A 56,801-nucleotide genomic window follows, 5' to 3' on the forward strand; every position below is an offset into this window, starting at 1 on the left:
CGCTTGGCAGGGTGCCCGGCGTCTGACCGGCGCCAAAGCCCCAGAGGTCGATCAACGCCCCCACGGTGACGTCAAAGGCACCGTCGCTGGCCATATGCACATCCTGCGCGGCCTGCATCACATGGTGCAGCTCGGAGGAAACAGCGACATCCGCGCCCTGGGCCGCCGCATTGAAGCGCGAAATCTCGGAGCCCGCATCCCAGTTCGACATCTGGCGATTGACCTGCGCCAATGCCTGATCGACAGCGCCTTGCAGCTCTGCCTTGTCGATGGATTTGCTGTGATCGACAGCGACGATCGAGTAGCTGGTGCCCATCGTCAGCCCGCTGAGTTCCAGCAGGGACCATCCTTTCTTGCAAGCCATCAGTGCAAGTGGCATGACGATGAAGCTACGGCGAGAAAGGAGAAGAGGGTTCGACAAGGGCCTACTCCGCTAATGCTGCTAGTTGTTGGACGCGTTGTTCCCGAGAGCTTCTGGGGCAGAAAGAACCCGGGTTCAACAGTAAATTGGAAAATTTCCGTCTAAAGAACTTTCAAACCGCGTCGCAGTAACGCATAAGAGCGCCGGAAAATGGACAGGACATGAAGACGTGCAGCAACATTCGTTGAAAAAAGGTCTCGATGTTCCGGTGCTGGGGGCACCTGACAACAAGATCGAAGAGGCAGCAGAAGTCCGGACCGTCGCCGTCCTCGGACAGGATTATATCGGGCTGAAACCCCGGCTTTCGGTTCAGGAAGGCGACGTCATTGCCGCAGGCGCCCCGGTGTTTGCGCATAAGGATACGCCCGAGGTTTTGGTGACCGCCCCCGCGTCGGGCCGGGTGAAGGCGATCAACCGCGGCGCTCGTCGGGTGCTTGTCAGCGTCGAGATCGAGGTCGACGACGCCGCAGCCGAACCGGTGGATTTCTCTGCCGTCGGTGATGACAGCACGGCGCAGGGGCTGCGGGAAAAACTATGCACGGCCGGTCTCTGGACCGCGTTTCGCACCCGTCCCTATTCCAAGGTGCCCGCCCCGGACAGCAGCCCGGCGGCGATCTATGTCACCGCCATGGACAGCGAACCGCTGTCGGGGGATGCCGCCACCATCATCAACGACCAGCCCGAAGCCTTTGCCAAGGGTCTGGCTGCGGTGACCGTGCTCACCGAGGGCAAGACCTACCTCTGCCAGGACAGCGGTGCGACGATCCCCGGCGCCGAACTGGCCAGCGTGACCCCGGTGGGCTTTTCCGGCCCCCACCCGGCGGGTCTGGCCGGCACTCACATGCATTTCCTGGAGCCCCCGTCGGCAGAGAAAACCGTCTGGACCATCGGCTATCACGATGTGATCGCCATTGGCCGTCTGTTGCAGACCGGCCGGCTGGACAGCAGCCGCGTGATCGCGCTCACCGGTCCCGAATGCAGCCGTCCCCGGCTCATACGCAGCCGCGATGGCGCGTCGATGACCGATCTCTGCGCCAAGGATCTCTCTGGCGGCACGCCGATTCGGGTGATTTCCGGCTCCATCCTTTCGGGCCGCGCCGGCGACGGTGCCACCGCCTATCTGGGGCGCTACGCCCGTCAGATCACCCTGATCAAGGAAGACCACGACCAGATCCCGATGGGCTGGATTCGTCCGATGGCCTCGAAATACGCGGTGCAGCCGGTACTCGGCTCGGCCTTTTCCAAGAAACTCTATGCGCTGACCTCGAACCTCAACGGCGGCCGCCGCGCCATGGTGCCAATCGGCACCTTTGAACAGCTGATGCCGCAGGATTTCCTGCCCACACAGCTGTTGCGGGCGCTGCTGGTGATGGACACCGATCAGGCCCAGGCGCTGGGTGCGCTTGAACTGGACGAAGAAGACCTCGGGCTCTGCGGTTTTGCCTGCCCGGCCAAATATGAATATGGCCTCGCCCTGCGCGACAGCCTCAGCAAGATCGAAAGAGAGGGATAGGACTTTGGGTCTTCGCAATTTCTTTGATCGCATCGAGCCGCAATTCCTGAAGGGTGGCCGGTACGAAAAATTCTTCCCCATCTACGAGATGGTGGAGAGCTTCATCTACACGCCCAAGACGGTGACCACCGTCGCGCCGCATGCCCGTTCCTATATCGATATGAAGCGGATCATGACCTATGTGGTGCTGGCGACCATCCCCTGCATCCTGTTCGGTATGTACAACACCGGTCTGCAGACCAATATGGCGATTGCCGAATACGGTGCGTCGGGCTGGCGCGCCGCCATCATCGAGACGCTGGGCATCGGCTTTGATCCCAACAACCCCTTTGCCAATATCATGCACGGGTTGCTGTATTTCCTGCCGATCTACATCGTGACGCTGGTTGCCGGTGGTATTTTCGAGGTGATCTTTGCCGTGGTGCGTGGTCACGAGGTCAACGAGGGCTTCCTCGTCACCTCCATGCTCTACACGCTGATCCTGCCTGCAACGACGCCCCTGTGGCAGGTGGCGCTTGGCATCATCTTTGGTGTGGTGATCGGCAAGGAGGTCTTTGGCGGCACCGGCAAGAACTTCCTCAACCCGGCCCTGGTCGGTCGGGCGTTCCTCTACTTTGCCTATCCCGCCTATATGTCCGGTGAATCGGTCTGGACGCCCGTGGACGGGTTTTCCGGCGCCACCGCATTGGCGATCGGCGCCTCCGAGGGCCACGCGGCCCTGCCAGAGCGCGGGATCGAATGGATGGACGCCTTTGTCGGCACCATTCAGGGCTCCTTTGGCGAAACCTCGACCCTTGCGATCCTGATCGGTCTCGCCTTCCTGCTGATCGTCAAGATTGCCAACTGGCGGCTGATCGTCGGGTGTCTCGGAGGCATGATCGCCTTTTCGACACTGCTGAACTGGATCGGTTCCGACACCAACCCGATGTTTGCGATGCCCTGGTACTGGCACCTCGTGATCGGCGGCTATGCCTTTGGCCTTGCCTTCATGGTGACCGAACCGGTCTCCGCCTCGCACACCAACCTCGGCCGCTACATCTACGGCGCGCTCATCGGGTTCATGGTGGTGATGATCCGCGTCATCAACCCCGCCTTCCCCGAAGGCATGATGCTGGCGATCCTGTTTGGCAACGTCTTTGCCCCGCTGATCGACTACTTCGTCGTGCAGGCCAACATCAAACGGAGGGCCAAGCGCAATGTCTGATGCAAACCAGCAAAAAGGCCTGATCCGCCGCTTCCTCGACGCGCCGCCGGATTCGGTTGGCAAGACCGTCTTTGTGGCTGTGACCCTCTGCCTTGTGGCCTCCATGATCGTGTCCGCCGCCGCCGTGGCCCTGCGTCCGGTGCAAGAGGAAAACAAGCTGCGCGACAAGCGCATCAACGTCCTCCAGGTCGCAGGTGTCTATGACGAAAACGTGCCGGTGGCCGAAGCCTTTGCCGCGTTTGAACCGCATGTGCTGGATCTGTCGACCGGCGAATACACCGACCAGTTCGACATCGAGACCTTCGATGCGCTGGCGGCCTCGGATGACCCGGCCATCGTGCGGGCGCTGGACGAAGACCCCGCCGGTCTGGGCGGCACCATGCAGGCCTATCGCATGGTCTACGTGCTGCGCGACGATGCGGGCGCGGTCGACAAGGTGGTGCTGCCGATCGAGGGCTATGGCCTGTGGTCGACGCTCTATGGCTTCATCGCGCTCGAGGAAAACGGCAACGACATCTTCGGCTTGCAGTTCTACCAGCACGGCGAAACGCCGGGCCTCGGCGCCGAAGTGGACAACCCGCGCTGGAAAGCGCTGTGGAACGGCAAGAAGCTCTTCACCGAGGACGGCCAGCTGGCGATCACCGTGGCCAAGGCCGCACCGCCCGCTGGTCAGGACTACCACGTCGATGCGCTGGCCGGTGCGACACTGACATCTGTTGGCGTCGACAATCTGGTGAAATTCTGGATGGGCGAAGCCGGCTATGGCGCCTTCCTTGAGCGGCTCAAAGCAGGAGAGATCGACTGATGGCACAAACCTATCGTTCGCAACTTGTCGATCCGCTGGTCGACAACAACCCGATCACGCTACAGGTGCTTGGTATCTGTTCGGCGCTGGCCGTGACATCCTCGATGCAGGTGGCCTTTGTGATGGCGCTGGCGGTGACCCTGGTGACGGGTTTTTCATCCTTGTTCATCTCGATGCTGCGCAACCAGATCCCCTCCTCGATCCGGATCATCGTGCAGATGGTGATCATTGCGTCCCTGGTGATCCTGGTGGATCAGCTCCTGAAGGCCTATGCCTATGAAATCTCCAAGACGCTTTCGGTCTTTGTGGGTCTCATCATCACCAACTGTATCGTCATGGGCCGCGCCGAAGCCTTTGCGATGAAGAACCCGCCAGTGGCGAGCTTCATCGACGGGGTCGGCAACGGTCTGGGCTACGGGCTCCTGCTGATGATCGTCGCCTTCTTCCGCGAGCTGTTTGGCGCGGGCTCCCTGTTTGGCGTCACCATCCTGGAGACCGTGAACAATGGCGGCTGGTATGTGCCAAACGGTATGTTGCTGCTGCCGCCCTCGGCCTTCTTCGTCATTGGTCTGCTGATCTGGGGCATCCGCACCTGGAAACCGGCACAGGTCGAAGAGCGCGAATATAAAATTCAGACGGTGGAGGCACACTGATGGAAGGATTGCTTTCCCTCGCGGTCAAGGCCGTATTTGTTGAGAACCTCGCCCTGTCGTTCTTCCTCGGCATGTGTACCTTTCTCGCCGTGTCGAAAAAGATCTCGACCGCGATCGGGCTGGGTATCTCGGTCATGTTGGTGCAGGGCATCACCGTGCCTGCCAACAACCTGATCCTGACCTATCTGCTGGCGCCGGGTGCGCTGGCCTGGGCCGGGTTCCCGGATGTGGATCTGACCTTCCTTGGCCTGATCTCCTATATCGGTGTGATCGCGGCCATGGTGCAGATCCTCGAGATGCTGCTCGATAAGTATTTCCCGCCGCTCTACAACGCGCTTGGGGTCTTTCTGCCGCTCATCACAGTGAACTGCGCCATCCTGGGTGGCTCGCTCTTCATGGTGGAGCGCAGCTATGACTTTGCCGAAGCCACCACCTACGGTCTGTCCTCCGGGTTCGGTTGGGCGCTTGCGATCACCGCCATGGCGGGTGTGCGCGAAAAGCTGAAATACTCCGACATTCCCGACGGGCTTCAGGGTCTCGGAATCACCTTCATCACCGCAGGTCTGATGGCGATGGCCTTCATGTCCTTCAGCGGCGTGAAACTCTGAGAGGAGCGCAGACGTGACTACATTCGGACTAGGCGTTCTCCTGTTCACATTGATCGTTGTCGCACTGGTGACGATCATTCTGGCGGCCCGTTCCAAGCTCGTCAGCTCGGGCGATGTGAACATCACCATCAACGGTGAGAAAACCATCTCCGTTCCGGCGGGCGGCAAACTGCTGCAAACGCTGGCGGCCGAGAAAATGTTCGTCCCCTCCGCCTGTGGCGGGGGCGGCACCTGTGCGCAATGCCGCGTGCGTGTGCATTCCGGGGGTGGGTCGATCCTGCCCACCGAAGAAAGCCACATCACCAAGCGCGAAGCCTCCTGTGGCGACCGTCTGTCCTGTCAGGTCGCGGTCAAGCAGGACATGGACATCGAAGTGCCCGAAGAGGTGTTCGGCGTGAAAAAATGGGAGTGCACCGTGCGCTCCAATGAAAACGTCGCCACCTTCATCAAGAACCTGGTGCTGGAACTGCCAGAGGGCGAGGATGTGAACTTCCGCGCCGGTGGCTATATCCAGATCGAGGCCCCGGCGCACAAGCTGTCCTACAAGGACTTCGACGTCGAGGAAGAATACCGCCCCGATTGGGACAAGTTCAATCTGTGGCAGTATGAATCAACCGTCGATGAACCGATCGAGCGGGCCTATTCGATGGCCAACTACCCGGACGAAAAGGGCCTCATTATGCTCAACGTCCGCGTTGCCTCGCCGCCACCGGGTTCCACCGGTATTCCGCCCGGCCAGATGTCCTCGTATATCTTCAACCTGAAACCCGGTGACAAGGTCACTATCTCCGGCCCGTTTGGCGAATTCTTCGCCCGCGATACGCAAAAAGAGATGGTCTTTATCGGCGGTGGTGCCGGTATGGCGCCGATGCGGTCGCACATCTTTGACCAGCTCAAGCGTCTGGAAAACCGCGACCGCAAGATCACCTTCTGGTACGGGGCGCGCTCCAAGCGCGAGATGTTCTTTGTCGAGGATTTCGACCAGCTGGCAGAAGAATTCGACAATTTCGAGTGGCACGTGGCCCTCTCGGACGCGCTGCCGGAGGACGACTGGAAAGGCTACACCGGCTTCATCCACAACGTGCTCTACGAGGAATACCTCAAGAACCACCCGGCGCCCGAGGACTGCGAGTTCTACATGTGTGGCCCGCCGATCATGAACCAGTCGGTGATCAACATGCTGCTGGAACTGGGCGTGGACCGCGAGGACATCATGCTCGACGATTTCGGCGGCTGACACCACGCGCCGCAATCTGCGGACATGACATACGGATTACAGGGGGGCCATCGGCCCCCTTTTTCGTGGGACGGCCCCATCTGCCATGGCGAACCGTGTCGCAAACAGGCTTGACGGGGGACGTATTTGACGCTGCATTATGTACACTCATAATATTATTTGTAATGTACTTAATGTGCAGCCGGCGGGACACCCGCCCTCAACCATTGGAACAGCCAGATGTCCGCCCACGCCGCTTTGTCCGCGCAGGACCATGTCCTGCTCGACCGTCCGCTCAGCCCCTTTGACATCGAACAGATTGCCAAAGGGGCCGATCTGGTGCTTTCGGACGCGGCCATCGCCCGGATCAAGGCGGCCCGCGACATCGTGGATGCGATCGTCGACCGGGGCATCCGCGGCTACGGCATCAACACCGGCGTCGGCGCGCTCTGCGATGTCATCATCGGACCGGCGGATCAGTCAGCACTGTCCCATAACATCCTGTTCAGCCACGCCTGCGGTGTTGGCGCGCCCCTGCCCCCGGATGCGGCCCGGGCGATCATGGCGGCTCAGATCAACAACTTCTGTCATGGCCGCTCCGGTGTCCGCTGGGAAACGGTGGAGACGCTGCTGGCACTGCTGAATGCCGGGATCACGCCGGTGATGCCGTCGCAGGGGTCGGTGGGCTATCTGGTGCATTCGGCCTGCATCGGATTGCTGGTGATCGGCGAAGGCGAGGCCATGCTGAACGGGGACCGGATCAGCGGCGCCCAGGCCCTGCGCCACATCGGGCGGGCACCGCTGAAGCTTGGCGCCAAAGAGGGGCTGAGTCTGGTCAACGGCACCCCCTGCGCAACCGGCCTCGCCGCGCTGGCCTTTGCCCGCCTGTCGCGCCTGGTCGATTGGGCCGATGCCGCTGCCGCCTTCAGCTATGAGCTGCTGGGGCGGCAAAGCGACCCGTTCGAGGAACAGGGCCTCGGCCTGCGCATGTCGGAGGGGATGCGCACCTCGGCCAATACGGTGCGGACCTGGCTCAGCGGGCGCGGCCATGTCGCGGCAGATCGCGCCCGCACCCAGGATCCGCTCAGCCTGCGCGCGGTGCCGCAGGTACACGGCAGCGTCCGCGACGAGCTGGGCAATATCGCCGAGATCCTGCGCAACGAATTGCACAGCGTCACCGACAATCCCGTGGTCTGCGGCAGCCCGGAGGCGCCGGTGGTCTCCAGCCAGGCCAATGCGGTGGGCGCGGCCATCGGTTTTGCGGCGGACCGGCTGGCGATGATCGCGGCCCAGCTCGGCGCGATTTCCGAACGCCGCATCGACCGGATGGTCAATCCACTGGTCAGCGACCTGCCGCCGTTCCTCAGCGCCGACGGTGGCCGCTGCTCCGGCCTGATGATCGCGCAATATTCCGCCTCGGCCCTCTGTGGCGAAAACCGCCGCCTGTCGGTCCCCGCGAGCCTCGACGGCGGCGTCACATCCGCCTTGCAGGAGGACATCCTGACCCACGCCACACCTGCTGCGGAAAAGGCCCTGCATGTGATGCAGAACCTGTTTTACATTCTGGCGATCGAATTGCTGTGCGGGGCGCAGGCGCGTGACCTGCATCCCCTCCGCGGCGGGGCGGAGGCCAATGCCCGACTGTACGCGCGTTTGCGCGGACGGGTGGCTGTCTATCAGGATGATCGCCCGCTCAACCGCGACATCGAAGATGTGGCGGCGCTGCTGCGCGACGAATGTGCCTGCGCCCCGGATCTTGCAGACCGCAGGCCCCTCAGATCCGGTTCAGACGGTCTTCATCATCCACCACTGTAAGGTCCCCCGCATGCCAGCGCCACAGCACCAGGTTCAGACTGCTGTCACCGGTGCCGGGGGCAAAGCTGCGCACCAAAAGGCCCGCATACCCCGCGCCAATCAGGCTCCGGGCCAGATCCTGTGTCGGGACCTTTCGCCCATCGAGCATGGCCGCACGCCAGCCCGGGTCCGCCAGCCCGGCCGGTGTCATGCCCTGCCCCGCCAGCGCCTCCGTGTCGCGACTGTCGAATACCGGTCCCAGGTCGGCACGATACGAGACCAGCGTGGTCGGTTGCAGATCCCCCACCTGATTGGCCTCGCGCAGGGCCGTCGCCGGATCGAGCGCGGTATAGAGCGCGGCGCAGCCCTTCGGGTTGAAGCGGCCGCCGTAGCGCGCCGCCCCCACACCCGAGAGCGGCTCGCGCGCATAGACCGGGTTCAGCGCGCGATAGAGCGGCCCGTTGTAGTGCCCGTCTGTCAGGGGCATCAGGCGTAGACGCCCGCATCGACCGCGTCGATATACTCCAATACCGCCTGCGCCTTGCCGTCCTGGACCAGCTGCATCGCGGTGCGCCCGTCAAAACCCGCCAGCGGTTCGGAACGATACCAGGCATAGGCCATCAATTCGGAGCCGAACCGGGGCTGCACCTTGTTCAGCACCTCCACCAGCTCCCGCAGGCGCCGCTGGGTCTTGGCCGATTGCACCCGCGCCCGGCGCTGCAACGCATCCTTGCCAAGCCCCACGGTCATCGCCACTTCCTCGGAGGAGGTGCGCAGCACGGCTGCGATCTTGCGCGGGTCGAACAGCCCGCCATCCGCAAATTGCATGATCTGCATCTCGACCTCCATACAGTAATACTGACGTTATATAGCGTAATTTTTGGCGGCAATCAAGGTATCACACCGTGTCAGGCCTCGCACGGCAAGGACCCAGACGGCGCAGCACAGCGACAGGTCGGGCCGCAAGACGCAAACGTAGCCTTGCAATCCGCCTTTATTTCGATAAAACGAGAATTATGGAAGCACTGATTCCCCTCCGCCTGTCCGTTCTGGGCCATCCGCAACGCCTCTCGGTGTTCCGGCTCCTGATGCGCCGGTATCCAGACCGCGTGCCCGCCAGCGAGATCGCAGCGGCCCTGGAGGTCAAACCCAGTACACTGTCGTCATATTTGTCTGCTTTGATGCAGGCCGGATTGGTGACGCAAACCCGCGAGGGCACATGGCTCCACTATCAGGTCGACATGACAGGCATGCGCGAGACACTCGATGCGCTGTTTTTCGACTGCTGCCGTGGCCGTCCCGAACTCTGCTTGCCTGCACTCCCCGATGAGACCCCGGAGACCCCTGCCATGACCGACTCGAAATATAACGTCCTGTTCATCTGCACCGGCAACTCGGCCCGGTCGATCTTTGCCGAATCGATCCTGCTGGCCGAAGGGGGCGACCGGTTCAATGTCTACTCGGCAGGCACCAAACCCTATTCCGCGCTGAACCCCTTCGCGCTTGAGGTGCTGCGCAACAAGGGACATGACACAGCTACGCTGCGCGCCAAGAACGTCAGTGAGTTCACCACCGACACCGCGCCGAAGTTCGATTTTGTCTTCACCGTCTGCGACGGTGCCGCCAATGAGGAATGCCCCGCCTGGGAGGGCCAGCCCATTTCCGGCCATTGGGGCATGCCCGACCCGGTCAAGGCCGAGGGCACCGACGCCGAACGCAGCCTCGCGTTCCAGCAGGCCTATGGCACGCTCAAGAACCGCATCCGCGCCTTTGCCGCCCTGCCCTTTGCGGAGCTGGACCGGATTTCACTGCAAAAGGCGGTGGATGACATCGCGCGCGACCACTGAGGCCGCACCGCCCTGACCCTCACGGAAATATAAGGACAGCACATGACCGTCTATGCATTGAACGGCCTTGGCCGGATGGGCAAACTGGCCCTGAAACCGCTGCTGGAACGCGGCGCCCAGATCGCCTGGATCAACGACGCGGTGGGCGATGCGGCGATGCACGCCCATCTTCTCGAATTCGACACGGTGCATGGCCGCTGGGACGCGGAAATCACAAGCGATGACGACAGCATCACCATCGACGGCACCCGCCTGCCCGTCCTGAACCAGACCCGCATCGCGGATCTGCCGCTCGACGGCGTCGATGTGGTGATCGACTGCACCGGGGTATTCAAAACCGAGGCCAAGCTCGCCCCCTATTTCGAGGCGGGCGTCAAAAAGGTCGTGGTCTCCGCCCCGGTCAAGGATGGCGATGCCGCAAATATCGTCATGGGCGTCAATGACGACATCTATGACCCGGCCCGCCACCGCATCGTGACCGCCGCAAGCTGCACCACCAATTGCCTCGCGCCGGTAGTGAAGGTGCTGCACGAGGGGATCGGCATCAAACATGGCTCGATCACCACGATCCATGATGTGACCAACACCCAGACCATTGTTGATCGCCCGGCCAAGGATCTGCGGCGGGCGCGCTCTGCGCTCAACTCCCTGATCCCGACCACCACCGGCAGCGCCACCGCGATCACGCTGATCTACCCGGAACTCAAGGGCAAACTGAACGGCCATGCGGTGCGGGTGCCGCTGCTGAATGCCTCGATCACCGATTGCGTGTTTGAGGTGGCCCACGAGACCACCGCCGAGGAGGTGAACGCCATGTTCCAGGAGGCGGCGACCGGCGCGCTCTCCGGTATCCTCGGTTATGAGGAACGCCCGCTGGTGTCGGCGGACTACACCAATGACACGCGCTCCTCCATTGTGGATGCGCCCTCGACCATGGTTGTGAATGGCACGCAGGTGAAGATCTACGCCTGGTACGACAACGAGATGGGCTATGCGCATCGTCTGGTGGATGTGGCCCTGATGGTGGGTGAGAGCCTGTGACCTCCACGCCCGCGCAGAACGGCCTGGCCGCCTATGTGGCGGTGACGGCGGCCTATTGGGCCTTCATGCTGACCGATGGCGCGCTTCGGATGCTGGTGCTGTTGCACTTTCATACGCTGGGGTTCAGCCCGGTGCAGCTGGCCTATCTCTTTGTCCTTTACGAGATCGCGGGCATGGTCACCAACCTCTCGGCAGGCTGGATCGCGGCGCGGTTTGGCCTGACGACGACGCTTTATGCCGGGCTCGGCCTGCAAGTGGTGGCGCTGGTGGCGCTGACGCAGCTTGATCCCACCTGGCAGATCGCCACCTCGGTGGCATTCGTGATGGCGGTGCAGGGATTGTCGGGCGTGGCCAAGGATCTGGCCAAGATGGCGTCGAAATCTGCCGTCAAACTGCTCGCCCCGCGCGAGGGCGACGGGCTGTTTCGCTGGGTGGCGGTGCTGACCGGCTCCAAGAACGCGGTCAAGGGGCTGGGCTTCCTGCTGGGCGCAGCCTTGCTCGCGCTGGCGGGGTTCACATGGGCAACGCTGGGCATGGCGATCATCCTCGGCCTGATCCTGATCGCGGTGCTGATTGCCATGCCCGCAGGCCTGCCCACCGGGCGCAAGGGCGCCAAGTTTTCCGAGGTGTTCTCCAAATCCGCCAATATCAACTGGCTGTCGGCAGCGCGGGTGTTCCTGTTTGGCGCGCGCGACGTCTGGTTCGTGGTCGGCATTCCGGTCTATTTCTACGCGGTGTTGTCGGACGGCACCGAAGAGGGCAACCGTGCGGCGTTTTTCATGATCGGCACGTTCATGGCGATCTGGATCATCTGCTATGGCGCCGTGCAGGCCGCCGCGCCCCGCATCCTGCGCGCGCCATCGCGCAGTGAGGCTGACCTGATCGCCGCCGCCCGCCGCTGGGCTGCAATGCTCGCGGTGGTGCCCGCCGTCCTCACAGCAGCTGTATTGATGTCGGGCGGACCTGCGCTCTGGCTCACCGTGACGCTGGTGGCAGGCCTCTTGCTGTTTGGGGCGCTTTTTGCGGTGAATTCCTCGCTCCACTCCTATCTGATCCTCGCCTTTTCCAAGGATGAACGGGTCACGATGGATGTGGGGTTTTATTACATGGCCAATGCAGGCGGGCGGCTTTTGGGCACTGTTCTGTCGGGCCTCACCTATCAACTGGGCGGTGTTGCAGCCTGCCTCGGCACGGCCACCGTGATGATCGCCCTCAGCGCGCTGATCGCCGGTCGCCTGACCGCCCCAACACCAGAAAGCACCCCGGCATGAGCATCTTTGAAAAATACCTGAGCATCTGGGTGGCGCTGGCCATGGTTGCGGGCATTGCGCTTGGCAATCTCTCCCCTGCCCTCGTGGACACCATTGCCGCCGCCGAGGTCGCCAGTGTCAATCTGGTGGTGGCGGTGCTGATCTGGGCCATGGTCTACCCGATGATGATCGGCGTGAACCCCAAGAGCCTGCGGGATGTGGCACGCCAGCCCAAGGGGCTTGCGATCACGCTGGTGGTCAACTGGCTCATCAAGCCCTTCAGCATGGCCGCCCTTGGTGTTCTGTTTTTCGAGGTGGTCTTTGCACCCTTCCTGAACCCCGCTGACGCCCAGCAATATATCGCCGGGCTGATCCTGCTCGGGGCCGCGCCCTGCACCGCCATGGTGTTTGTCTGGTCGCAACTGACCAAGGGCGACGAGAGCTATACGCTGCTGCAAGTCTCGGTGAACGATCTGATCATGGTGGTGGCCTTTGCCCCTATCGTGGCCTTCCTGCTTGGGGTCACCGATATCGAGGTGCCGTGGAGCACGCTGATCCTCTCGGCGGTGTTGTTTGTGCTGCTGCCCCTTGTGGCCGGTCTCTGGACCCGGGGGCGTCTGGGGGATGAGGCGCGTATCGCCGCCTTCCTGGCACGGATCAAGCCGCTGTCGATCATTGGCCTGATCGCAACCGTGGTGATCCTGTTTGGCCTGCAAGGTCAGGTCATTCTCGACCGCCCCGCCGTGATCGCCATGATCGCCGTGCCGATCCTGATCCAGAGCTATGGCATTTTCTTCATCGCCTATGGCGCCGCCTACGCGATGCGGGTGCCGCACCGGATCGCCGCGCCCTGCGCGCTGATCGGAACGTCGAACTTCTTTGAACTGGCGGTCGCGGTTGCAATCAGCCTCTTTGGCCTCAATTCCGGCGCAGCATTGGCCACCGTCGTCGGCGTGCTGGTCGAGGTGCCGGTGATGCTCACCCTGGTGGGTTTTGCCAACCGAACGCGGGCCCGGTTTGCCCCGGCGCCCGCACTGTCCACGCGCTAAGCCCGGCCGCGCTCAGGCCTCCGCCGCATCCGCTGGGTCGTCAAAGGCGTCGGGTTCCAACTCCTGCCAGAAGGCAATGATGGCACCGGCGTTCAGCGCCGAGCGCCACCCGTGCTGGCGGAAATGCTCGCGGTCGAGATCACTGTCGAGCCGCGACAGGAACAGGCGCTTGTCGGCATCACGTTGCGTCGGGTTTCGCCGCGAAACCAGGGTTTCGACAATATCGAGGTGGCGCGCCCTGTCCCGCCGCTCCGCCGCCCGCGCGGCAAAGGCTGCATCCTCCGCCGCCTTTGCCGCCGCGCGCGCCTCGCGTTCCGCCGCCAGGCGCGCTTCGGCCTCCGGGTCCGGATTGGCCGGGGTCGCGCGCCCCTCTTGCGCCACGGAGTAATCACCGTTGATCGCCGCCCGCAAATAGCCGACGCGGGATTTCACCTCGCCCTGCCCCGACACATAGTCGAGCTTTTCCTGAACATAGTCCTGCCCATGTTCGGTGATCCATTGCCGCGCCAGCCGGTCCGAGACCCCCTGCCCGCGCAATGCCTTGTAGACCGGCAGATTGCGCAGCCCGTCGCTATCATCGATCTGGAACATCGCCATCTGCGGATTTTCCTTGATCAGAAAACGGATCTCGCTGACGGCACGCCCTTTCTTGCGGGTCTGCGGCTCGATGATGATGTCGGAGCTTTTGTTGACCTCGGCCACCGCCGGCTTGATGATCTTGGCGTTGAGGTGCTTGAAACTCTCGTAATAGGCGGACCCGTCCACCCCCATCAGTTTGCGAAAGATGTCGAGACTCCACCACCCCGTCGATCCCGTCCGCACGAAGCGATAGCAGTTTTCATACAGGGCCAACCCGTGGCCGGAGGTGAAGTTGCGCTGTATCTTTACATTGATCAGCGCGTAGATCTTCGGGTCATGCAGCTTCTGCGCCAAGGCCGGGGAATAGGCATATTCACAGACGCCGTTCTTCAGCTTGGCATAGCTCAGCAGCGCCGAGACCCCCCATTCCTGGTGGCCCTGCTCATCCAGCATGTCCCATTCCGCAACCGTTTCCGCCAGCGCCCGGAGACTGGCGCGCAGACTGTCCACATCGTTGGAGTTGTATCCCACCATCATCGCCAGCGTGCGCGCGTCGATGGTGTGGCTGCGGGCCGAGGTCAGCGTGTCGTAGGCATTCAGCAACAGCACATTCGACAGCTTGCGCTGCAACAGAGTCAGCTTGCCACTGATGTGGATTGCGGCGACATTCTTTTTCACCGTCTCTCGCGTCAACGCGCCGGTCAGCCGTTCCCCGTCGAAAGCCTGCTCTGCCATGGAATCATCTGCCTTGATGTTTTTTGCAACTCTGCCACAAAAGGAACCCGACAGACAATTACCCACGGGTTCCTATCACGCGGCACGACAGAGGTCCTCCCTTGGTCCCAAAGGTACCCATCCACGGGATGTCCGAAGCGTTTCTACGAGGAATGCGAATCATGCGCCCTCGCAACTCCACACCTCAGACCGCCAGAGCGCGGCGGAGGAAACAGGGTCTAACCCGGGCCTTTAGTGTCGAAATTCGAGTCCGAAACCGCTCCACGCGCGGCTCTGGCGCTCTGTGTCACAGGTTTCGCGCCGGGGGACCCATCCCGAGAATCGGGACCTTTCCTCCCGCTCAAGGGGCCTGTTCATCCTGCATACAGGTCCCTTTCGTCCTGCATATAGGTCCCCATCTTCCTGTAAAGTGGCACCTTTGGCCGTTTAAGGCGTTGAGTACAAATGATTTCCCCGACCTAAAGCTTCTAAAGACTCTAAAAAAACTAAACGCTTTGTTGTGTTTCTATTTCTGGGTTTTTCGATGCAATGCCGCCAAGGATGATGCCAACCCCTACGTTTCGCCACGAAACCGCTGACAGGCACCTGAAAAATCTCCGCACCGGGTCCGTATGACCTATGCAGGCGCGGGGATGTTCTCTATTCTTGGGCATATAACAAAAAACCGCAGACATTCATCGAGATCGAGCAACCTGATGAGTACCCCTCCATTGCCCCCCTATTTCAATCTGGACCCGGAAAAAGCCGCAGGCAAGCTGCCCGATCCGATCCAGACCACCCGCTTTGCCAAAGCCGCGGCCTTGTGTACCAAGGGACGCGAGGATCTGGCCCGACGCGGCTATGCCCCCGACGGCGAAAAGCGGCTGCGCAAGTTCTCTGTCTGGGAAATCACCCGCTATCTGATCCCGGTTGCGCCGCAACATCTGCGCCGGGTTTTGAAGGCGCATCCGGATCTGCCCCAGGGCGAAGGCGAAGGTGGCTCCAAATGGTTCACCCTCGAAGAAGTGCTCGCTCTGCGTCAGCATTTCGCGAGCGAGGGGATCTCGACCAAGGAATACCTGCCCTACCGGCCGGAAGGTCTGCCGGCCAAGGTCACCGCGGTTGCCAACTTCAAGGGCGGCGTGGGCAAGACCTCGACGGCTGCGCATCTGGCGATGTCGGCGGCGCTGGACGGTTACAAGGTGCTGGTGATCGACCTCGACAGCCAGGGCTCCATGACCTCGATCCTCGGCGGCACCGTGGAGGACGAATGGTCGACGGTGTTCCCGCTGGTGGCCAAGGATTACGCCAAGGCCGTGCTGGAAGAGAACGCTGTCCGCGCCGCCGCCGGCGAGCCGGAGCTGGCGCTGGATGAAACCCTGAACGAGGCGCTGACGGTTTCGCCGCGAAACGTCATCCAGAAAACCCATTGGCCCAATATCGACCTGATCGGCGCGCAGCTGAACCTCTATTGGGCGGAGTTCCAGATTCCGGTCTGGCGCATGGGGTTGCGGAGCTGGCCGCTGTGGGATGCGTTGAGCAACTTTCTTCAGGACGAAGGTATCCTTGACGAGTACGACATCGTCTTTCTCGATACGCCGCCGGCGCTTGGCTATCTGACCATCAACGCGCTGGCCGCTGCCGATATCCTGCTGGTGCCGCTGGGGGCATCGTTTCTGGAATTCGACAGCACGGGACGGTTCTTTGACATGCTCTATTCGACCTTTGCGTCGATCGAGGAGGGCGAGAACGTTGCGCAGCGTGCGGCCGGTTTGCCTGAAATTAAGTTCGAATGGGATGTAGTAAGGGCGCTGATCACGCGCTTCGACGCCAGTCAGCAGACGGATATGGCGAATGTGATCCAGGCTTACTTCGGCGATTTCATGAATGCCTACCGTCAGGATGTCACGGCCCTCGTGGGCCAGGCGGGAGAGCAGGTAAATGGGATCTATGAAGCGGATTATCGCGACTTCAACCGCGATACCTATGTACGCGGGCGGGAAACCTTTGATCGCACCTATGCCGAGTTCAAGGAACTCCTCATCGGCAGCTGGTGGCGCGATGCCCGGATGGCAGGGGACCAGCAGGATGGCTAAACGCAGACGACTGACCGCACCGGATGCCTCGGAGATCGAGGCGCTGGAAGAGGGTTTCGCGACGAAACCAAGCGTCAACCCGTTCGAAACAGGCACCCAGAGCGCGCCGCCGATCGCCAAGGTCTCGGCCGAAACCGCCAAGCTACGCGGCATGGCGGCGGTGACCGACCGGGTGGAGATGGCCCGCGACAAGGCCGATGCCGGTCGCTGGCGCAGCGCGGAGGAAGCGGGGCAGGTGGTGCAACCGGTTCCGCTGGAACAGATCGACCGCGACTACTTGCGGCGGGATCGCATGGCGGTGGACGAGGAGGAGCTTCAGGAGCTGATTGCCTCGGTGCGCCAGAACGGCTTGCGCAGCCCGGTCGAAGTGGTGGCGCTGGAGGACGGCGGCTATGGTCTGGTGTCCGGGTTCCGCCGGCTTGAAGCCTATGCGCGTCTGAACCGTGGTCACGAGGGGTTTGCCGAGATCCCCGCCTTTGTGCGTCAGGGCAGCGACAGCGCCGCGGCCTATGTCTCCATGGTCGAGGAAAACGAGCTGCGGGCCAATCTGACGCCCTATGAACGGGGCCGCATTGCGGTTCTGGTGACGGGGCAGGGGGTCTTTGCCTCGGTCGAGGAAGCGGTGGATGTCCTGTTCGCGGCGGCGTCCAAGGCAAAACGCTCCAAGGTGCGCAGCTTTGCCGCCGTGCATGAGGGGCTGGGCGATCTGTTGCGCTATCCCAGTGCGCTGTCCGAGAAGGCCGGATTGCGGCTGGCGGCGGCGCTGCGGGCCGGGGGGCAGGCGGGTTTGCGGCAGGTCTTGGCCGGCGCTGCACCGGACAGTGAGCGCGCGGAATGGAAGCTGCTGGAAACAGCGCTGAATGCCCAGGATCAGGGCGGGGCCGCTGCCGTATCCGCCCGCGGTGGGCGCCCGCGTCAGGTCACCCGGCTGAGCCCGCGCAGCCTGCAAGGGGGCGGAGATCTGAGCGCTGAGGTGTCCCCGAAAGCGGTCCGGATCGACCTCAAGGGGCGCGGGTTGTCACCGGAGCAGGTCGAAACCTTGCTGACGCTGATCGAAGCCCACGTCAGCGATGCAGAGTGAGCGTAGCGGGGTCACCCCGGCGCCGGTTGTCCCTGCGCCGGACGTGAGTGTCCCAAGGCCTGGTCTGGCTGCCTGGCGGGTTTCGGCCAGGTCACGATAATCAGGGCGCAGCCGGTGATGGCGGCGGCGCAGAGTGTGTCCGGCAGCTGGTCGAGGCGGCATGCCAGGTGCTGTTCACCGGGTTTCGCCACATCAGCTGCGATCCGAACCGGCGCCCGGCGCGGCAGACCCTGGGAGATGAGCCCGTCCCGGATGCGGCTGGCCTGTCGCACCGACATGTAGAACACAGAAGTGGTTCCGGGGCCGGCATGACGGGTGCTGTCGGGCAGGGCGCTGCCGTGTCGACAGGTGCCGGTGGTCAGGATCAGCGTATCTGCCACGCCGCGTTCCGTGAGGCTGATCTGCTGATGCGCCGCCGCAGCGCAGGCGGCGGTGATACCGGGCACGACCTCCACCGGGAGGCCGGCCAGCCGGGCGGCGGTGAGCTCTTCGGTCAGCCGTCCAAAAATGCCCGGATCGCCGGATTTGAGCCGCACCACGCGCTGGCCCTTCAGGGCTTCGGCAACGATGCAGGCGTCGATCCGGTGTTGCGGCCAGGCATGTGCGCCCACCTCCTTGCCCACGTAGATCCTGCGACAGCCGCGCCGGGCGAGGGCGATCACCTCCGGATCGACCAGCCGATCATAGAGCAGCACATCGGCGGCGCGAATGCGCGCCAGGGCCCGCAGGCTCAGCAGGTCGGCAGCGCCGGGTCCCGCGCCCACCAGGGCGACATGGGATCGCGCCCGGCGCCGGGCCAGGTCACGGGAGGGGCGCACCGTAAGAGGGACCTGGAGCAAGCTGGCGGTCTGACGACACAGGCGCAGCCCCCAGTCGAGGGCGCGGGTGGCGGGTGCGGGCAGGGCGGTCATTCTGCGGCCTCCTGGACCTGGATACGCGCCAGAAGCGCGGCGATTTCGGGCTTGCAGGAGCCGCAATTGGTTCCGGCCTGAAGCGCTGCGCCGACGTCATCGACCGTCATCAGGCCGCCGGTTTCGATGGCGGTGAGGATGCTGTTCACTCCGACCGAGAAACAGGAACACAGGATCGGGCCCGGATCAGGCTGGTCCACCGGCGCACGGCCGGTCAGGACTGTGGGCGCTGTGGTGCCGGGCACGCCGGTCAGGTAATCGCGCATGACGGCAACGGGCTGCGGGGCGACGAACAGGGCGGCCTGCACGCGCCCGCCGTGCAGGTAGGCGAGCCGGGTGGTGCCGCGCGCCGGGTCCGATAACAGCTGCACATCCGCCCGTGGCAGGTCGAACAGGTGGCGGGCGGTGGCGTCCCAATCGGCAATGGCGCGGCGCCCGGCAAGTTCCAGTCGCCAGCCCCCCGGGGTGCGCGCCCGGGCCCAATAGTCGGCGATCTCCAGCGTGTCGCGATCAAGAGGCGTGGCAGAGACGGCAAACCCGTACCAGCGGGCCTCGAACCGCGACACGGCAACCACGCTTGCCTTGCTCTCGGGCTGGCCGGAGACCGGATCCACCACCGGAGCCACCAGATGGTCGATCCGCGCGGCGGGGGCTGTCTCTGCGGTCCAGTGGATCGGGGCAAAAACCGTGCCTGGCTGACCGTCATCGGTGATGCGCGCCCGCAGGAGGGCGCGGCCGTGGGGGCTGCTGAGTTGCACCAGATCCGCCGGTTTGATCGCCAGCCGGGCGGCGTCCTCGGGGTGAAGATCCACATAGGGTTCGGCCAGATGCGCCGAGAGCCGTGGGGACAGGCCGGTCCGCGTCATCGTGTGCCATTGGTCGCGAATGCGCCCGGTGTTGAGCCGGAACGGATAGCGCGGGCTGCGTTTGGCCACCGGCGGGCGGTGCTGAACCGGGATCATCTGCGCCTTGCCATCGGCGTGGTAGAAGCGCCCGTCGGCAAAGAAGCGCCCGCCGGACCGCTCCGCAGTCCGGGGCCAGCGCCCGGGAAGGAGCGTGTCATAGGCGTCATCGTCCAGCGCCGACAGGGCCGAGATGTCGAAATCGCGCCCCAGCGCGGCTGCCTTGCCGGAGAGCGCCGCGTAGTCTCGGAAAATCGCGGCGGGGCTGTCGTAGGCGAAGGCCTGCGGCCAGCCCATACGCCGCCCCACATCGCAGAGGATCTGCCAGTCGGGGCGGGCCGACCCCGGAGGCGGGCGCAGGGCGCGCTGGCGGCTGATGGTGCGGTCGGAGTTGGTAACGGTGCCGGATTTTTCGCCCCAGGCGGCGGCGGGCAGCAGCACGTCGGCGAGCCGCGCGGTATCGGTTTCCGCACTGATGTCGCTGACGACGGTAAACGGGCAGCGGGTGATGGCCTGTGCAACCCGATCCGCATCCGGCATGGAGACAGCCGGGTTGGTGTGAATGATCCAGAGCGCCTTGATCTGCCCGGAATGGATCGCCTCGAACATGTCGACGGCCTTGAGTCCGGGGGCGGCGGGCAGGGTGGGGGCGGCCCAGTGATCCTGCACGATGGCCCGGTGGTCGGGTGTGTCCAGATCGAGATGGCAGGCAAGCATATTGGCCAGCCCGCCGACCTCGCGCCCGCCCATGGCGTTGGGCTGTCCGGTGACGGAGAAGGGGCCGGATCCGGGGAGTCCGATGCGTCCGGTGGCCAGATGGCAATTCAGGATCGCGTTCACCTTGTCTGCGCCGGCGGCGGATTGATTGACGCCCTGGCTGTAGAGGGTGACGACGCGCGGGGTTTCGATCCACATCCGGCAGAAGCGGTCGATCTCTTCGGGCGGCAGGCCGGTTGCGTCCGGATCGTCATCCTGCGCCGCGGCGAGGGTTTTGTCCAATCCATTGACATTGCGCAGAAAATCAGGATTGAGCGCAGCAGACCGCGCGATCCGGGACAAGAGGTGATTGAACAGGGCGACATCCGACCCGATGCGGAGTTTCAAGTGCAGATCGGCGGTATCGCAGCTTGCCGTGTGGCGGGGGTCAATCACCACGATGCGGGTGCCGCGTGCCGCCCGGGCCGCCAGCAGTCGCTGGTGCAGCACCGGGTGGCACCATGCCAGGTTGGAGCCCACCAGCACCACCAGGTCGGCCTCGTCAATATCCTCATAAGTGCCGGGCACGGTGTCACTGCCAAAGGCGCGTTTGTGGCCGGCGACCGAGGACGCCATGCAGAGCCGCGAATTGGTGTCGATATTGGCGGAACCGATGAAGCCCTTCATCAGCTTGTTGGCCACATAGTAATCCTCGGTCAGCAGCTGGCCGGAGACGTAGAAGGCGACGCTGTCGGGACCATGGGCGGCAATCGTCTCGCGGAACCGGGTGGCGACCAGATTGAGGGCGCTGTCCCAATCGGTGTCGGCGCCGTGAATGCGGGGCGCGCGCAGGCGGCCCTCCAGTCCGGTGGTTTCCGCCAGCGCCGCGCCTTTGGAACACAGCCGCCCCCGGTTGGCGGGGTGGTCCGGGTCTCCCTTGACCTCCAGCCCGTCCGGGCCACCCCGCCGCATCAGGACTCCACATCCAACGCCGCAATAGGGGCAGGTGGAGCGGGTCCAGCTCTGTTGATCCTGCGCGGGCGATGTCATGCGGCGTCCCGCTTGCCAAGTTCGGTGGCATCCATCAGCAGGCGCCCGCCTTCGATCCGCACGGAGTAGGTGGCGACCTGGCCCTGATCCGCGCCCTGTGCGGCGCCGGTTTCGAGGGAAAACACCCAATTGTGCAGCGGGCAGGTCACCTGTTTGCCGTGCACGATCCCATCCGACAGCGGCCCGCCCTTGTGTGGACAGCGGTCGGACAGCGCATAGACTTCGTCCTCGGCGGGGCGGAACAGCGCGACGCAGCCCAGCGGGGTCTTGACCACCCGCGCACCGCGCAGGGGGATGTCGTCCAGGGTGCCAATATCGATCCAGCTCATTCCGCGGCCTCCAGGGTCAGGTCTGCAAGGGGTTGATAGGTTTCGGCTTTGTCCTTGGCGTGCTCCGCCCAGGGGTCTTTGCGATAGATGCTCTGCGACAGCTCGAACCGCTCGACCAGGGCGTGGCGCTCTGCGGCATTGTCGACGATGCGCGCGCGCACCCACTCCAGCCCCACCTTGGCGAGCCATTTATAGGGCCGGTCCAGGTATTTGGCGTGTTCGCGGTAGAGCTGGACAAAGGCCACGGTCATCTCCATCGCCTCCTCCTCGGTGGCGACATCCGCCAGCCGCTGGGTCTCCTTCAGGTCCATGCCCGCGGCGCCGCCGACGCCGATCTGATAGCCGCTGTCGACGCAGACGATGCCGACATCCTTGCAGGTGGCCTCGGCGCAGTTGCGGGGACAGCCGGAGACCGCGAGTTTGACCTTATGCGGTGTCCACGATCCCCAGAGGGCCTGTTCCAGCTTGACGCCCAGCCCGGTGGAATCCTGGGTGCCAAAGCGGCAGTGATCGGTGCCGACGCAGGTTTTGACGGTCCGGAGCCCCTTGGAATAGGCGTGGCCCGAGACCAGTCCGGCCTTGTTCAGATCGGCCCAGATCGCGGGCAGGTCCGTGCCCTTGATGCCCAAGAGGTCGATGCGCTGGCCGCCAGTGACCTTCACCGTCTTGGCGTCGTATTTCTCGGCCGCATCGGCAATGGCCCGCAGCTCGCGCGGGTTGGTGAGGCCCCCCCACATGCGCGGCACCACCGAAAATGTGCCGTCTTTCTGGATGTTGGCGTGTTTGCGCTCGTTCACGAACCGGCTTTGCGGATCGTCCTGATATTCCACCGGCCAATCGGCGAGCAGGTAGAAGTTCACCGCCGGGCGGCAGACATGGCAGCCGTTGGGTGTCTTCCAGCCCAGTTCCTGCCAGACGGCGGGCTGGCTTTTCAGCGCCTTGGCCTTGATCAGGCGGCGGACGTCCTCGTGGGTGTGGTCGGTGCAGGCGCAGATCGGTTGCGCCTGTGGCGCGGCGTAGTCCTCCCCCAGCTTCACCTCCAGCAGCTGTTCCACCAGCCCGGTGCAGGTGCCGCAGGAGGCCGAGGCCTTGGTGGTTGCCTTCAGGGCGGGCAGGTCGGTTGCGCCGCCTTCGATGGCGTCGACGATGGTGCCTTTGCAAATGCCGTTGCAGCCGCAGATTTCCGCGTCACGCGGCAATGCTGCAACGGCTGAGAGAGGGTCCGCGGCGGCCCCTCCCTGATAGGCGGGGCCAAAGATCAGCGTGTCGCGCATCTCGGACACATCGGTGCCATCCTTGATGAGGCCGAAGAACCAGTTGCCGTCGCTCGTGTCGCCATACATCACCGCCCCGACCAGCCTGTCGCCTTCCAGCACCAGCCGCTTGTAGACGCCCCGTGCGGGGTCGCGAAACACGATATCCTCGCGGGTGTCGCCTGCGGTGAAATCACCGGCGCTGAACAAGTCGCAGCCGGTGACCTTGAGCTTGGTCGAGAGCGATTTCTGCCGGAACGCGGCGTCCTGGCCGAGCAGGGTTTGCGCGGCCACCTTGGCCTGATCATAAAGCGGCGCCACAAGGCCGAAGATCGCGCCATCATGTTCGACACATTCGCCCACGGCCAGCACATCGGCGTCCGAGGTCAGCATCTGGTCGTCCACATGAATGCCCTTGCCCACCGCCAGGCCGGCCTCGGCAGCCAGGGCGGTATTGGGACGGATGCCCACGGCCATCACCAGCAGATCGCAGGGCAGCTCGGTCCCGTCATCCAGCACCAGTGCACGCACCTTGCCATCTGCGCCCGCGATCTCCTTGGAGTTCGCAGAGAGCCGCACGGTGATGCCCTTTTCCTCCAGCGATTTCTTCAGCAGATAGCCTGCGGCCTCGTCCAGCTGGCGCTCCATCAGGTGGCCCATGATGTGCACCACGGTGACATCGGCGCCGCGCGCCGCCATACCGGCTGCCGCCTCAAGACCGAGGAGACCGCCGCCGATCACCACCACCTTGTTGCCCGCCTGCATCTCCATCATGCGATGGGTGTCCTCGAGGTCGCGGTAGGCGATGACGCCTTCCAGATCATGACCCGGAAGCGGGATGATGAAAGGGTTGGAGCCGGTGGCGAACAGCAGCTTGTCATAGGCCAGCACCTCGCCGGCCTCGGAGGTCACGGTCTTGGCGGCGCGGTCGATCCGGGTGATTTTCTGGCCAAACCGTGTGTGCACGCCATTGGCGGCGTACCAGTCATCGGAATGGGTGATGATCTCCGCGTAGGTCTTGTCACCCGACAGCACCGGGCTGAGCATGATACGGTTGTAATTACCGCGGGGTTCGGCGTTGAACAGGGTGATGTCATAGGCGTCGGGGGCAGTCTCCAGCAGATGCTCGATGACCCGGCCCGAGGCCATGCCGGCCCCGATGATGACGAGTTTTTCGGTCATGATGTCACTCCGCCGCGATCTTTTTTGCGGTTGCTGTGGGTTTCGGTTTCGCGCCGTGTTCGTATTCCTCGAGGAAATCGAGCACGTCCTGGCGATAGGCGTAATAATCCGGGTGTTCGAGCAGTGCCTTGCGGGTGCGCGGGCGGGGCAGCTTCACATCGGTGATCTTTCCGATCGTGGCCTGCGGCCCGTTGGTCATCATCACTACCCGGTCGGCGAGCAGGATCGCCTCGTCCACGTCATGGGTGACACAGATCGCGGTCACCTTGGTGCGCGACCAGACCTCCATCAGCACCTCTTGCAGCTCCCAGCGGGTGAGGCTGTCGAGCATGCCAAAGGGTTCGTCCAGCAAGAGCAGTTTCGGCGACAGGGCAAAGGCGCGGGCGATGCCGACCCGTTGCTGCATCCCGTTGGACATGTCGCAGGCGGGCTTGTCCATCGCCTCGGCGAGGCCGACCCGTTCGAGGTAATAGTCCACCACATCCTGACGTTCCGCCCGGCTGGCCCTGGGATAGACCTTGTCCACCCCGATGGCGCAGTTTTCCCGTGCCGAGAGCCAGGGAAACAGGTTCGGCGACTGGAACACCACCGCGCGTTCCGGGTCGGCGCCTTCGACATGTTTGCGGTCGAGTTTGATCGCGCCCTTTGAAATCGGGTTGAGACCGGCGGCCATGGTCAGCACCGTGGATTTACCGCATCCCGAATGGCCGATCAGCGAGATGAACTCGCCCTTGTTGATCTTGAGGTCGAAATCCTCGACCACTGTCAGCGGTCCCTTGGGCGTGGGGTAGATCTTGTGCAGCTGCGAAAAGTCGAGATAGCGCTCCTCGGCGAGCGCGGTCCCGGCCTCGGCAAAGGTAACCGGCAGCTGGTGGATCGGCGTCACATCGGGCAGCAGCTTTGTGCCCTCGACCCGTGATTTGATCCCCACATCCATCAGGTGCCCGGTGACGGCGGCGCGCAGGTGCTTGAAACGATCGTCGGTGTTCATCGCGCTGCGATCCCGGGGCCGGGGCAACGAGACCGCGAACTCCTCGCCCAGCGTGCCGTCGGGGTTCAGGGCGATGATGCGGTCGGCCAGAAGGATGGCCTCGTCCACGTCGTTGGTGATAAGCACGCAGGTCTTTTTGTCGGCTTCCCAGATCGCCTCGATCTCCTCGGCGAGATTGGCACGGGTGAGCGCGTCGAGCGCCGAAAGCGGTTCGTCCAGCAGCAGCACCTCGGGGTCCATCGCCAAGGCGCGGGCGACATTCACCCGCTGGCGCATGCCGCCGGACAGTTCGGCCGGGCGGCGGTGACGGGCATGGGACAGCCCCACCATCTGCACGTAGTGGTCGACCTTGGCGGTTTTTGCCGCCCGGTCCAGCCCGGGAAAGATCGCATCCACCGCAAGCCCCACATTGCCGGCCACGGTGAGCCAGGGCATCAGCGCGTAGTTTTGAAAGATCACGCCGCGTTCCGGGCCGGGGCCGGTGATCTCCCGGCCCTTGAAGGTCACGCGCCCGCTGGTGGGGCGCTCCAGCCCCGCCATCAGGTTAATCAGGGTGGTCTTGCCGGTGCCGGAAAAGCCAAGGAGAACAAGGAACTCGCCTTCTTCGACCCGGAGGTTGATGGACTTCAGCACATCGGTGGTGGTGGTGCCGGTGCCATAGGATTTGGAGACGTCGGCAAATTCGAGAATGCTCATCACGCTCACCGGTTGTTCGAGAAGGTGAACAGGGATTGTAGCGCAAACATCACCCGGTCGAGGAGGAAGCCGATCAACCCGATGGTCAGCACCGCGACGATGATCCGGGCAAGCGACTGGCTGGAGCCGTTCTGGAATTCATCCCAGACGAATTTGCCGAGACCGGGGTTCTGGGCCAGCATCTCGGCGGCGATCAGCACCATCCAGCCAACCCCGAGGGAGAGCCGCAACCCGGTAAAGATCAGGGGCAGCGCGGAGGGCAGCACCAGTTTGGTGATCTTGGTATAAGTGGTCATTTTCAGGACCTTGGAGACATTGACCAGATCCTTGTCGATCGACGCCACCCCAAGCGCCGTATTGATCAGCGTTGGCCAGAGCGAGCACAGCGTGACGGTGATCGCGGAGACCAGAAAGCTCTTTGCAAAGAGCCCGTCCCCCGAGGCGGCCAGCGCGGACACCACCATGGTGACGATCGGCAGCCAGGCCAGCGGCGAGACCGGTTTGAAGATCTGCACCAGCGGGTTGATGGCCGCATTGGCCATCGGCGAGAGCCCGGCGAGGATGCCCAGCGGGATCGCCACCACGGAGGCCAGCAGGAAGCCGAAAAACACGGTCTGGATCGAGGTCCAGATCTGGTCGTAGTAGCTTGGTGCGCCGGTATAGGCGATGTCTTTGACCTGATCCGCGCGGCCCTGTTCGATCATGCGCTGGTTGCGCTGTTCCACCCGCTCGCGGAACTGCGCCTCCTTGGCGGCCTTGGCGCGGGCGTCCTGATGCAGGGTCAGGGTTTCCTCCCAGACCTGCACCGGGCCGGGGATGGCGCCAAGCGAGGTCTGCACCCGCGGGGCAAGCGTGCCCCAGAGCAGCAGGAAGCCGACAATGGCAAGCAGCGGCACCGCCAGAAGGCGCCAGAGCTCTCGGGCCTGGGTGCGGGGGGTGTCGCCGGCGGCGAGCTTCAGCAGCGGGGTGATCCAGGCCAGGCCGAGAACCTGAAACCAGGAATCGAGTTGGTTGATGCGTGTGAAGCGCCGGGCGCGCCGGGCTTCGGCGGAGAGGCTGTCGGGGTCGACGGTGGTCATGGCGGGATCCTTCGGATGGGGGTCCTGGCGAGAACGGGCGAGAAAGAGATATGCGGCGTGCGGAAGGGGACCGGCGCTCGCTCCTGAAGGAGCCTCGCCCCGCCCGCCCTCCCGTCGGGGCGGGTCAGCCCTGGACGGCCTCGCCGACGACGGTCTGACTGCCCTTCAGGCCGATGGGCAGGCTGTCGATATAGGCGTTGGGGCTGCGGCCATCGAAGGGGATGCCGTCGATGATGTCGGTGGCCGGGGTGGGGGCCTTGTAGCCGTCGCTGTCCCAGGGAAAGTCGGCGGCGTCGGCCTTGCCCTCGTCGACCAGCATCCGGGCGGCCTCGAGATAGATCTCGGGCTTGTAGACGGAGCGGGCGACCTCATCGAACCAGCTGTCGGGCTTGGCGTCGGCGATCTGGCCCCAGCGCCGCATCTGGGTCAGGTACCAGACCGCGTCCGAGTAGAACGGATAGGTGGCGTTGTGGCGGAAGAACGTATTGAAATCAGGGACATCCCGCACGTCGCCCTTTTCGTATTCGAAGGTGCCGGTCATCGAGTTGGCGATCACCTCGGCATCGGCGCCGACATATTCCGGGCGGCTGAGGATCTCGACCGCCTCGGCGCGGTTTGCGTTGTCGTTCTCGTCGAGCCAGATCGCCGCCCGGATCAGCGCCTTGACCACGGCGCGGGTGGTGTTGGGGTTCTGTTCGGCGAAGTCGGCCGTGATGCCGAAGACCTTTTCGGGATTGTTCTTCCACAGTTCGTAGTCGGTGATGACCGGCACGCCGATGCCCTTGAACACCGCCTGCTGGTTCCAGGGCTCGCCGACGCAATAGCCGGAGATGGTGCCGGCCTCCAGCGTGGCGGGCATCTGCGGCGGTGGTGTCACCGACAGGAAGGCCTCGGCGCCGATCTGGCCGGTGACGTTTTCGGGACTGTAGTAGCCCGGGTGCACCCCGCCGGCGGCCAGCCAGTAGCGCAATTCGTAGTTATGGGTGGAGACCGGGAAGACCATGCCCATGTTGAAGGGCTTGCCCTCTGTCCTGAAGCGCTCGATGACCGGTTTCAGATGCGACGCCGAGATCGGATGGGCCACCCGGCCGGTGTCATCCCGCGGCAGGTTCGGTTTCATCATCTCCCAGACCTCGTTGGAGAGGGTGATGCCATTGCCGTTCAGGTCCATGGAAAACGGGGTGACGATATGGGCTTCGGTGCCGTAGCCGATGGTGGCGGCCAGCGGTTGGCCGGCCAGCATATGGGCGCCGTCGAGGCTGCCGTCGATCACGCCGTCCAGCAGCACTTTCCAGTTGGCCTGCGCTTCCAGCGTGACAAACAGGCCCTCGTCGTCGAAATAGCCCTGTTCATAGGCCACGGCGAGCGGCGCCATGTCTGTCAATTTGATAAAGCCAAAGGTCAGGACGTCTGTTTCCAGCTCCAGCATGTCTGCATGGGCGGGGCTGACAAGCGCCGCTGTGGCCGCCAGGGTCAACATCAGTTTCTTCATCGGTTCGGTCCCCTCATGGTGTGATGCGGTGGTTCAGCCGGGCGCTGAAACCAAAAAAGCCGCCGACCTTATCCGCCGGAAGGAGAGGCGGAGCGGGTCGAGCGGCTTTGCTCTTTTGAAAGTCCCATTCACTGGGAGAAATTCTGCGGCTGGCATCGTTGCGAGCCTGGGATCAGCATGTCAGAGGGCGGCGGCGGCCTCAAAGCCGAAACTGGCGGGAGGTGCGAAATTCTTCTGCGATGCGGCATCGCGCGGCCTGTCTGCCGCTTTTTTCATCGCTGGGGCCGCTGCGGGTCGAAGATCTGACCATCGAAGAATCGATTGTCCGGGGCCGGATGGGCGCGAGTGGCGAGATTGGAGCTGTCACGCCCTTCGACTCGCTGCGGATGCTGGGGGAGCTGCGGGCAGAGGTCGCCGAGTGCACCGCGGTAGAGATCGTCGCGGAACACGGGCGCGGCGGCGCGCAGGGCGGCGGCGCGGTCCAGGCCGGTGCGTATCGCCAGTTGATGCGCAATCCATTGGGCCTGGCTGGTCCAGGGGTAGCTGGCGTCTCCGAGGTGGAACCGCAGAAATCCGGGCACGTCGCGTTGCAGACCCTGTGGCGTCACGGTGAGCCCGCCGGAGAGCGCACGGTCGATGATTTCCGGGGGCAGGCTCAGATAGGGCTCGCGGGCCAGCAGTTCGGCGGCCAGAAGGCGGCTCTCGGCGCTGGCCAGCCATTTGCCCGCCCGCCACACGGCCCGGATCAGGCGGTGCGCCAGCGGGGCCTCCTGCGTCAGCCAGGGGGTGCGCACGGCCAGCACCTTTTCCGGGGCGAAGGACCAGATTGCCGCGCCGGGCAACAGCAGCGCCCCGAGGCCGTGCTCCACCACGATCGAGCCCCAGGGTTCGCCCACGCAGAAGGCGTCCACGTCGCCCGCGCGCAGGGCGTCGGCCATCAACGATGGGGGCACGGTGCGGATGTCGATGCTCTGCGGTGCGGGAAAGCCAAGCGCGCTGAGCCAGTAGTAGAGCAGTTCCGCATGCATGGAGAAGGGGAAGGGGACCGCGATCCGCAGCCGGTCCGGTGCGGCTTCGATCAGGGCATGGCCCGCCGCCCGCGCATCGGCAAAGGCAAAGTCGTGGCCCTGGTGACGCATCCGGTCGGCAAGCGCGGCGCTGATGCCGATCACGGTGCCATTGACCGAGAGCACGGACATCACGCTCAGCGGGCCACCGGTATTGCCCAGCCCCATCGCTGCGGCCACCGGCACCGGGGCGAGCATATGGGCGGCGTCCACCTGGCCAAAGGCCAGCATGTCACGCAAGGAGGACCACGACGGCGCCCGTTTCAGCAGGAGATCCAGGCCTTCTTCGGCGGCAAAGCCCATTTCCTGGGCGACGATCAACGGGGCGGCGTCGACCAGAGGGATGAATCCCACGGGGATCTGTGCCCGCTTCATGACAGCAGTTCCGCAGCGGTGACCAGCGCCTGGGCCACGTCGGCCATGCGCTTGTTCTTGTCCATTGCTGTCTTGCGCATCAGGGCATAGGCCTCTTCTTCGGTGATGCCGCGGGCCTTCATGATCATACCCTTGGCCCGGTCGATGACCTTGCGTTCTTCGAGGGCGCGCTTGGTTTCGGCCAGTTCGGTGCGCATCCGGTGCACCATGTTGAAACGGGCGATGGTGGCATCGAGGATCGGCTTCAGCCGGGCGGGCTGCATGCCGTCGACCACATAGGCCGAGACCCCGGCTTCGATCGCCGCGGTGGACAGGCCCTCGCCCGATTGATCGACGAACATGGCGACCGGGCGCTCCAGCGGGCCGGAGGCGAGGGTCAGCTCTTCCATCATGTCGCGCGAGGGGTTTTCGAGGTCGATCAGCACCACATCGGGATTGAGCGACCGGATCTGCCGGGCCAGCCGGGTCGGATCGGCGATCACATGCAGGCGATAGTCCCCGGCCGCGCGCAGGCTCTCGCTCACCTGGGCGGCGCGATCCGGGTCGGATTCGACGAGTATGACGGAAAGGGGCTCTGCCATGGCTCCACATACGCCGCACCGCAGCATGCCTGTAAAGCCGATATGACCACCTGCGGCGCTGTGGGGGCGGCGCTTGCCTGTTTTCTGTGCAATGGGCCGCCTGTGGCGCTCTTTTCAGGGCGCGGGGTCAGTGGTGCCGCCGAGTGGTCAGGTCAGTGTCGTGGACTGTAGCTCGATGGGTCCAGCGTTTCGGGGCGGCCGGGCAGGGCGAGCGTGGCCACCTGTGGCGCGGTGCGTGAAATCACCCGGCCGCGGCGGATCACCGCCAGCCGGGTGGGTTTCAGCCGCAGCGCCTCGATCGGGTCCCTGGCCTGCAACAGCACCATGTCGGCGTGGTTGCCGGGCGCGATGCCGTAGCCGTCCAGCCCGAGGATGCGGGCGGGGATCTCGGTCACCGCATCAAAGCACCAGCGCATGTCCGCCCGCGACGACAGCTGCCCCACATGCAGGCCCATCGCCGCCACGTCGAGCATGTCCGCCGCGCCCAGCGAATACCACGGATCCATCACGCAATCGGCGCCAAAGGCCACCGGGATGCCCGCATCGCGCAGCTCTCGTACCCGGGTCAGCCCGCGCCGTTTGGGGTAGCTGTCATGGCGCCCCTGCAACATGATGTTGATGAGCGGGTTGGCGATCGCCTGCACCCCGGCCTCCTGCATCAGGGGGATGAGCTTGGACACAAAATAATTGTCCATCGAATGCATCGAGGTCAGGTGAGAGCCCGCCACCCGATCCTGGAGGCCGAGCCGCTGGGTCTCGAAGGCGAGGGTCTCGATATGGCGCGACATCGGGTCGTCGCTCTCGTCGCAGTGCATGTCGACGCGCAGTCCTCGCTCCGCCGCCACCTCGCAGAGCCAGGTGACCGAGCGCGCGCCTTCCTGCATGGTGCGTTCGAAATGCGGGATGCCGCCCACGACGTCCACCCCCATATCAAGCGCCCGCAAGAGGGTGTCGGTGGCACCCGGGGCGCGGAACACACCGTCCTGCGGAAAGGCGACCAGTTGCAGGTCGAGGTAGTCGCGGACCCGGTCGCGAACCTCCAGCAGCGCCTGCACGGTCTTGAGGTCGGCGTCGCTCACATCCACATGGCTGCGCACGGCCAACAGGCCCTGGCTGACCGCGAGATCGCAGTACCGCAGCGCCCGCTCGATGATCTCCTCCACGCTTTGCAGGGGTTTCAGCTCGCCCCAGAGGGCGATGCCCTCCAGCAGGGTGCCGGAGGTGTTCATGCGAGGGCGTCCCAGCGACAGGGTGGCGTCGAGGTGGAAATGCGCATCCACAAAGGGGGGCGAAACCAGCAGCCCGCCGGCATCGATGACCTGGCCTGCCGGGGCGCTGATCCCCGGTTCGACCGCCGCGATGCGGCCCTTGTGGCAGGCGATGTCGACGCCCGCGCGCCCGTCGGGCAGCGTGGCGTTGGTGACGATCAGATCATAACTCATGCGAGCGGCTCCCGGTGGCGTTTGCCCGCCCATTCGACAGCCCCGCGCGGCGGGGATCAAGCGCAATCGCCCCGCCCGCCTGCCGCAATCCGGCGGGGCAGGGGATCAGGCCCCGGGGATACGGGTTTCGCTTTGGGGATCGAAGGCCACCGCCTTTTCCATGTTCACGGCAAAGTCGAACATGTCTCCGGCCGTGGCCTCGGCGTCCGCGCGCAGGCGGGCGATCACGTCGCGCCCGCCAAGCGTGGTGGTGACAAAGGTGTCGGAACCGGCGGCCTCGGTCACCTCGATGCGGCTGCGCAGCGGGACGATATTGGCGGATTTGCGATCCGCCCCATCCGGGTCGGTCAGCGCCTCGGGGCGCAGGCCCAGCAGAATCTCGCGACCCTCCCATGCGGTCAGGGTCTGCTGGCTGAACGGCAGCTCCGTCTGCGCCCCGTCGGAGGTGGTCACCTGCGCCATTGCGCGGCCATCGCGCACCACCACGCGGGCGGGCAGAATGTTCATCGCCGGGCTGCCCATGAAGGTGGCGACAAAGACATTGGCGGGGGTGTCGTAGATCTCCTTCGGGGTGCCCAGCTGCTGCACATGGCCCTCATACATCACCGCGATGCGGGTGGAGAGGGTGAGCGCCTCGATCTGGTCATGGGTGACATAGACCATGGTGGTCTTCAGCTTTTCGTGCAGTTTCTTGATCTCGGTGCGCATGTCGACGCGCAGCTTGGCGTCGAGGTTGGACAGCGGTTCGTCAAAGAGGAACACATCCGGGTTGCGCACCAGGGCCCGGCCCATGGCCACCCTCTGGCGCTGGCCGCCGGAGAGCTGTCCGGGCTTGCGTTCCAGCAGGGTTTCGATCTGCAGCAGCTTTGCCACATCCGCCAGCGCCGCAGCGCGCTCGGCCCGGGGAACGCCGTGCATTTCCAGACCGAAGGTGATGTTCTGGCCCACCGTCATGTTCGGATAGAGCGCGTAGCTCTGGAACACCATGGCGATGTTGCGCTGTGCGGGATGCACCCCGTTCATCACCCGCCCGTTGATCGAGATGTCGCCGCTGGAGATCTCCTCCAGCCCGGCGATCATGTTCAGCAGGGTGGATTTGCCGCAGCCGGAGGGGCCGACCAGGACGAGGAATTCGCCTTCTTCAACCGCGATGTCGACGCGGTGCAGCACCTCGGTGCTGCCATAGGATTTGGTGACATTGGAGATTTCGAGAAAACCCATGAATTCAGCCTTTCACGGAGCCCGCCATCAAGCCGCGCACAAAAAAGCGCCCGGCGACGACATAGACCAGAAGAGTGGGAAGCGCGGCGAGAATGGCGCCGGCGAAATGGACGTTGTATTCCTTCACCCCGGTGGAGGATTGCACCAGGTTGTTCAGCGCCACGGTCATCGGCTGGGCGGTGCCGCCGAAGGACGCGCCAAACAGGAAATCGTTCCAGATGTTGGTGAACTGCCAGATCACCGAAACCACGGTGATCGGCCCCGACACCGGCAGCAGGATGCGCCAGAAGATGCGGAAGAACCCGGCGCCGTCGATCATCGCGGCGCGGATCAGCTCGGTCGGGAAGGCGGCGTAGTAGTTGCGGTAATAGAGCGTGGTGAACCCGACGCCATAGACCACATGCACCAGCACCAGTCCGGGGATGGATCCCGCCAGCCCCAGCTTGCCCAGCACCGTGGCCATCGGGATCAGCACGATCTGGAACGGGATGAAGCAGGAAAACATCATCAGGCCAAACAGGATGGTATCGCCGCGAAACCGCCATTTGGTCAGCACATAGCCATTGAGCGCCCCCAGCACGGTGGAGATCGCCACCGCCGGAACCACCATCAGGATCGAGTTGAGGAAATAGGGGCGCAGGCCCGTAGGCTCGATGCCGATCTGGGCGCTGGACCAGGCGGTGAGCCATGGCGTGATCGTCCAGTCCCGCGGCAGCGCCAGCATATTGCCGCCGGTGATTTCCGACAGTGGTTTCAGCGAATTGGCCAGCATCACGAAGAACGGCAAAAGGTAGAACAGGGCAAACAGCAACAGCACCAGATAGATCAGTACCCGGTTGGCCCGGGAGGTGCGCAGGGTGCTGTCCTGGGTGACATGGGACATCAGCGCTTCTCCTTCAGTTCGGCATAGAGATAGGGGGTCATGATCGCGGCGATGGTCATCAGCATGATGACCGCGCTGGCGGCGCCGACGCCCATCTGGTTGCGGGTGAAGGTGTAGGAATACATGAAGGTGGCGGGCAGCTCGGTGGCGCGCCCCGGCCCGCCGCCGGTGAGGGCGATCACCAGATCATAGGATTTCACCGCGAGGTGAGACAGGATCACGAAGGCCGACAGGAAGGCCGGGCGCAGCATCGGGATGACGATGCGCCGGTAGAGGTTCCAGTTCGACGCGCCGTCAATCTGCGCCGCCTTCAGGATCTCGTTGTCGATGCCGCGCAGACCGGCGAGGAACATCGCCATCACAAAGCCCGAGGTCTGCCAGACCGCCGCGATCACGATGGTATAGATCGCCATGTCGCGATCCTTGATCCAGCCGAACTCGAAACTCTCCCAGCCCCAGAGATGCATGGTGTTCTCCAGCCCGATGCCGGGATCCATGAACCATTTCCAGGCGGTGCCGGTGACGATGAAGCTGAGCGCCATCGGGTAGAGGTAGATCGGCCGCAGCAGGCCCTCGCCGCGGATCTTCTGGTCGAGAAAGATCGCCAGCGCCAGGCCGATGGCAATGCAGAGGCTGATGTAGAGCAGGGCAAACACCGCCAGATTGCCCACCGCCGTCCACCAGGCCGACAGGCCCCAGAGCTTTTGATAGTTCTCCAGCCCGATCAGGTCGTATTTCGGCAGCATGCGCGAATTGGTGAAGCTCAGATAGACCGTGTAGAGGATGAAGCCGTAGACGAAGGCCAGCATCATCGCGATGGTCGGTGACAGCACCAGTTTTGGAATCCAGGCCTGAAGCCGGCTGCGCAGGTCGGGTGCAGGTGTTCGGGCGGGCATCTCCGCTCCTCTGTTGGCTGGGGGCTGTGATCGGGAACAGGGGCGACCGGCCGAGGGCAAATCCCGGCCAGCCGCGTGGGGTGGCGGTCGGGGACCGCCTCCGGGGGAGATCTCTGCGCCTATTGGGCGAATTCGACCGCGTTCACCAGTTCCTCGGCGGCGGTGGCGGCGTCATATTCGCCGTTGAAATGCGCGGTCACCACGTCGTAGATCGCGTTTTTCACCGAGGCCGGCACCGAATGGCCATGCGCCATGGAGCCGAACAACCGGCCATTGCTGCCCGCCTCGGCCAGATCCGCCATGCCTTTCTTGCCGCAGCCGTCGAAGGCGTCATTGGGCACGTCGGTGCGCGCCGGCACCGAGCCTTTGACCACGTTGAAGGCGGATTGGAACGCCGGGTCCATCACTGCTTTGGCCATGGCCAGCTGTGCGGCGTCGCCGTCGGCCACGTCGAACATCACGAACTGGTCGGAGTTGAAGGTCACCGCGCCCTGGGTGCCGGGAAAGCGGATGCAGACAAAATCCTCGCCCGGGGTCATGTCGGCGCGCAGGAACTCGCCCTTGGCCCAATCCCCCATCATCTGCATGCCCGCCTCGCCATTGATCACCATGGAGGAGGCCAGGTTCCAGTCCCGCCCGGAGAAATTGTCATCGACGTAGCTGCGCAGTTTGGCCATGCGCTCGAAGGCCTCGACCATCGTGTCGCCCCCCAGCGCATCGGGGTCGAGGTCGATCATCGAAGCGGTGTAGAAGTCATCGCCCAGGCTCAGAACCACCGCGTCAAAGATGGTGGCGTCCTGCCAGGCCTGGCCGCCATGGGCCAGCGGGGTGATGCCGTTCGCCTTCATCGCATCGAGCACGGCGATCAGCTCTTCCCAGCTTTGGGGTGCGTCGAGGCCGGTGGCGTCCAGCGCCGATTTGCTGATCCAGACCCAGTTGGTGGAATGCACGTTCACCGGCGCGGCGATCCAGTTGCCATCGTCCTTGGAGAAATACTGCAACGCCTCGGGCACCACCTTGTCCCAGCCTTCGGCCTCGGCCACCTCATTGAGATTGCCCAGAACGTCCTCGGCGGCCCAGTCCTTGATGTCAAAGCCCAGCATCTGCACCGCGGTGGGCGCGTCCCCGGCGGTGACCCTCGCGCGCAGCGTGGTCATCGCCGCCTCGCCACCGCCGCCCGCAACCGGCATGTCGACCCAGCCGATGCCCTGGCCCTGCAAATCGTCCTTCAGCACGTTGAGCGCCGCCGCTTCGCCACCGGCAGTCCACCAGTGCAGCACTTCGACGTCCTCTGCCGCCGCGACAGAGGCCACAAGGGCCAGGCCCGCAACACCCGAATAGAGGTTCTTCAGCATGGTTTTCTCCTCCCTGAGATCTATGCTTTGCGTTTATAACGTTTTAAATATGTCTGTGAGTCAATCGTGAATTTTTGATTATCCTGTATAGGATCAGCATGTAGTGGCGATAAATCAATGGGATAAGGAACGTATCTGGGATGGCCCGCCATTTGCGTTGCTTGTGAAAACGTTATAAATTACCATTCTCGCATCCACACAAGGACCCAGCCGGTGCCGAATCGCACGTCAGATCAGAAGCCAACCCAGAAGATGATCGCCGACCGGGCGGGCATTTCCGTTGGCGCGGTGTCGCGGGCGCTGGCCAATGACCCCAAGATCGCCGCGGACACGCGCCGCATGGTGCAGGCGCTGGCGACCGAGATGGGGTATTCGCCGGACCGCGCAGCGCAACGCCTGCGCACCGGGCGCACCCAGGTCATCAACCTGATCCTGCCGCCGCATGAGGAGATCTTCGGCTTTGGCACCTCGCTGATCCGCGGGATCACGCGGGGGCTGGAGGGATCGTCCTTCCATCTGGTGGTGATGCCGGACTTTGACGCGGATGCTGCGGGCGAGGACACCCTGCGCCGGATCGTGCGCAACCGGCTGTCGGATGGGGTGCTGTTTTCGCGCACCGAACCCGATGACACCCGGGTGCGGTTTCTGGCAGAGGCCGGGTTTCCCTTTGTCTCGCATGGGCGCACAGAGCTGTCGACGCCGCATCCCTATGTCGACTACGACAATTATGGCTTTGCCTATGAGGCGGCGCGGCGGTTGATCGCGCGGGGCGCGCGTAGCCTGTCGATCCTGCTGCCGCCGCCGAACCTGAGCTTTCGCCAGCATTTGCTGCATGGTTTTATGACCGCGGTGCGCGAAAGCGGTGTGCGGCACGAAATCTTTGAGGGCGCGGATCTCGACAGCACGCCGGAACAGGTGCGGGCCGCGGTGGAGGCCCGGTATCGCGCCCCGGACGCGCCGGAGGGCCTGATCCTGCCCGGTGAAGTATCGGGGCTGGCGGCGCTGGCGGCGGTACAGGACATCGGCCTGGTGCCGGATCGCGACGTCAGGCTGGTGGTCAAGCAGACAACGGGCCTGTTTGATCTGGTGCGCCCCCGCGTCGACAGCATTTTTGAAGACCTGCCCGAGGCGGGTGTCCAGATGGCGCAGCTGCTGCTGCGCCGGATTGCGGGCGAGGCGCCGGAGGCCCTGCAATATCTGCAACCGATCAGCGCGCCGGTTGCCTCCGGCCCGGACCGCTGAGCCGCGGCACAACAACAAAGGTCACACCCATGTCCACAGCCCCAGATGACTGGATGCGCAGCCCCGATCACCGGGCGTTTCTGAGTGCGGATGCGCGGCGTCAGTTTGATTTCTTCAAGGCCAGCGTGAACCCGGCGGGCGGGTTCTTCACGCTTGGCATCGACGGCGCGGCGCTGCCCTCTCCGGTGCAGGAGCTGCACAGCACCACGCGGCTGATCCATTCCTATGCCCTGGGGCAGATCGCTGGCCACCCGGGGTGCGAGGCGCTGATCGATCACGGCATGGCGTATTTGCGAAGCCACCACCTGGATCGCGAGCATGGCGGATTTCTCTGGGCGCTGTCGGGGCAGGATGTGCAGGACGGGCGCAAACTGGCCTACGGGCATGTCTTCGTGTTGCTGGCGGCCTCCAGCGCATTGGCGGTTGCGCATCCGGGCGCGCCGGCGCTGCTGGCGCAGATCGATGACATCCTCGATACCCGGTTCTGGGACGAGGCGCGCGGGTTGTTTGTTGACGAGTGGAATCGCGACTGGACGCCGTTCTCCAGCTATCGCGGCCTCAATGCCAATATGCACGGTGTCGAGGCGCTGCTGGCGGCGTATGAGGCAACCGGGCGGGCCCGCTATCTGGAGCGCGCCGGGCGCATTCTCGATTTTCTGATCGGACGCATCGCCCCGGCGGAAGGCTGGCGTCTGCCCGAACATTATACCGAGGACTGGCAGGTGGACCGGAGCTATAGCGGCAATCCGATGTTTCGGCCCGCAGGGACGACGCCGGGGCATTCCTTTGAACTGGCCCGGTTGCTGCTGCACTATGATGCACTGTGTCCGGCGTCGGAGGAGGCGCGGATCGCCACCGCGCGGACGCTGGCATATCGCGCGCTGGAGGATGCCTGGGACGCGGAGCGCGGCGGATTTGTTTACACGCTGGATTTCGACGGCAGGCCGGCGATCCGGTATCGCTACTGGTGGCCGGTGACCGAAGCGATCGGGGTGGTTGCGGCCTTGTTGAAGGTCGATCCGCAGGCGCAGGACGGGCGCTGGTACAGCCGCCTCTGGAGCTGTGCCGAACGCCTGTTTATTGACAGCGCCCGCGGCGGCTGGGTGCCGGAGGTGGACGACGCTGGCGTTGCTGTCAGTCGGCAGTTTCAGGGCAAGCCGGATATCTACCATTCGGTTCAGGCCGCGTTGTTCCCGCTGGCCCCGTCGGTGGCGGGTCACTATCGCGAACTGGCGGGTGTTCTGGCCTGCTGAACCCGCAGGAGCCCGGTCACGCGTTCTCAGGTGGAAGGCTCTATTGGCAGCGGACCTGTGGTGGCTTCACAGCTTTGGTCCTGCGGGTAGATCATAGCGCGCCTCGAAACCGGAGGATCGCCCTGGCTGGGGGGCGCGCAGCGTCAGATGTCCACCTGCCTGTCGCGCAATCGTCTCCGCAATATGCAGGCCGATCCCAAACCCACCCCGATGCCCTTTGGATGTCTGGTAGCGCGTTTTGAGGCTGGCGAGCTCCGCATCGGTCATGGGGCTGCACTCATTCCGGACGATGACCCGCGCCGCCGCGTCCACTTCGATGCAGATACGCGAGGCATCAGGCGAATGCCTGAGCGCATTGTCGATCAGCACGCTTGTAAGGATGGCAAAGGAATCCGGATCGATGAAGGCCCAGACCGGGCACGGCGGCAGGGTTACGTCAATCCGAGATCGGAGGTTCGCATCGGGAACCGCCCCGTCGAGGACATGTGGAATCAACCGGCACACATCGGTTCGTCGCGGGGTTTGCGTCTGATCGGCTCTGGCGAGTTGAAGCAGTCGCGTGACCAGCTTGCCCATACGCTGAAGGGCGGTTTCGATCCGTTGCAGGCCGGGGCGGACTTCGTCCGAGGCCGGGCCCTGCAACTGCTGCGCCTGGGCAAGGGCGATCGCGACCGGGGTGCGCAACTCATGTGCCGCATTGGTGGCAAAGGCCCGTTCCCGCTCCACAGCCTCTTGCAGCTTCTGCATCAGACTGTTGACGGCACTGGTGATCCCGCGAAGCTCTTTGGGTTGCGCGCTGACGTCGATCGGGTCGAGGTGCTTTTCGTTTCGCCTGCCCAGGTCCCCCCGCAGGCGGTCAACCGGAGACAGCGAGGCGCGGGCGATCCACCCCGCCGACAGATAAACCAGCGGCAAAAGCGCCAGCATGGGCAGAGCAAAGGCGATGAAGCCCCGGCGCAATACCCTGGTGCGGTCCTGTCTGCTGTCGCCGAAGGCCACGATCTTGCCGGCGGCATCAGGGGCGGTCACATAATAGACGTGGCTGTCGGTGACTTGAAAACCCGGCTGCAAGGGGTTCAGGTCCTGAGCATCCGGGACGTTCCCTGCGCTGTGCAACAGCACGCGTCCCTGGGGGTCGAACAAGGCATATTGCGGTTGCCTGAGTGATCGCGCGCCTGATCGCGTCGGTGTTGCCCTTGCCGCGGGGGCGGATGCGGGTAGGCGGGTCAGGACTGGATGCAGCGTTTCGGCGATCTCGCGCAGCCGCATGTCGCTGAACTGTTTCTGTTCCCTGGTGATGACAAACGCCGCCGTGAGGATCGCCAGAAGCCAGATGACCAGGAATCCGAGGCTGGTGGTCAGGGCGACGCGGCGCCACAGGCTCATTCCACGCATGACGCCTCCCCCATGCGATAGCCAAAACCGCGCTGCGTGGTAATCGCCCCATGGCCGAGCTTGGCCCGAAGCCGGCTTATGTGGGCTTCGATCGCGTTGCTTTCGATCTCCCGGCCGAATTCATAGAGCGTGTCTTCCAGGTCAGATTTTGCCACCGCGATCTGCGGGGTGCGGCTCAACCGGTCCAGGATCGCCCATTCCCGGTTGGTGAGCGCAATAACCCGATCCCCCAACAGGACGCGCCGTGCTTGGGGAAGGATCCGCAATTGGCCAAAGATACGTTCCGGCGCGTAATCGTCGTCCTGCCGTCTGAGGATGGCATTGATCCGCGCGAGCACTTCATGGAGATCATAGGGTTTTATCACGTAGTCATCTGCGCCGGCTTCGAGGCCCTCGATCCGGTCGGAAATGCGATCATGGGCAGAGGCGATCAGGACCGGTGTAGAGTCCCTGTGATCCCGAATATGCCGCAGAAGTTGCAACCCGTTTCCGTCCGGAAGACGCAAGTCCAGAACGATCAGCGCGTAGGACACGCTGCGTACCGCAGCCATCGCATCCGCGACACAGGTCACATGGTCCACCGCATGGGCGGCCTGGCGGAAGTGGTCCGTTACCGCCTGTGCCAGATCGGTTTCATCCTCAACAAGCAAAATGCGCATGCGGTTTCCTCGCGGATAGGTCAAAGCGGTATGTGACGGCGCTTCGGCCCGCGTTTACGCGTACCACACGGACACCTTGGCGCGTCATCAGGTCAGAGCCCGTCTGCGGCGCAGACGTCTCCATGTCCGCGTCAGGCCCGACCAGGTCAAGGTCTGGGCGAGAACTCCCCAAAGCCCACCGGCAACGCTTTGCCACAGCGTGTGTTTTTCGGCTTCGATCCGGCTGCCGGCGACATATCCTGCGGACAGCACCGCGGTCACCTGTCCCACCCGGCTGCTGTTGAGGCAGGTTTGCAGCAATCCCGTCGCGCCGAATGCGGCGGCGGCGGTGTGCCCGGAGGGCATGCCTTTCAGGCCACCATTGGGGCGCCGGTTGATATTGTGACTGCCGAGCAGATGTTTCGGGGTCTGAATGCCAAAGGTCAGCAGCACAAAGCGGCCGAGGTATTCGGGGCCGCGCCCGCGGGCCACAGTGCATACCAGCGCCGCCATCGGCAGCGTCACCTGGAGACTGTCTCCGACTCTTTCGTTGGTGCCGCGTCCGGTCACCACGCACATGAGGAGGAGGACCAGGAGAATCTGCGTCATGTATCGCGCTGCCCAAGCGATGATGTGTGTGGCACGTCGGGCCGCCATTGGCCCCCATTGGAATATGCGCATCGTGAGACCCTGATGTCTGTTGTCGATCTGCGCATCTGTGTCGTGTGAAGCTTACGGCGGGCTTACGGGGTGGGTCAGCCTGCCAATAAAGTACACCTGCGGGTGAGCGCGGCAGGGGGCAGACGTTCTGCGACGCGATGTCAGGCGCCGTCTGACCCCACCGAACCCCGGCGTTGCAGGCGGTCCCGGTATTTTGCCAGTGCCCGGTCCAGGGCCGCGTCCGCATCGATGTCATTCTCTGCGGCAAAGGCGAGAAGGCTGAACAGAAGATCTCCCAGCTCGTCGCGCAGCGCATCGGTTACTGCCATCGGATGCGCGCCATAGTCGGTTGCCTTGAGGATCTCCTTGCAGACTTCGCCAAGCTCGCTTTGCATATCCAGCAGCCGATGTGCGGCGGGGCAGTGCAGCCCGGCGTCGGCAATAAACCGGCACACTTTGTCTTGCGATGATGTCATCTTGGGTCTCCTGTGCGGGGAGGGCGCGCCCTTGGCCTAGAGCGGCTCGATCAGGGGCAGGTCCGGCATGGCGGAGGGGCGGGCGCGATAGAGCTCCGGTTGTACGTGTTCGATTACCGGCGGGCTGTCTGCCTCGAGCAGGGCAAAGGCGCGCTGTACCAGCATCTTGTGCCGCTGCCGCATCATATGGACCGGAAAGCGCAGCAACTGGCCAAAGGGCTCGTAGTCGAAACAGCCAAAGGCGCAGGCCGACAGTTCGTGTTCTGGCAGGGTCGCCAGAAACCGGAGCGCGCCCTCGAACACCGAGTCGGAATTGATGAACAATCCCGCCGGCAAGCCGCCAAGGCGGGTGTAAAGCTCGGTGATGCTGCGGGTGGCGGCATCCAGATCGTAAGTCGAGGCCAGGATCTGGTCAGGCGCGACCCGACCGACCTGTGCGTACATTTCTTCGCTGAAGCCCGCGACCCGGTTCTTGGTCGAAGGCAGGGTCTGATCGCCGCCGAGGAAATAGATCGTATCCCGCGGACCGGGTCCCAACGTCGTGCCACGTGCGGCCATCGAGGCGATGATCTCGCGCGTCAGGATGCGTGCCCCGGTGCGGCTGTCCGTGACCACCGAAGGGGCGATGTCGCAGGGCTGGTCGACAAACACGTGGGGAATGGCCGCGGCCCGGCATTGGCGGCTCAGATCATCCGGGGCGACGGAGCCGACAAAGAAGATCGCATCGATCGACCAGGAGGTGAGGTCGGCAACGGTGGAGCGTTCTTCCTCGGGATCGCGTTCGGTGGAGATGATCACGGGGCACTGATTGCGGGCCCGCACCTCGCGCGAGAAGGTCTGGGCAATGTTTGAGAAGAAGCGATTGTACTCCGGCATCAACAGCGCCACCAGACCGGAGCGCGACGTGCGCAAGGCCCGGGCTTGAAGGTTTGCGGAATAGCCGTGTTCCCGGGCGATCGCGATAATGCGTTCGGCTGTCGCCTGTGCGATGCGACGTTTCTTCCACGTGCCATTCAACGCGGCGCTGACCGTGGAGGGTGAGGCGCCCGCGCGTTTGGCGATATCGTAGATCGTCTTTTTCTGCGTGTCCGTCATGACCATGACATAGGCGACAAATGCGCCGCTGACTATCGGATGTGAATAGCCGTTGACAGTTTGTCCTGTTTGCGTGTTACTTTGCAACATCGATTGTGCAGCCAGGAATCGCTGTTTGCCACGACCGCCGGGGAGGCGCGTGGCTTTTTTAAGCACTCGATGCGCAATCGGTTGTGCAACCTGTAACGGGTGCTGCATCAACAGCGGCACGGGCATGGTCCGTGCAAGGGAGGAAGACATGAAAACAATGACCGGACTGGTCAGCGCATTGGCGTTGACCGTTGGAATGGCGACCACTGCAGTTGCCGAAACATCCATGGGGATCGTCGTCAAGATCGGCGGCATTCCGTGGTTCAACGCCATGGAGGACGGGATCGCGCGCCGCGCCGCCGAATTGGGCGTCGATGCGGAAATGATCGGCCCGGTCTCCGCAGATCCCGCCCTTCAGGTGCAGGCGATCGAGGATCTGATCGCAAAAGGTGTCGACGTGATTGGCGTGGTCCCGAATGACGAAGCCGCATTGGAACCGGTGCTGAAGAAAGCGCGCGATGCCGGCATCATCGTGATCTCGCACGAAGGGCCGGGGCTTGAGAATGTCGACTGGAATTTCGAACTCGCCTCGGCCGAGGGGTTTGGCGAGGCGCATGCCAAGCTGCTGTCCGACAAGACTGAGGACGGAGGCAGCTATGCGGTCTATGTGGGGTCGCTGACGGTGCCTTTGCACAATGCCTGGGCCGATGCCGCCATCGCGTGGATGGAGGAAAACCGTCCTGACATCAAAATCGTGGGGGATCGCTATGGCGTCGCGGAGAATGTCGATGACAGCCGGTCGACCGCGCTTGACCTGATTGCCGCAAACCCGGACCTCAAGGGTTTTCTTGCCTTTGGCAGCCAGGGGCCGATCGGCGCGGGCCGCGCGGTTGAGGAACGCCGCAAGACCGGTGAAATCCAGGTCATGGGTCCGTTCTCGCCCGGGCAGGGGCGTAAGATGATCCATTCGGGCGTGCTGACCGGCGGCTACATGTGGAACCCGGCACAGGCCGGCGAGGTTTTTGTCACCCTCGGCGAGATGCTGGTGGAGGGCGAAAAGATCGAGTCCGGCACCGATATACCGGGTCTCGGCGTGGTCGAACCGGATGTCGCGGGCCGCGATATCATCACCGACAACCTCTTGGAGATCAACGCCGAGACGGTGGACGATCTGGCCGAAAAAGGGCTCTGAGCGCCTGACCATCCGGCGGATGAGGGCACAGGCGCGGCCTTGCCTTCATCTGCCACCAGCAAACAGAGGTGATCCATGACACCTGCTCCGGCAGAACAATTTGCGCTGCGCTTGCACAAGGTCTCCAAGTCCTTTGGCGGGGTGCAGGCGTTGAAACAGGTCGATTTCGAAGTGCGCGCGGGCGAGGTGCACTGTCTCGCGGGCGAGAACGGCTGCGGAAAATCGACCCTTATCAAAGTGGTAACAGGGGTGCACCAGCCTGAACAGGCAGGGTTGATCGAACTCTTCGGCGCAGCTGTTGACCGGATCACGCCCGTACAGGCACGGCAGCGCGGCGTGTCGGTGATCTGGCAGGATCTTGCGCTGTTTCCACATATGAGCGTGGCGGAGAACATCGCCTTTGACGATCTGGTTGGTCTGCGCCCCCAGTCGGTGCGCTATCGCGAAATGGTTGAAAGATCCGGCGAGGTTCTGTCCCGTCTGGGCGTGACCATGGATCTGGCTGCGCCGCTCAACGATCTGCCGATTGCGCAGCGGCAGGTGGTGGCGATTGCGCGCGCGTTGATGAACGACGCGCGGCTCATTTTCATGGATGAACCAACAGCGTCTTTGACCCAATCCGAAACCGACCGCTTGCTGGACATTGTGCGCAAACTCTCCGCTGCCGGGGTCGCCATTGTGTTTGTCAGTCACCGTCTGGCGGAGGTGATTGATATTGCAGAGCGGGTCACGGTTGTCCGGGATGGCAATCTGGTGGGAGTGTACCCGACCGAGGGCATGACGCAGGCCCGATTAGGCGAACTGATGACCGGGCATCTGATCGAACACGAGGTGGTCGCGCGGGATCTGCCTGACGCAGATGTTGTATTCGAGGCTAGGGGCCTGTCGCGTCAGGGTGAATTTGCCGATGTGTCTTTTGACATTCGCGCGGGCGAGGTCCTGGGGCTGACCGGGCTGATCGGCGCCGGGCGAACCGAGCTGGCCCATGTGATGATGGGGCTGCGCCCTGCTGATACGGGAGAGATGCGGCTGGAAGGAGCGTCTTACCGGCCCGGCAGCATCCGCGACGCAATCAGGCACGGGCTTGCGTATGTTTCCGAAGATCGCCTGTCGCTTGGTCTTCTTCAGAAACAATCAATCGCCGACAACACGGTGATTTCTATTTTGCAAAAGCTGACCACGGCAACCGGGCTGATCTCGGATCGCGACAAAGCGGCGACGGTCGGGCACTGGATCCGTGAGCTGGGCGTGAAAATTGGCGCGCCCGAGGATGCGATCTCGACCCTGTCCGGCGGCAATCAGCAAAAGGTGGTGCTGGCCAAATGGCTGGCCACGGAACCGCGCCTGTTGATCCTCGACAGCCCCACCGTGGGGGTTGATGTCGGCGCGCGTGCGGGGATTTTCCGCATCGTTCGCGCCTTGGCGGAAGAGGGGCTGGCGATCCTGTTGATCTCGGATGAGGTCACCGAGGTCATGTATCATTCCGACCGCATCCTGCACATGGCGGATGGCCGCATTCGCCAGACCTATGACCCGCGTGACATCACTGTCCCCCAACTTGAGGAGCGGATCTATGCGTGATCTCTTGCGCCCCTATAAGATCGAGTTTCGGCTGGCCGTGGTGCTGGCGCTCATCTGTATTGCGCTGGCCGTGGCCGCGCCGCAATTTGCCACCTTGCCCAACCTGACCTCGCTCCTGAACAACAGCGCCGTGAACCTGATCTGGGCGGTTGGGCTGCTGGTTGTTCTGATTGCCGGCGGGATTGATATCTCTTTTGCGGTGGCCTCGTCGGTGGTGCAGTACATCGCCGCCAAACTGTTGATCAGTGTCGGCGGCGGCAACTGGTTGTTGGGGTTCCTGTTTTGCGGCTCACTCGGCATCCTGCTTGGGCTGCTCAATGCGTGGCTGATCCACGGTTTTCGCATCATCTCGATCGTGGTGACCATCGCCACATTCAACGCCTTTTTCGGCCTGCTGATGTTCTTCAGCGGCGGGCGCAACATCTACGATCTGCCCGATTGGTGGACCGCGCGCATTTTCATCTTCGAGTATGAAAATGCGCAAGGCATTTGGTCGGAGTTGACGCTGTCGGTCGCGGTGATGATCGGCTGCGTGATCGCCACTTGGGCCTTGATCCAGCGCAGCAATATTGGCCGCCAGCTTTATGCATTCGGCGACAATCCCGAAGGTGCGCGCCGTGCCGGCGTCAATATCGCCGTGATGCAGGGGGTCGCCTTTGGCTGGATGGGATTGATGGCGGGCATCGCCGGTCTCTGTCAGGTCAATATCGTAAAGGAGGTGGTGCCCAATGCGCTCTATGGCCGCGAGCTGGAGGTCCTGGCCGCGGTTGTTCTGGGGGGTGCCCGGCTGGGCGGCGGCAAGGGGACCATTTTGGGCTGCATCCTCGGCGTCATGTTTGTCGCCATCACGCAGAACGGGCTGAACCTGCTCGGGGTGTCGCCCTTTGCCTTTCAGATGATTATCGGCGCTGCCATCCTGATCGCCATTTCAACATCCAATATCGATCTGTCGCTGCGGCCACGTCGCAAGGAGGCCCGCTCATGACCGCGCTGTTGTCACGTATGTCCCGGATCAAAACCGGGCCGAATGGAGAAAACCTCGGGTTGTTGGCTCTGCTGGGCCTGCTGGTGTTGCTCTTCTCGCTGGCCTCGCCGCGGTTCCTGAGCGGTGCCAACCTGGGGTCGATGGGATTTCAGATGCCGCTCTTGGGCCTGCTGACCCTGGCGATGCTGGCGCCAATCCTGTCGGGGGGCCTGAACCTCGCCATCGTGTTTACCGCCAATATCTGCGGGCTGACGCTGGCATGGACCATCATGCAGTTCGGCGGCGCCGAAGCAGGCATCGGGGCCTTTATACTCGGCTGCGCGCTGGCCTTGCTGGTCGGCGCACTGGCGGGCGCTGCGATGGGGGCGGTGGTCGCCTATGTGGGCGCGCATCCGATCCTTGTGTCGCTTGCGATGATGATCTTTCTGCGGGGGCTGGGCGAGTTCCTGACCCGCGGCGGCGACATATCCGGCTTTCCTGATTACATGCGTGTTCTGGGTCATGGTTCCCTGATCGGTATTCCCGTGCCGCTGATCCTGTTTGGCCTGATCGCGCTTGGATGGCATGTGTTGCTGCGCCGCACGCCTCATGGGTTTTCGGTCTATATGACCGGCTCCAACATGCGTGCAGCGGAATATGCGGGCCTCAATGCCAAGCGCACGCTGGTGCTGATCTACACGCTGTCCGGGGTGCTATGCGCGATCGCGGGCATCCTGATGGCGGCGCGGTTCAATTCGGTGCGCGTGGGTCACGGTGAGGCCATGCTGCTGATCACGGTGCTGGCCTGTTTCCTCGGCGGGATCGATCCCTTTGGAGGGCACGGCCGCGTTGCCCCCGTCATCATCGCGCTGGTGATCCTTCAGGTGCTGTCTTCGGGCCTCAATCTGATCGGCGCCAATCAACATCTCGCAACGGCCGTATGGGGCCTGTTTCTGATCGCCGTCATGGTTCTGCGCTCTGGCCGCCTGCGGCAGTTAATCGACGTATTCTCCGGAAAGGACAAATAATGCAAGGCTTTGGCGTACATACCAGCATGTGGACAATGAATTGGGATCGCGACGGCGCGGAGCGTGCGGTCGCAGGGGCAGAGGCCTATGGGGTCGATTTCATCGAAATCCCGATGCTGCGCCCCGCAGAGGTCGACACCGCCCATACTGCGGGCCTGCTTGAGCGCAGCGGATTGCGGGCGGTTTGCTCTTTGGGGTTGCCAGAACAATACTGGGCATCGGTCAACCCGGAGGGCGCGATCACCTATCTGAAACTCGCGATCGATAAAACCAAGGCCTGCGGCGCCGAGGCCCTGTCCGGGGTGACGTTTGGCGGGATCGGGCAGCGCACCGGCACCTATCCGACCGAAGGGGAATACGACAACATCGCCCGCGTGCTGGAGGCCTCGGCGGCTTATGCGAAATCGGTCGGTCTGCTGTTTGGCATCGAGCCGGTGAACCGCTACGAGAACCATCTGATCAACACCGGCTGGCAGGCGCGCGACCTGATCGAGCGGGTGGGCTCGGACAACATCTTTATTCACCTCGACACCTATCACATGAACATCGAGGAAAAAGGCGCCGCCAACGGCATCCTCGATGCGCGCGATTATCTGCGCTACATCCACCTGTCCGAAAGTGATCGTGGCACCCCGGGAGAGGGATGCTGCGACTGGGACGAAGTCTTTGCCACCCTGAAAGCGATTGACTTCAAAGGCGGGCTGGCGATGGAGAGCTTTATCAACATGCCGCCCGAAGTGGGTTTTGGCCTGGCCGTGTGGCGCCCGGTGGCGCGTGACCATGACGAGGTGATGTCCAAGGGCCTGCCGTTCCTGCGCAACAAGGCTGCGCAATACCGGCTGATCTGATGGCGCATGTGGTCGATATGCAGGGGCTCTGTGCCGAGGCGCTCGCCCTGATGGCGACACCGGGGCGGCGGTTTCTGGCGATCGCCGGGGCGCCGGGTTCTGGCAAGAGCACCACTGCGGCGAGGCTGCATGCCTGGCTGGAAACCCAGCGCCCCGGCGAAAGCGCGGTGCTGCCGATGGACGGGTTCCATTTTGACGATGCCGTTCTGGAAGCAATGGGGCGGCGGCCGTGGAAGGGCGCGCCAGATACATTTGATGTGGGCGGGCTGCTTTCGGTCTTACAAAGACTTCAGGACGATCACGAAGATACGGTGGCCGTGCCGGTGTTCGATCGAGATCTGGAAATTTCACGCGGCTCGGCGCGTCTGATCGATCAAAAGGCCCGGCTGGTGATCGTGGAGGGCAACTACCTGCTTCTCCGCCAATCCCCTTGGGATCGGGTGCAGGCCCTCTTTGACAGAACCGTGCTGATCGAGGTGCCAGAGCCTGTGCTGGCGGCAAGACTGCGGCAGCGTTGGCAGAGCTATCGGCTGAGCGACACCCAGATCCAACAGAAACTGGAGGCAAACGACTTGCCCAACGGGCGACTGGTGATCGCCCGGAGCGGGGCACCGGATCTGGTGCTCCGGGAGGAGGAAGAGGAAACCGTATGACCAAAGGCGACAGGATGCAGTATTTCGTGGGCGTGGATGTGGGCACGGGATCGGCCCGCGCGGGTGTTTTTGATGCCCGGGGCCATTTGCTCGGGAGTGCGAAGCGCGAACTCGACATGTATCGCTCCGATGCGGGGCATTTCGAACAATCCAGCGCCCAGGTCTGGCAAGCGGTCTGTGATAGCGTGCGCGCGGCCGTGGCCGAAGCGGCGGTCGATCCGGATCTGATCTCAGGCATCGGGTTTGACGCCACCTGTTCGCTGGTGGTGCAGGGGGCGGTGTCCGGGGTCGGCGACCCCCGTCATCCGGAGCGCGACATTATCGTCTGGTCCGATCATCGCGCCCGCGCGCAGGCAGAGCGGATCAATGCCGGCGGTCATGCCGTGCTGGATTATGTCGGTGGCCGCATTTCCCCGGAGATGCAGACGCCCAAGCTGCTCTGGCTGCGCGAAAACCTGCCGGAGGTCTATGTTTCTGCGGCGCATTTCTTTGATCTCACGGATTTCCTGACGTGGAAAACCAGCGGCGCAACCGACCGTTCGATCTGCACCGTGACCTGCAAATGGACCTATCTGGCACATGAGAACCGCTGGGACGCGGCGTATTTCCAAAGCATCGGGCTTGGAGATCTGGCCGATCAGGGGTTTGCCCGGATCGGTACCGAGGTGGTGCCTGCGGGCACGTCGCTGCGCACCGGTCTGACGCCCGAGGCGGCGCTCGAGATGGGTCTGCGGCCGGGGGTCGCGGTCGCTGCCGGTTTGATCGACGCGCATGCAGGGGGGGTGGGCACTGTCGGGGCCAGTGGCACGCCGAATGCCGCGCAGGACACCATGGCTTATGTGTTTGGCACCTCGTCCTGCACCATGACGTCGAGCGCGACGGCATGTTTTGTGCCCGGGGTCTGGGGGCCCTATCAGTCCGCGATGGTACCGGGGTTGTGGCTCAACGAGGGCGGCCAGTCGGCGGCGGGCGCGGCGCTGGATCAACTGACAGCCTCGCACCCTGCAAGTGCCGAGGCTGCCCAACGCGCGGCGGAGCGCGGCATGGGGCTGACGCAGTGGCTGGCCGACGCGGCGCTGAGCAAGGTGGCACATCCCGGCGATGCGGTCTCGCTGGCGCGCGGGCTGCATGTGGTGCCGGAATACCTCGGGAACCGGTCGCCCTTCGCCGATCCCGGTCGCCGCGCCGTTGTGGCGGGGCTGGGGTTGCAGCGAGGCGTCGATAGTCTTGTTGCGCTTTATGTCGCCGGGCTGTGCGGGTTGGCCTACGGGCTGCGCCAGATCCTCGATGCCCAGTCCGCCCAGGGCCTGGAGGTCAGCGCGCTGTCGGTGTCGGGCGGTGCGGGCACGCACCCGCTGTCGTGTCAGGTGCTGGCGGATGCCACCGGGCTGCCGGTGGATGTCACCGAGAGCGCAGAGCCGGTCTTGCTGGGGTCGGCCATGCTGGCGGCGGTTGCGGCAGGACGATATGGCACTTTGGCAGATGCGATGCCGCAGATGTCGCGGGTGGCCCGGCGGGCGCTGCCCGATGCCGCGCGCGTCCGGATTCACCAAGACCGCTATGATGCCTTTGCAAGGCTGCAAGCGACGGCGGCAGAGCTGACACCGCAGAGCTGACGCCGCCGCCGGGCGGTCAGCGGCTTTGCAAAAGGGTGGCGACCGCTTTGGACAGGTCGATCATCGCCGCGTTGCGGGTTTCAAATGGTGCCTGGGCATCGGCCAGGTAAATGGCGATGAAGTAGGGATCATCCGCCGCGGGGGTGACCATGGCGATCAGATTGCGGGTGGTGTCGCCACTGCCGGATTTGTCCGCCACCTGCCACGTACCCGGAACATAGGATCGCAACAGGGCGCCGGTCACGCCGCCATCGCTCATCCAGGTCTGGAGCTGCGCCTGCGATGCTCCGGACAACACGTCACCGGTGATCAGGGCCTGCAGCGTTGCGGCCATGGCTGCGGGGGTCGAGGTGTCCTGCATCCCGTCTTTGGCGGGGGTGTTCAGCTCCGGTTCACGGCGGTCGAGCCGCCCGACAGTGTCGCCGCTGTCGCGCAGGAAGCGCGTCAACGCCGCCGGCCCGCCGATGCGGTCAAGCAGCAGGTTCGCGGCGGTATTGTCGCTCATGTCCAGCGTCGCCTGGCACAGCTCCGCCAGTGACATCTCCTGGCCGACCCGCGCCTGGGTGACGGGCGCATAGGAGAGAAGATCCTGTTCCGTAACGGTTAGGGTGTCTTCCAGCCCCATCATTCCGTCATCGACGTCCTTCAGGACCTTGGCACACAACAGCACCTTGAAGGTACTGTTGAGCAGAACCCGGTCCTCCGCTCGGTGGTGCCAGCGCCAATCCGAGCCGCTGTCCCGGATCACCAGCCCGATCTTTGCGTCCAGCTGCTGCTCTATGCGCCGCACGGTGTCGCTCAGTTCCGCCTCGGGGGGCTGTGCCAGGGCGGGCGAGGCCGTCAGAAGAGCAAGGGCCAGGGCCGGGAGGGCCGGATGTCGCAGGCCTCGTAGAAGATGCATGTCTTGGGTTCCTTCGTGTCGCGCGCAGGGCCGCACTCTGGCCGCGACGACGGCCAGGGGCAGAGACGGATCTGCGGATTTTGTGGGTGCGACATCACTTGATGTCATGGCAATGAGCTATAGAAAGCCGAAATGCATCACAAACGACAAATTATCACAGATGCCATAAGCTGAGGTAATGACATGGACCGTCCGGATCTGCCCTTGAACGCGCTGCGGGTTTTTGAAGTGGCAATGCGGCAGGGCAACTTCACGCGCGCGGCGATCGAGTTGCGGGTGTCGCAGGCGGCCGTCAGCCATCAGATCGCGCGGCTCGAAGATCGGCTTGGCACCGCGCTGTTCTTGCGCACCTCGGCGGGGTTGGTGGCCACGGACGAAGGCCGCGCCCTGTTCCCCGTGGTCGAACATGCGCTGGACACCATGGGTCGGGCTTTGGACCGCATCACCGGTCAGCACGATGTCGAAGTGCTGAAGCTGGGTGTGGTGACCACCTTTGCCGTTGGCTGGCTGCTGCCGCGGTTGTCCGAGTTTCACCGATGCCATCCGGATATTGAGGTGCGGGTTTCGACGCATAACAATCGGGTTGAGATCCTGCGCGAGGGACTGGATATGGCGGTCCGGTTTGGCGCGGGGCAGTGGACGGGGCTGGACAGTGTGCCGCTGTTGCAGACCCCGTTGGCACCGCTTTGTTCCCCCGAGATTGCAGCGCGTCTGCAGAGGCCCGAGGATCTGGGGCGTGCGCCGCTGCTGCGCAGCTACCGGAGCGATGAGTGGCCGCAGTGGTTTGCCACTGCGGGTCTGGCCTGTCCGGCGCTCACAGGGCCGACGCTGGATTCTTCTGTTGCTCTGGCGGATCTTGCGGAACGCGGTGACGGTGTCGCGTTGCTGCCTGTCGAAATGTTCCGCCAGCGTATTGACGCCCGGCGCCTGGTCCAGCCCTTCAGTGCGACCGTGTCGACGGGCCGATACTACCTCAGCTGGCCGAGTGATCGGCCGCTGACCCCGGCGATGAGTGTCTTCACGCGCTGGATCAGACAGATGTGCGAGGCCTGAGACGCCTGTCTCCCGCTTTGTGCGCCAATGGCGGAGGGCTGCCGGTCGTAGGCCCTCTGGCGGCACACCGCACCTTAAAGCCTTACCGACAATTGGCGCTACTGTTTTTTTAACATAACCAAGATTATGTGGGTGCATGCGTCCTGTGCAATTTGCGACCCTCCGGCGGTCTGCGCCTAGTCGAACCACTCGCTCCAACCGGCCAGATAATATTCCAGCAGGCGATGCGTTTGCAGGCTGTTTGCGGCCACGTCAACCGGACCGGTGTCGGCGCCAAAGGTCTGCGCCGCGGTCCAGACCTCTGGCGTCAGGTAGCCAAGCCCGTCCGGCAAACGGAGTGACCGAGGCCGTAGTGGCTGCGGTGTCGCAAGCACGAAGCCCCAGGCGCCAAAGCTTGGCACATAGGTGTGATACGGCAGGACATGAAGCCCGTCGCCGGGAGACTGCGGGTTGCGCGTGGTCCGAAGGGTCTTGACCACCGACCAGAATGCATCGCGTGCAAACAGGGGCGAGCCAGCCTGGGTGACCAGAACACCCTGCCCGCTCAGCCGTTCGACCAGAAGACCGTAGAACTGGCGCGAATAGAGACGCGACAAGGCCAGAGACTTTGGATCCGGAAGGTCGAGGATCACCACATCAAAAATCTGGGTGGTGTCTTCGACAAATTGCCACGCATCCTGATTGACAACCGTCACACGGGGATCCGCGAAAGCGTGGCTGTTGAGTGCTGCCAGATGGGGTTGGGTGCTGAAGATCTGGGTGACCCGGGGGTCCAGATCCACCAGGGTGACGGCCTCCACATCCCGGTGGCGCAGCACCTCGCGCAGGGCCATGCCATCGCCGCCACCAAGAACAAGCACCTGATTGCGGCGCGGCGCCATCCCCATCGCGGGGTGGACCAGCGGTTCGTGATAGCGATGTTCGTCCATACTGTCGAACTGGATCGAATAATCCAGAAACAGCCGCGTGCGGTCCCGGAAACGGGTGACCGTGATCTGCTGATAGGGCGTCGCCTCGGAGAAGATCACGTCATCCTCGAACAGCTCCGCTTCGGTCAGCGTCACCATGCGATCCGCATGAAACAATGCGACCAGGGTCACCGCGAAGGCCACTACCCAGGCCGCAAGCTGGCCGATGTTGAGATGGGATCGGAACAGCCAGATTGAAAATCCCGCCACCGCCAGATTCAGCGCGCCAAAGGCGAGGCTGGCCGCCATCAACCCCAGATGCGGAATGACAAAGAACGGAAAGGCCAGAGACGCCACCAGCGCGCCGATATAGTCGACACTCAGAACGTTCTCGAAGCGGAATTTGGCGGCGCCTGTGTTCTCCAGCACGCGGGCGATCAGCGGAATTTCCATGCCGGAAAACACCCCCGCCAACCCCAGCAGCGTATAGAGCGGCACCGCCACGTCACCGGACCACGCATAGGTGAAGAACAGAACCGGCGCCATGAAACCGCCGCAGATCCCAAGCAGGATCTGCACCCAGACAAAGGCGCGAAAGGCGTTGTCAAAGTAGCGCGACATCCACGCGCCCAGACCCATGGCAGACAGGAACAGGCCAATGACGATCGAGAACTGCCGCACGCTGTCGCCCAGCAGATAGCTCGACAAGGTGGCGGCGATCAGCTCGTAGATCAGGCCGGCGGCCGCGATCAGGAAGGTGGCAACAAGAAGCCAGATCTCGCGCCCGCGGGCCAGCGTCATGAGACCAGCACGGCCGCGATGATGATGGCCACGGCGATGAACAGCAGACCGATCAGGATGGCCAGTGCGATGTTCTGATCCTCCTCGATTTCCTTGATGATCGGGAAGGGTGTCAGCCAGTCGATGCACTTCCAGACCAGCCCCATCAGCGCGACACCGAGAATGGTGTAGAAGATGGTGCTGATCACTTCGGTGATCTGGATGGCAGAGAGATAATCCATGGCGGCCTCGCTGGAGTTACTGGGCGTCACTTGACGCGGGAATAGGCAGAATATCCGCCCCCGAAGGAGCCAATGCGGACGGAACGGTCGAGATCGCGGCTCTCACCACCGTAGCCCCAGTAGCCGACGTAGGCAGAGGCGGACACGGCGGTGGCCACAAAGAGAAGGGCGATCAATCGGATCGGGGTCATGGCAGGTCAGTCCTCGTCGGTCCAGTCGCATCCTTGCCAGCGCCGCGCATGGTGCAGAACCTGGCGCGCGATCATCAGCGCAAACAATGCTACAAAAAACAGTCCGCTCCTCAGCGCCCAACTGCCGCTGGTCAGGCCCTCTCGCACTGTGAGCGACACTTCTCGGATCGGAGTGCCGGGTGTTGTGGCGGGCCAGTTGCCGGCCTCTGACAGGTCGAGGAACAGCGCATGCGTTCCCGGGGTCTCCGGTCGGAACCGGACGCGGGCGGTCCGGTTGCCCTCGCTCCATCTGCCGTCCTTGTCGCTGCCGGTGTAGTATTCGATGCCGCGCCCGATCCCGAACAGCGGGTCGTCCTCCGGTCCGGTCACTTCCATGTCGAAATCGGCCCAGCTGTTGTTGACGGGGCCGGACAGTTCGATTTCCACCAGCTGGTTGGCGGTCGCAATCGCAAAGGGCACCTCCACGGGCAGGTCATTCACCGCATAGGTGGTGTTGAGCACGGTGCTGCCGCGCCCCCCGCTGAGGAGCAGGGCCAGCAGCAGGCAGAGGCCGGCGCCACAGAGCCAGAGGCGGCGCAGGAAGTCGTGGTTGGGTCCCTTGCGCAAGGGCTGCTCCGGGTGCACCCCGGAGGGGCGCAGTCCGAGATCGGTGCCAAAGGCGTCATTGGCCTCGGCCGGGGTCACGTAGGTGCTGATTTCGACCTCGTCCTCCTGCCCGGTACGGCTGAAGTGCAATGCAGCCCGCGCGGCCACGACGGTCACGGTGGTCACCCGGTCCGCGATTTGGGGCCGGTAGGAGAATTCCCCGGCCACATAGATCGCCTCGCTGGTGGAGGTTTCATAGTATTTGAACCACATGCCGCGAAATTTCAGCCGAGGTTGCGCAGGCGCCCGCTCCACCTCGGCGGGGGTCAGCATCCGTGATGTGCGCACGCGGCGGCTCAGCGTCAGGTGGTCGTTTTCCAGCGTCAGCCAGACATAGCCATGGGTCGGCGAATAGAGTTGGAAATCCACCCAGAGCGCGCTTTGACCGGCCCAGCGTTCGTACTGCTCGATCAGGCCGATCACGGTATAGTCGACGCCGTGGAGGTGGCAGCGCATGCCGATCTCGATCGGCGTTGTGGTCTGGCGTTTGCGATCATGCTGGCCGAGGAGCTTGTAATTGTCCTGCGCGTTCAATGTGCTGCCGCAATAGGGGCAGATGTGAACCTCCACACGCCCGCCGCCCAACACATCGAGCCCTGCCCCGCAGCAGGTGCAGTTGATCGCCACAAGCGCGGCGCTGCGAGTCATGCGCCGGCCTCCCGGATCTGGAGCTCGAACGGATCAATCCAGCAGCCGACAAACCAGGCTTCTCCGCCGGGCCAGAATTCGGCTGACAGCAGGTTGCCATCGGGCCCCTGGGCATTCACGAAGTCATGCGCGTCCTGACATCGCAGCGCCTCGTCGAAACTGCCGCGCAGCGCTTCGCAGGTGGCTGTTTCGGCCTCCACAACGCGATACCGGCTGCCGTCCAGTGTCAGGTGCTCGCCCAGTTGAAACGGCGGGCGGTGCCGGGGGCGTTTCGCCGGCGCCAGCGGCCATTGCAGGACCAGATCGCCCTCGTCCACAGACAGCCAGCAGGAGCTGCCCTCCCCGTCCAGGCCCCAGAATTCGTCCCAGAAGCCGCGGCCATAGGAAAACCGGGCATGGCCCAAGACCTGCATTCTATAGCTGTGCCCCTGTTCCCAGTTGGGGAGGATCAACTGCGCGCCCAATCCGAACATCATCGGTGCCGCGTGCA

52 protein-coding genes (1 of these 52 running past the window's edge) are annotated in these 56,801 nt (G+C 63.7%); 23 read left to right on the top strand and 29 right to left on the bottom strand.

The features are described from left to right. A partial coding sequence (locus MHM97_RS20695; protein WP_239325148.1) for an FAD:protein FMN transferase occupies positions 1 to 379 on the bottom strand: 379 nt, incomplete at its 3' end. 211 nt (positions 380 to 590) lie between these two features. Here MHM97_RS20695 and MHM97_RS20700 point away from each other — a divergent pair. The 7 genes from MHM97_RS20700 (at position 591) to MHM97_RS20730 (ending at position 8,235) form a co-directional block, all read left to right on the top strand. After that, entirely contained in the window at positions 591 to 1,934 is a 1,344-nt protein-coding gene (locus tag MHM97_RS20700) for a Na(+)-translocating NADH-quinone reductase subunit A (RefSeq protein WP_239325150.1), read from the top strand. Between the two features lie 4 nt (positions 1,935 to 1,938). Further along, on the top strand, positions 1,939 to 3,138 hold the full coding sequence (locus MHM97_RS20705; protein WP_239325152.1) for an NADH:ubiquinone reductase (Na(+)-transporting) subunit B: 1,200 nt from the start codon (positions 1,939 to 1,941) through the stop codon (positions 3,136 to 3,138). After that, positions 3,131 to 3,943: a Na(+)-translocating NADH-quinone reductase subunit C gene (locus MHM97_RS20710; protein ID WP_239325154.1), complete on the top strand. Its 813-nt coding sequence runs from the start codon at positions 3,131 to 3,133 to the stop codon at positions 3,941 to 3,943. Before MHM97_RS20705 ends, MHM97_RS20710 begins: the two co-directional genes overlap by 8 nt. Continuing rightward, the gene (locus tag MHM97_RS20715) at positions 3,943 to 4,596 is read left to right on the top strand and encodes an NADH:ubiquinone reductase (Na(+)-transporting) subunit D (RefSeq protein WP_239325156.1); all 654 of its coding nucleotides are present in this window, start codon (positions 3,943 to 3,945) and stop codon (positions 4,594 to 4,596) included. The genes MHM97_RS20710 and MHM97_RS20715 overlap by 1 nt, the downstream gene beginning before the upstream one ends. Next, positions 4,596 to 5,204 carry an NADH:ubiquinone reductase (Na(+)-transporting) subunit E gene (gene nqrE / locus MHM97_RS20720; RefSeq protein WP_239325158.1) on the top strand — a complete coding sequence of 203 codons (609 nt, stop codon included), beginning with the start codon at positions 4,596 to 4,598 and terminating at the stop codon, positions 5,202 to 5,204. The genes MHM97_RS20715 and nqrE overlap by 1 nt, the downstream gene beginning before the upstream one ends. Before the next feature lie 13 nt (positions 5,205 to 5,217). Continuing rightward, a complete protein-coding gene (gene nqrF, locus MHM97_RS20725; RefSeq protein WP_239325160.1) occupies positions 5,218 to 6,441 on the top strand; it encodes an NADH:ubiquinone reductase (Na(+)-transporting) subunit F in 1,224 nt (407 codons plus the stop codon). A 219-nt stretch (positions 6,442 to 6,660) separates the two neighbouring features. Continuing rightward, positions 6,661 to 8,235 (top strand): HAL/PAL/TAL family ammonia-lyase, encoded by a 1,575-nt coding sequence (locus MHM97_RS20730; RefSeq protein WP_239325162.1) that lies wholly within the window; start codon positions 6,661 to 6,663, stop codon positions 8,233 to 8,235. Here MHM97_RS20730 and MHM97_RS20735 read toward each other — a convergent pair. Beyond that, positions 8,195 to 8,701, bottom strand: a complete 507-nt coding sequence (locus tag MHM97_RS20735; protein ID WP_239325164.1) for an RES family NAD+ phosphorylase — start codon at positions 8,699 to 8,701, stop codon at positions 8,195 to 8,197. The genes MHM97_RS20730 and MHM97_RS20735 overlap by 41 nt on opposite strands. Next, positions 8,701 to 9,051 (bottom strand): MbcA/ParS/Xre antitoxin family protein, encoded by a 351-nt coding sequence (locus tag MHM97_RS20740; RefSeq protein ID WP_239325166.1) that lies wholly within the window; start codon positions 9,049 to 9,051, stop codon positions 8,701 to 8,703. The genes MHM97_RS20735 and MHM97_RS20740 overlap by 1 nt, the downstream gene beginning before the upstream one ends. A gap of 179 nt (positions 9,052 to 9,230) precedes the next feature. On the opposite strand from MHM97_RS20740, the gene MHM97_RS20745 reads away from it, so the two are divergent. The 4 genes from MHM97_RS20745 to arsB are packed head-to-tail and all read left to right on the top strand — an operon-like array spanning position 9,231 to position 13,401. Next, a complete protein-coding gene (locus tag MHM97_RS20745; protein WP_239325168.1) occupies positions 9,231 to 10,061 on the top strand; it encodes a metalloregulator ArsR/SmtB family transcription factor in 831 nt (276 codons plus the stop codon). Positions 10,062 to 10,103: 42 nt separating this feature from the next. Next, positions 10,104 to 11,102 carry an ArsJ-associated glyceraldehyde-3-phosphate dehydrogenase gene (locus MHM97_RS20750; RefSeq protein ID WP_239325170.1) on the top strand — a complete coding sequence of 333 codons (999 nt, stop codon included), beginning with the start codon at positions 10,104 to 10,106 and terminating at the stop codon, positions 11,100 to 11,102. Further along, entirely contained in the window at positions 11,099 to 12,373 is a 1,275-nt protein-coding gene (gene arsJ, locus MHM97_RS20755; protein ID WP_239325172.1) for an organoarsenical effux MFS transporter ArsJ, read from the top strand. Before MHM97_RS20750 ends, arsJ begins: the two co-directional genes overlap by 4 nt. Beyond that, positions 12,370 to 13,401 (top strand): ACR3 family arsenite efflux transporter, encoded by a 1,032-nt coding sequence (arsB, locus tag MHM97_RS20760; protein WP_239325176.1) that lies wholly within the window; start codon positions 12,370 to 12,372, stop codon positions 13,399 to 13,401. Before arsJ ends, arsB begins: the two co-directional genes overlap by 4 nt. A 12-nt stretch (positions 13,402 to 13,413) precedes the next feature. Here the strand turns inward: arsB and MHM97_RS20765 are convergent, their stop codons facing one another. Then, the gene (locus MHM97_RS20765) at positions 13,414 to 14,715 is read right to left on the bottom strand and encodes a replication initiation protein (protein ID WP_239325181.1); all 1,302 of its coding nucleotides are present in this window, start codon (positions 14,713 to 14,715) and stop codon (positions 13,414 to 13,416) included. A 695-nt stretch (positions 14,716 to 15,410) separates the two neighbouring features. On the opposite strand from MHM97_RS20765, the gene MHM97_RS20770 reads away from it, so the two are divergent. Beyond that, positions 15,411 to 16,790: an AAA family ATPase gene (locus MHM97_RS20770; protein ID WP_239325185.1), complete on the top strand. Its 1,380-nt coding sequence runs from the start codon at positions 15,411 to 15,413 to the stop codon at positions 16,788 to 16,790. Beyond that, on the top strand, positions 16,783 to 17,871 hold the full coding sequence (locus MHM97_RS20775; RefSeq protein WP_239325188.1) for a ParB/RepB/Spo0J family partition protein: 1,089 nt from the start codon (positions 16,783 to 16,785) through the stop codon (positions 17,869 to 17,871). The genes MHM97_RS20770 and MHM97_RS20775 overlap by 8 nt, the downstream gene beginning before the upstream one ends. An 11-nt stretch (positions 17,872 to 17,882) precedes the next feature. Here MHM97_RS20775 and cobA read toward each other — a convergent pair whose 3' ends face one another. The 14 genes from cobA to MHM97_RS20845 all read right to left on the bottom strand — a co-directional run bounded on the left by cobA (position 17,883) and on the right by MHM97_RS20845 (position 36,272). After that, complete coding sequence (cobA, locus tag MHM97_RS20780) at positions 17,883 to 18,782, bottom strand: uroporphyrinogen-III C-methyltransferase (protein ID WP_239325191.1); 900 nt, start codon at positions 18,780 to 18,782, stop codon at positions 17,883 to 17,885. Further along, on the bottom strand, positions 18,779 to 21,430 hold the full coding sequence (locus tag MHM97_RS20785) for a nitrate reductase (RefSeq protein ID WP_239325194.1): 2,652 nt from the start codon (positions 21,428 to 21,430) through the stop codon (positions 18,779 to 18,781). The genes cobA and MHM97_RS20785 overlap by 4 nt, the downstream gene beginning before the upstream one ends. Continuing rightward, positions 21,427 to 21,759, bottom strand: a complete 333-nt coding sequence (gene nirD / locus MHM97_RS20790) for a nitrite reductase small subunit NirD (RefSeq protein WP_239325197.1) — start codon at positions 21,757 to 21,759, stop codon at positions 21,427 to 21,429. The genes MHM97_RS20785 and nirD overlap by 4 nt, the downstream gene beginning before the upstream one ends. Then, positions 21,756 to 24,194, bottom strand: coding sequence for a nitrite reductase large subunit NirB (gene nirB / locus MHM97_RS20795; protein ID WP_239325199.1), 2,439 nt, complete (start codon positions 24,192 to 24,194; stop codon positions 21,756 to 21,758). Before nirB ends, nirD begins: the two co-directional genes overlap by 4 nt. A gap of 4 nt (positions 24,195 to 24,198) precedes the next feature. Continuing rightward, entirely contained in the window at positions 24,199 to 25,881 is a 1,683-nt protein-coding gene (locus MHM97_RS20800; protein WP_239325201.1) for an ABC transporter ATP-binding protein, read from the bottom strand. A 5-nt stretch (positions 25,882 to 25,886) separates the two neighbouring features. Further along, the gene (locus MHM97_RS20805; protein ID WP_239325203.1) at positions 25,887 to 26,960 is read right to left on the bottom strand and encodes an ABC transporter permease; all 1,074 of its coding nucleotides are present in this window, start codon (positions 26,958 to 26,960) and stop codon (positions 25,887 to 25,889) included. 124 nt (positions 26,961 to 27,084) lie between these two features. Continuing rightward, positions 27,085 to 28,452, bottom strand: coding sequence for a CmpA/NrtA family ABC transporter substrate-binding protein (locus MHM97_RS20810; protein ID WP_239325205.1), 1,368 nt, complete (start codon positions 28,450 to 28,452; stop codon positions 27,085 to 27,087). 272 nt (positions 28,453 to 28,724) lie between these two features. Further along, complete coding sequence (locus MHM97_RS20815) at positions 28,725 to 29,894, bottom strand: ABC transporter substrate-binding protein (protein ID WP_239325208.1); 1,170 nt, start codon at positions 29,892 to 29,894, stop codon at positions 28,725 to 28,727. After that, entirely contained in the window at positions 29,891 to 30,475 is a 585-nt protein-coding gene (locus MHM97_RS20820) for an ANTAR domain-containing response regulator (RefSeq protein WP_239325210.1), read from the bottom strand. The genes MHM97_RS20815 and MHM97_RS20820 overlap by 4 nt, the downstream gene beginning before the upstream one ends. 152 nt (positions 30,476 to 30,627) lie before the next feature. Then, complete coding sequence (locus MHM97_RS20825; RefSeq protein WP_239325212.1) at positions 30,628 to 31,917, bottom strand: amidohydrolase family protein; 1,290 nt, start codon at positions 31,915 to 31,917, stop codon at positions 30,628 to 30,630. 105 nt (positions 31,918 to 32,022) lie between these two features. Continuing rightward, positions 32,023 to 33,138 carry an ABC transporter ATP-binding protein gene (locus tag MHM97_RS20830; protein ID WP_239325214.1) on the bottom strand — a complete coding sequence of 372 codons (1,116 nt, stop codon included), beginning with the start codon at positions 33,136 to 33,138 and terminating at the stop codon, positions 32,023 to 32,025. Between the two features lie 4 nt (positions 33,139 to 33,142). Then, on the bottom strand, positions 33,143 to 34,021 hold the full coding sequence (locus tag MHM97_RS20835; RefSeq protein ID WP_239325216.1) for a carbohydrate ABC transporter permease: 879 nt from the start codon (positions 34,019 to 34,021) through the stop codon (positions 33,143 to 33,145). Next, positions 34,021 to 34,917: a carbohydrate ABC transporter permease gene (locus tag MHM97_RS20840; protein ID WP_239325218.1), complete on the bottom strand. Its 897-nt coding sequence runs from the start codon at positions 34,915 to 34,917 to the stop codon at positions 34,021 to 34,023. Before MHM97_RS20840 ends, MHM97_RS20835 begins: the two co-directional genes overlap by 1 nt. 119 nt (positions 34,918 to 35,036) lie before the next feature. Beyond that, the gene (locus tag MHM97_RS20845; protein WP_239325220.1) at positions 35,037 to 36,272 is read right to left on the bottom strand and encodes an ABC transporter substrate-binding protein; all 1,236 of its coding nucleotides are present in this window, start codon (positions 36,270 to 36,272) and stop codon (positions 35,037 to 35,039) included. Positions 36,273 to 36,485: 213 nt separating this feature from the next. Between MHM97_RS20845 and MHM97_RS20850 the strand changes: the two genes are divergently transcribed. Both MHM97_RS20850 and MHM97_RS20855 read left to right on the top strand, forming a co-directional pair. Beyond that, positions 36,486 to 37,514 (top strand): LacI family transcriptional regulator, encoded by a 1,029-nt coding sequence (locus tag MHM97_RS20850; protein ID WP_239325222.1) that lies wholly within the window; start codon positions 36,486 to 36,488, stop codon positions 37,512 to 37,514. Positions 37,515 to 37,543: 29 nt separating this feature from the next. Then, entirely contained in the window at positions 37,544 to 38,767 is a 1,224-nt protein-coding gene (locus MHM97_RS20855) for an AGE family epimerase/isomerase (RefSeq protein ID WP_239325224.1), read from the top strand. Positions 38,768 to 38,833: 66 nt separating this feature from the next. Here the strand turns inward: MHM97_RS20855 and MHM97_RS20860 are convergent, their stop codons facing one another. From MHM97_RS20860 to MHM97_RS20880, 5 genes are all read right to left on the bottom strand, one after another. Beyond that, positions 38,834 to 40,162, bottom strand: coding sequence for a sensor histidine kinase (locus tag MHM97_RS20860; protein WP_239325226.1), 1,329 nt, complete (start codon positions 40,160 to 40,162; stop codon positions 38,834 to 38,836). Continuing rightward, on the bottom strand, positions 40,150 to 40,821 hold the full coding sequence (locus MHM97_RS20865) for a response regulator transcription factor (protein WP_239325228.1): 672 nt from the start codon (positions 40,819 to 40,821) through the stop codon (positions 40,150 to 40,152). Before MHM97_RS20865 ends, MHM97_RS20860 begins: the two co-directional genes overlap by 13 nt. A gap of 87 nt (positions 40,822 to 40,908) precedes the next feature. Next, positions 40,909 to 41,409, bottom strand: coding sequence for a phosphatase PAP2 family protein (locus MHM97_RS20870; protein WP_239325230.1), 501 nt, complete (start codon positions 41,407 to 41,409; stop codon positions 40,909 to 40,911). Positions 41,410 to 41,621: 212 nt separating this feature from the next. After that, positions 41,622 to 41,936, bottom strand: coding sequence for a MazG-like family protein (locus MHM97_RS20875; protein ID WP_239325232.1), 315 nt, complete (start codon positions 41,934 to 41,936; stop codon positions 41,622 to 41,624). Between the two features lie 36 nt (positions 41,937 to 41,972). Then, positions 41,973 to 43,031, bottom strand: coding sequence for a LacI family DNA-binding transcriptional regulator (locus MHM97_RS20880; RefSeq protein ID WP_239325234.1), 1,059 nt, complete (start codon positions 43,029 to 43,031; stop codon positions 41,973 to 41,975). A 238-nt stretch (positions 43,032 to 43,269) separates the two neighbouring features. On the opposite strand from MHM97_RS20880, the gene MHM97_RS20885 reads away from it, so the two are divergent. From MHM97_RS20885 to MHM97_RS20915, 7 genes are all read left to right on the top strand, one after another. After that, positions 43,270 to 44,253: a substrate-binding domain-containing protein gene (locus MHM97_RS20885; protein WP_239325236.1), complete on the top strand. Its 984-nt coding sequence runs from the start codon at positions 43,270 to 43,272 to the stop codon at positions 44,251 to 44,253. A 75-nt stretch (positions 44,254 to 44,328) separates the two neighbouring features. Next, positions 44,329 to 45,834, top strand: a complete 1,506-nt coding sequence (locus MHM97_RS20890; protein ID WP_239325238.1) for a sugar ABC transporter ATP-binding protein — start codon at positions 44,329 to 44,331, stop codon at positions 45,832 to 45,834. Continuing rightward, positions 45,827 to 46,819 carry an ABC transporter permease gene (locus tag MHM97_RS20895; RefSeq protein WP_239325240.1) on the top strand — a complete coding sequence of 331 codons (993 nt, stop codon included), beginning with the start codon at positions 45,827 to 45,829 and terminating at the stop codon, positions 46,817 to 46,819. The genes MHM97_RS20890 and MHM97_RS20895 overlap by 8 nt, the downstream gene beginning before the upstream one ends. Next, positions 46,816 to 47,826, top strand: a complete 1,011-nt coding sequence (locus MHM97_RS20900; protein ID WP_239325241.1) for an ABC transporter permease — start codon at positions 46,816 to 46,818, stop codon at positions 47,824 to 47,826. Before MHM97_RS20895 ends, MHM97_RS20900 begins: the two co-directional genes overlap by 4 nt. Next, the gene (locus MHM97_RS20905) at positions 47,826 to 48,674 is read left to right on the top strand and encodes a sugar phosphate isomerase/epimerase family protein (RefSeq protein ID WP_239325243.1); all 849 of its coding nucleotides are present in this window, start codon (positions 47,826 to 47,828) and stop codon (positions 48,672 to 48,674) included. The genes MHM97_RS20900 and MHM97_RS20905 overlap by 1 nt, the downstream gene beginning before the upstream one ends. After that, on the top strand, positions 48,674 to 49,327 hold the full coding sequence (locus MHM97_RS20910; protein WP_239325245.1) for a nucleoside/nucleotide kinase family protein: 654 nt from the start codon (positions 48,674 to 48,676) through the stop codon (positions 49,325 to 49,327). Before MHM97_RS20905 ends, MHM97_RS20910 begins: the two co-directional genes overlap by 1 nt. Beyond that, a complete protein-coding gene (locus MHM97_RS20915) occupies positions 49,324 to 50,943 on the top strand; it encodes an FGGY-family carbohydrate kinase (protein WP_239325247.1) in 1,620 nt (539 codons plus the stop codon). Before MHM97_RS20910 ends, MHM97_RS20915 begins: the two co-directional genes overlap by 4 nt. 16 nt (positions 50,944 to 50,959) lie before the next feature. On the opposite strand, the gene bla is transcribed toward MHM97_RS20915, so the two are convergent. Continuing rightward, positions 50,960 to 51,844 carry a class A beta-lactamase gene (gene bla / locus MHM97_RS20920; RefSeq protein WP_239325249.1) on the bottom strand — a complete coding sequence of 295 codons (885 nt, stop codon included), beginning with the start codon at positions 51,842 to 51,844 and terminating at the stop codon, positions 50,960 to 50,962. A 183-nt stretch (positions 51,845 to 52,027) separates the two neighbouring features. Between bla and MHM97_RS20925 the strand changes: the two genes are divergently transcribed. Then, the gene (locus tag MHM97_RS20925; protein ID WP_239325252.1) at positions 52,028 to 52,897 is read left to right on the top strand and encodes a LysR family transcriptional regulator; all 870 of its coding nucleotides are present in this window, start codon (positions 52,028 to 52,030) and stop codon (positions 52,895 to 52,897) included. 176 nt (positions 52,898 to 53,073) lie between these two features. Here the strand turns inward: MHM97_RS20925 and MHM97_RS20930 are convergent, their stop codons facing one another. The 5 genes in view from MHM97_RS20930 to MHM97_RS20950 are tightly spaced (at most 26 nt apart) and all read right to left on the bottom strand, a layout consistent with a single transcriptional unit that may run on beyond the window. Continuing rightward, positions 53,074 to 54,606: a polyamine aminopropyltransferase gene (locus MHM97_RS20930; protein WP_239325254.1), complete on the bottom strand. Its 1,533-nt coding sequence runs from the start codon at positions 54,604 to 54,606 to the stop codon at positions 53,074 to 53,076. After that, positions 54,603 to 54,827, bottom strand: coding sequence for a DUF350 domain-containing protein (locus tag MHM97_RS20935; protein WP_239325256.1), 225 nt, complete (start codon positions 54,825 to 54,827; stop codon positions 54,603 to 54,605). The genes MHM97_RS20930 and MHM97_RS20935 overlap by 4 nt, the downstream gene beginning before the upstream one ends. Positions 54,828 to 54,853: 26 nt before the next feature. Further along, positions 54,854 to 55,018, bottom strand: a complete 165-nt coding sequence (locus tag MHM97_RS20940) for a hypothetical protein (protein WP_239325258.1) — start codon at positions 55,016 to 55,018, stop codon at positions 54,854 to 54,856. Positions 55,019 to 55,024: 6 nt separating this feature from the next. After that, entirely contained in the window at positions 55,025 to 56,311 is a 1,287-nt protein-coding gene (locus MHM97_RS20945) for a DUF4178 domain-containing protein (RefSeq protein WP_239325260.1), read from the bottom strand. Next, positions 56,308 to 56,801: the 3' portion of a DUF4178 domain-containing protein gene (locus MHM97_RS20950; RefSeq protein ID WP_239325262.1), read on the bottom strand. Its footprint extends 142 nt past the window's final position; only the last 494 of its 636 coding nucleotides appear in the window; its start codon lies beyond the right edge, outside the window — the gene reads right to left on this strand; the stop codon is at positions 56,308 to 56,310. The genes MHM97_RS20945 and MHM97_RS20950 overlap by 4 nt, the downstream gene beginning before the upstream one ends.

This window comes from Epibacterium sp. Ofav1-8, assembly GCF_022348185.1.
Lineage (GTDB): Bacteria > Pseudomonadota > Alphaproteobacteria > Rhodobacterales > Rhodobacteraceae > Epibacterium.

Bases quoted from the DNA above. Each gene is read 5' to 3' on its own strand.
- MHM97_RS20940 (WP_239325258.1), bottom strand. From the start codon at position 55,018: ATGACCCCGATCCGATTGATCGCCCTTCTCTTTGTGGCCACCGCCGTG.
- MHM97_RS20825 (WP_239325212.1), bottom strand. From the start codon at position 31,917: ATGAGTTATGATCTGATCGTCACCAACGCCACGCTGCCCGACGGGCGC.
- MHM97_RS20845 (WP_239325220.1), bottom strand. From the start codon at position 36,272: ATGCTGAAGAACCTCTATTCGGGTGTTGCGGGCCTGGCCCTTGTGGCC.
- MHM97_RS20740 (WP_239325166.1), bottom strand. From the start codon at position 9,051: ATGCAGATCATGCAATTTGCGGATGGCGGGCTGTTCGACCCGCGCAAG.
- MHM97_RS20810 (WP_239325205.1), bottom strand. From the start codon at position 28,452: ATGAAGAAACTGATGTTGACCCTGGCGGCCACAGCGGCGCTTGTCAGC.
- MHM97_RS20775 (WP_239325188.1), top strand. From the start codon at position 16,783: ATGGCTAAACGCAGACGACTGACCGCACCGGATGCCTCGGAGATCGAG.
- bla (WP_239325249.1), bottom strand. From the start codon at position 51,844: ATGCATCTTCTACGAGGCCTGCGACATCCGGCCCTCCCGGCCCTGGCC.
- MHM97_RS20890 (WP_239325238.1), top strand. From the start codon at position 44,329: ATGACACCTGCTCCGGCAGAACAATTTGCGCTGCGCTTGCACAAGGTC.
- MHM97_RS20715 (WP_239325156.1), top strand. From the start codon at position 3,943: ATGGCACAAACCTATCGTTCGCAACTTGTCGATCCGCTGGTCGACAAC.
- MHM97_RS20785 (WP_239325194.1), bottom strand. From the start codon at position 21,430: ATGACATCGCCCGCGCAGGATCAACAGAGCTGGACCCGCTCCACCTGC.
- MHM97_RS20735 (WP_239325164.1), bottom strand. From the start codon at position 8,701: ATGCCCCTGACAGACGGGCACTACAACGGGCCGCTCTATCGCGCGCTG.
- MHM97_RS20925 (WP_239325252.1), top strand. From the start codon at position 52,028: ATGGACCGTCCGGATCTGCCCTTGAACGCGCTGCGGGTTTTTGAAGTG.
- MHM97_RS20765 (WP_239325181.1), bottom strand. From the start codon at position 14,715: ATGGCAGAGCAGGCTTTCGACGGGGAACGGCTGACCGGCGCGTTGACG.
- MHM97_RS20770 (WP_239325185.1), top strand. From the start codon at position 15,411: ATGAGTACCCCTCCATTGCCCCCCTATTTCAATCTGGACCCGGAAAAA.
- nqrE (WP_239325158.1), top strand. From the start codon at position 4,596: ATGGAAGGATTGCTTTCCCTCGCGGTCAAGGCCGTATTTGTTGAGAAC.
- MHM97_RS20865 (WP_239325228.1), bottom strand. From the start codon at position 40,821: ATGCGCATTTTGCTTGTTGAGGATGAAACCGATCTGGCACAGGCGGTA.
- MHM97_RS20910 (WP_239325245.1), top strand. From the start codon at position 48,674: ATGGCGCATGTGGTCGATATGCAGGGGCTCTGTGCCGAGGCGCTCGCC.
- MHM97_RS20745 (WP_239325168.1), top strand. From the start codon at position 9,231: ATGGAAGCACTGATTCCCCTCCGCCTGTCCGTTCTGGGCCATCCGCAA.
- nirD (WP_239325197.1), bottom strand. From the start codon at position 21,759: ATGAGCTGGATCGATATTGGCACCCTGGACGACATCCCCCTGCGCGGT.
- MHM97_RS20900 (WP_239325241.1), top strand. From the start codon at position 46,816: ATGACCGCGCTGTTGTCACGTATGTCCCGGATCAAAACCGGGCCGAAT.
- MHM97_RS20935 (WP_239325256.1), bottom strand. From the start codon at position 54,827: ATGGATTATCTCTCTGCCATCCAGATCACCGAAGTGATCAGCACCATC.
- MHM97_RS20805 (WP_239325203.1), bottom strand. From the start codon at position 26,960: ATGACCACCGTCGACCCCGACAGCCTCTCCGCCGAAGCCCGGCGCGCC.
- MHM97_RS20800 (WP_239325201.1), bottom strand. From the start codon at position 25,881: ATGAGCATTCTCGAATTTGCCGACGTCTCCAAATCCTATGGCACCGGC.
- MHM97_RS20880 (WP_239325234.1), bottom strand. From the start codon at position 43,031: ATGACGGACACGCAGAAAAAGACGATCTACGATATCGCCAAACGCGCG.
- MHM97_RS20840 (WP_239325218.1), bottom strand. From the start codon at position 34,917: ATGCCCGCCCGAACACCTGCACCCGACCTGCGCAGCCGGCTTCAGGCC.
- MHM97_RS20915 (WP_239325247.1), top strand. From the start codon at position 49,324: ATGACCAAAGGCGACAGGATGCAGTATTTCGTGGGCGTGGATGTGGGC.
- MHM97_RS20835 (WP_239325216.1), bottom strand. From the start codon at position 34,021: ATGTCCCATGTCACCCAGGACAGCACCCTGCGCACCTCCCGGGCCAAC.
- MHM97_RS20710 (WP_239325154.1), top strand. From the start codon at position 3,131: ATGTCTGATGCAAACCAGCAAAAAGGCCTGATCCGCCGCTTCCTCGAC.
- MHM97_RS20730 (WP_239325162.1), top strand. From the start codon at position 6,661: ATGTCCGCCCACGCCGCTTTGTCCGCGCAGGACCATGTCCTGCTCGAC.
- MHM97_RS20815 (WP_239325208.1), bottom strand. From the start codon at position 29,894: ATGAAGCGGGCACAGATCCCCGTGGGATTCATCCCTCTGGTCGACGCC.
- MHM97_RS20885 (WP_239325236.1), top strand. From the start codon at position 43,270: ATGAAAACAATGACCGGACTGGTCAGCGCATTGGCGTTGACCGTTGGA.
- MHM97_RS20750 (WP_239325170.1), top strand. From the start codon at position 10,104: ATGACCGTCTATGCATTGAACGGCCTTGGCCGGATGGGCAAACTGGCC.
- MHM97_RS20830 (WP_239325214.1), bottom strand. From the start codon at position 33,138: ATGGGTTTTCTCGAAATCTCCAATGTCACCAAATCCTATGGCAGCACC.
- MHM97_RS20860 (WP_239325226.1), bottom strand. From the start codon at position 40,162: ATGCGTGGAATGAGCCTGTGGCGCCGCGTCGCCCTGACCACCAGCCTC.
- MHM97_RS20870 (WP_239325230.1), bottom strand. From the start codon at position 41,409: ATGACGCAGATTCTCCTGGTCCTCCTCCTCATGTGCGTGGTGACCGGA.
- MHM97_RS20905 (WP_239325243.1), top strand. From the start codon at position 47,826: ATGCAAGGCTTTGGCGTACATACCAGCATGTGGACAATGAATTGGGAT.
- MHM97_RS20930 (WP_239325254.1), bottom strand. From the start codon at position 54,606: ATGACGCTGGCCCGCGGGCGCGAGATCTGGCTTCTTGTTGCCACCTTC.
- nirB (WP_239325199.1), bottom strand. From the start codon at position 24,194: ATGACCGAAAAACTCGTCATCATCGGGGCCGGCATGGCCTCGGGCCGG.
- MHM97_RS20895 (WP_239325240.1), top strand. From the start codon at position 45,827: ATGCGTGATCTCTTGCGCCCCTATAAGATCGAGTTTCGGCTGGCCGTG.
- MHM97_RS20875 (WP_239325232.1), bottom strand. From the start codon at position 41,936: ATGACATCATCGCAAGACAAAGTGTGCCGGTTTATTGCCGACGCCGGG.
- cobA (WP_239325191.1), bottom strand. From the start codon at position 18,782: ATGACCGCCCTGCCCGCACCCGCCACCCGCGCCCTCGACTGGGGGCTG.
- arsB (WP_239325176.1), top strand. From the start codon at position 12,370: ATGAGCATCTTTGAAAAATACCTGAGCATCTGGGTGGCGCTGGCCATG.
- MHM97_RS20820 (WP_239325210.1), bottom strand. From the start codon at position 30,475: ATGGCAGAGCCCCTTTCCGTCATACTCGTCGAATCCGACCCGGATCGC.
- MHM97_RS20945 (WP_239325260.1), bottom strand. From the start codon at position 56,311: ATGACTCGCAGCGCCGCGCTTGTGGCGATCAACTGCACCTGCTGCGGG.
- MHM97_RS20855 (WP_239325224.1), top strand. From the start codon at position 37,544: ATGTCCACAGCCCCAGATGACTGGATGCGCAGCCCCGATCACCGGGCG.